The organism is Mycobacterium sp. NGS11, assembly GCF_059813315.1.
Genome location: NZ_JCALEJ010000013.1, coordinates 57,672 through 115,342, shown reverse-complemented (window position 1 = coordinate 115,342; position 57,671 = coordinate 57,672). Strand labels below are relative to the sequence as shown.

Annotated in this window: 50 protein-coding genes (2 of these 50 cut by a window edge); 26 read left to right on the top strand and 24 right to left on the bottom strand. The window is 67.5% G+C overall.

What is annotated here, in order from left to right; all coding sequences use genetic code 11:
* Positions 1 to 32, bottom strand: the beginning of a protein-coding gene (locus AC5Y4T_RS16505; protein ID WP_499921175.1) for a DUF3558 domain-containing protein. 529 nt of this gene lie to the left of the window's left edge; the window shows 32 of its 561 coding nt (coding positions 1-32); the start codon lies at positions 30 to 32; the stop codon falls past the left edge of the window.
* 8 nt (positions 33 to 40) lie between these two features.
* Positions 41 to 598, bottom strand: coding sequence for a DUF3558 domain-containing protein (locus tag AC5Y4T_RS16500; protein WP_499921173.1), 558 nt, complete (start codon positions 596 to 598; stop codon positions 41 to 43).
* Positions 599 to 780: 182 nt separating this feature from the next.
* Between AC5Y4T_RS16500 and AC5Y4T_RS16495 the strand changes: the two genes are divergently transcribed.
* From AC5Y4T_RS16495 to AC5Y4T_RS16475, 5 genes are all read left to right on the top strand, one after another.
* Positions 781 to 2,547 (top strand): ABC transporter ATP-binding protein, encoded by a 1,767-nt coding sequence (locus AC5Y4T_RS16495; RefSeq protein ID WP_499921171.1) that lies wholly within the window; start codon positions 781 to 783, stop codon positions 2,545 to 2,547.
* On the top strand, positions 2,544 to 4,439 hold the full coding sequence (locus tag AC5Y4T_RS16490; protein WP_499921169.1) for an ABC transporter ATP-binding protein: 1,896 nt from the start codon (positions 2,544 to 2,546) through the stop codon (positions 4,437 to 4,439). The genes AC5Y4T_RS16495 and AC5Y4T_RS16490 overlap by 4 nt, the downstream gene beginning before the upstream one ends.
* Before the next feature lie 143 nt (positions 4,440 to 4,582).
* Complete coding sequence (locus tag AC5Y4T_RS16485; RefSeq protein WP_499921167.1) at positions 4,583 to 4,927, top strand: DUF732 domain-containing protein; 345 nt, start codon at positions 4,583 to 4,585, stop codon at positions 4,925 to 4,927.
* Between the two features lie 124 nt (positions 4,928 to 5,051).
* A complete protein-coding gene (locus tag AC5Y4T_RS16480) occupies positions 5,052 to 6,233 on the top strand; it encodes a BTAD domain-containing putative transcriptional regulator (RefSeq protein WP_499921165.1) in 1,182 nt (393 codons plus the stop codon).
* A gap of 172 nt (positions 6,234 to 6,405) precedes the next feature.
* Positions 6,406 to 8,280, top strand: a complete 1,875-nt coding sequence (locus AC5Y4T_RS16475; RefSeq protein WP_499921163.1) for a serine/threonine-protein kinase PknH/PknJ — start codon at positions 6,406 to 6,408, stop codon at positions 8,278 to 8,280.
* A gap of 29 nt (positions 8,281 to 8,309) precedes the next feature.
* On the opposite strand, the gene abmR is transcribed toward AC5Y4T_RS16475, so the two are convergent.
* Positions 8,310 to 8,891 (bottom strand): ATP-binding transcription factor AbmR, encoded by a 582-nt coding sequence (gene abmR, locus AC5Y4T_RS16470; protein ID WP_499921161.1) that lies wholly within the window; start codon positions 8,889 to 8,891, stop codon positions 8,310 to 8,312.
* Positions 8,892 to 9,223: 332 nt separating this feature from the next.
* Complete coding sequence (locus AC5Y4T_RS16465) at positions 9,224 to 10,345, bottom strand: adenylate/guanylate cyclase domain-containing protein (RefSeq protein WP_499921159.1); 1,122 nt, start codon at positions 10,343 to 10,345, stop codon at positions 9,224 to 9,226.
* Between the two features lie 40 nt (positions 10,346 to 10,385).
* On the opposite strand from AC5Y4T_RS16465, the gene AC5Y4T_RS16460 reads away from it, so the two are divergent.
* Positions 10,386 to 10,910, top strand: a complete 525-nt coding sequence (locus tag AC5Y4T_RS16460; protein WP_499921157.1) for a DNA-deoxyinosine glycosylase — start codon at positions 10,386 to 10,388, stop codon at positions 10,908 to 10,910.
* 27 nt (positions 10,911 to 10,937) lie between these two features.
* Here the strand turns inward: AC5Y4T_RS16460 and AC5Y4T_RS16455 are convergent, their stop codons facing one another.
* Complete coding sequence (locus tag AC5Y4T_RS16455) at positions 10,938 to 12,323, bottom strand: amidase (protein WP_499921155.1); 1,386 nt, start codon at positions 12,321 to 12,323, stop codon at positions 10,938 to 10,940.
* An 83-nt stretch (positions 12,324 to 12,406) separates the two neighbouring features.
* Between AC5Y4T_RS16455 and AC5Y4T_RS16450 the strand changes: the two genes are divergently transcribed.
* Positions 12,407 to 12,841: an HIT family protein gene (locus tag AC5Y4T_RS16450; protein WP_499921386.1), complete on the top strand. Its 435-nt coding sequence runs from the start codon at positions 12,407 to 12,409 to the stop codon at positions 12,839 to 12,841.
* Positions 12,842 to 12,874: 33 nt separating this feature from the next.
* On the opposite strand, the gene AC5Y4T_RS16445 is transcribed toward AC5Y4T_RS16450, so the two are convergent.
* The 3 genes from AC5Y4T_RS16445 to AC5Y4T_RS16435 are packed head-to-tail and all read right to left on the bottom strand — an operon-like array spanning position 12,875 to position 15,904.
* On the bottom strand, positions 12,875 to 13,906 hold the full coding sequence (locus tag AC5Y4T_RS16445; RefSeq protein ID WP_499921154.1) for an LLM class flavin-dependent oxidoreductase: 1,032 nt from the start codon (positions 13,904 to 13,906) through the stop codon (positions 12,875 to 12,877).
* Between the two features lie 43 nt (positions 13,907 to 13,949).
* Positions 13,950 to 15,080, bottom strand: a complete 1,131-nt coding sequence (locus AC5Y4T_RS16440; protein ID WP_499921153.1) for an FAD-binding protein — start codon at positions 15,078 to 15,080, stop codon at positions 13,950 to 13,952.
* Positions 15,077 to 15,904, bottom strand: coding sequence for a uracil-DNA glycosylase (locus tag AC5Y4T_RS16435; protein ID WP_499921152.1), 828 nt, complete (start codon positions 15,902 to 15,904; stop codon positions 15,077 to 15,079). The genes AC5Y4T_RS16440 and AC5Y4T_RS16435 overlap by 4 nt, the downstream gene beginning before the upstream one ends.
* A 62-nt stretch (positions 15,905 to 15,966) precedes the next feature.
* Here AC5Y4T_RS16435 and tap point away from each other — a divergent pair, with 62 nt between their 5' ends.
* From tap to AC5Y4T_RS16415, 4 genes are all read left to right on the top strand, one after another.
* Entirely contained in the window at positions 15,967 to 17,232 is a 1,266-nt protein-coding gene (gene tap, locus AC5Y4T_RS16430; protein ID WP_499921150.1) for a multidrug efflux MFS transporter Tap, read from the top strand.
* Entirely contained in the window at positions 17,229 to 18,596 is a 1,368-nt protein-coding gene (locus AC5Y4T_RS16425; RefSeq protein ID WP_499921149.1) for an FAD-binding oxidoreductase, read from the top strand. Before tap ends, AC5Y4T_RS16425 begins: the two co-directional genes overlap by 4 nt.
* 112 nt (positions 18,597 to 18,708) lie before the next feature.
* On the top strand, positions 18,709 to 19,950 hold the full coding sequence (locus AC5Y4T_RS16420) for a cytochrome P450 (protein ID WP_499921473.1): 1,242 nt from the start codon (positions 18,709 to 18,711) through the stop codon (positions 19,948 to 19,950).
* Positions 19,950 to 20,531, top strand: a complete 582-nt coding sequence (locus tag AC5Y4T_RS16415; RefSeq protein WP_499950299.1) for a TetR/AcrR family transcriptional regulator — start codon at positions 19,950 to 19,952, stop codon at positions 20,529 to 20,531. The genes AC5Y4T_RS16420 and AC5Y4T_RS16415 overlap by 1 nt, the downstream gene beginning before the upstream one ends.
* Before the next feature lie 199 nt (positions 20,532 to 20,730).
* On the opposite strand, the gene AC5Y4T_RS16410 is transcribed toward AC5Y4T_RS16415, so the two are convergent.
* Both AC5Y4T_RS16410 and AC5Y4T_RS16405 read right to left on the bottom strand, forming a co-directional pair.
* Positions 20,731 to 21,882 (bottom strand): acyltransferase family protein, encoded by a 1,152-nt coding sequence (locus AC5Y4T_RS16410; protein WP_499921477.1) that lies wholly within the window; start codon positions 21,880 to 21,882, stop codon positions 20,731 to 20,733.
* Positions 21,879 to 23,582 carry a DEAD/DEAH box helicase gene (locus tag AC5Y4T_RS16405; protein ID WP_499921478.1) on the bottom strand — a complete coding sequence of 568 codons (1,704 nt, stop codon included), beginning with the start codon at positions 23,580 to 23,582 and terminating at the stop codon, positions 21,879 to 21,881. The genes AC5Y4T_RS16410 and AC5Y4T_RS16405 overlap by 4 nt, the downstream gene beginning before the upstream one ends.
* 315 nt (positions 23,583 to 23,897) lie before the next feature.
* Between AC5Y4T_RS16405 and AC5Y4T_RS16400 the strand changes: the two genes are divergently transcribed.
* Both AC5Y4T_RS16400 and AC5Y4T_RS16395 read left to right on the top strand, forming a co-directional pair.
* The gene (locus AC5Y4T_RS16400; protein WP_499954337.1) at positions 23,898 to 24,452 is read left to right on the top strand and encodes an LppP/LprE family lipoprotein; all 555 of its coding nucleotides are present in this window, start codon (positions 23,898 to 23,900) and stop codon (positions 24,450 to 24,452) included.
* A 51-nt stretch (positions 24,453 to 24,503) separates the two neighbouring features.
* A complete protein-coding gene (locus AC5Y4T_RS16395; protein WP_499921480.1) occupies positions 24,504 to 27,920 on the top strand; it encodes a TM0106 family RecB-like putative nuclease in 3,417 nt (1,138 codons plus the stop codon).
* 5 nt (positions 27,921 to 27,925) lie between these two features.
* Here the strand turns inward: AC5Y4T_RS16395 and AC5Y4T_RS16390 are convergent, their stop codons facing one another.
* Entirely contained in the window at positions 27,926 to 29,905 is a 1,980-nt protein-coding gene (locus AC5Y4T_RS16390) for an MFS transporter (RefSeq protein ID WP_499921482.1), read from the bottom strand.
* A gap of 271 nt (positions 29,906 to 30,176) precedes the next feature.
* Between AC5Y4T_RS16390 and AC5Y4T_RS16385 the strand changes: the two genes are divergently transcribed.
* From AC5Y4T_RS16385 to AC5Y4T_RS16375, 3 genes are all read left to right on the top strand, one after another.
* Entirely contained in the window at positions 30,177 to 30,956 is a 780-nt protein-coding gene (locus AC5Y4T_RS16385) for a hypothetical protein (protein ID WP_499921483.1), read from the top strand.
* A 182-nt stretch (positions 30,957 to 31,138) separates the two neighbouring features.
* Positions 31,139 to 34,849, top strand: a complete 3,711-nt coding sequence (locus AC5Y4T_RS16380; protein WP_499921485.1) for a multifunctional oxoglutarate decarboxylase/oxoglutarate dehydrogenase thiamine pyrophosphate-binding subunit/dihydrolipoyllysine-residue succinyltransferase subunit — start codon at positions 31,139 to 31,141, stop codon at positions 34,847 to 34,849.
* A gap of 93 nt (positions 34,850 to 34,942) precedes the next feature.
* Positions 34,943 to 35,770: an SDR family NAD(P)-dependent oxidoreductase gene (locus AC5Y4T_RS16375; RefSeq protein ID WP_499921487.1), complete on the top strand. Its 828-nt coding sequence runs from the start codon at positions 34,943 to 34,945 to the stop codon at positions 35,768 to 35,770.
* Between the two features lie 4 nt (positions 35,771 to 35,774).
* Here AC5Y4T_RS16375 and AC5Y4T_RS16370 read toward each other — a convergent pair whose 3' ends face one another.
* From AC5Y4T_RS16370 to AC5Y4T_RS16360, 3 genes are all read right to left on the bottom strand, one after another.
* Positions 35,775 to 36,644, bottom strand: a complete 870-nt coding sequence (locus AC5Y4T_RS16370; RefSeq protein ID WP_499921489.1) for a glycine betaine ABC transporter substrate-binding protein — start codon at positions 36,642 to 36,644, stop codon at positions 35,775 to 35,777.
* Complete coding sequence (locus AC5Y4T_RS16365; protein WP_499921491.1) at positions 36,641 to 37,849, bottom strand: NAD(P)-dependent malic enzyme; 1,209 nt, start codon at positions 37,847 to 37,849, stop codon at positions 36,641 to 36,643. Before AC5Y4T_RS16365 ends, AC5Y4T_RS16370 begins: the two co-directional genes overlap by 4 nt.
* A 72-nt stretch (positions 37,850 to 37,921) precedes the next feature.
* Positions 37,922 to 38,911 (bottom strand): malate dehydrogenase, encoded by a 990-nt coding sequence (locus tag AC5Y4T_RS16360; protein ID WP_499921493.1) that lies wholly within the window; start codon positions 38,909 to 38,911, stop codon positions 37,922 to 37,924.
* A gap of 190 nt (positions 38,912 to 39,101) precedes the next feature.
* Between AC5Y4T_RS16360 and corA the strand changes: the two genes are divergently transcribed.
* Positions 39,102 to 40,202, top strand: a complete 1,101-nt coding sequence (gene corA, locus AC5Y4T_RS16355; protein ID WP_499921495.1) for a magnesium/cobalt transporter CorA — start codon at positions 39,102 to 39,104, stop codon at positions 40,200 to 40,202.
* 76 nt (positions 40,203 to 40,278) lie between these two features.
* Here corA and AC5Y4T_RS16350 read toward each other — a convergent pair whose 3' ends face one another.
* Genes AC5Y4T_RS16350 through AC5Y4T_RS16325 form a run of 6 tightly spaced genes read right to left on the bottom strand, consistent with a single transcriptional unit; the run spans position 40,279 to position 45,768 of the window.
* Complete coding sequence (locus tag AC5Y4T_RS16350; RefSeq protein WP_499921496.1) at positions 40,279 to 40,866, bottom strand: suppressor of fused domain protein; 588 nt, start codon at positions 40,864 to 40,866, stop codon at positions 40,279 to 40,281.
* Positions 40,863 to 42,041, bottom strand: a complete 1,179-nt coding sequence (locus AC5Y4T_RS16345) for an ABC transporter ATP-binding protein (RefSeq protein ID WP_499921498.1) — start codon at positions 42,039 to 42,041, stop codon at positions 40,863 to 40,865. Before AC5Y4T_RS16345 ends, AC5Y4T_RS16350 begins: the two co-directional genes overlap by 4 nt.
* Before the next feature lie 4 nt (positions 42,042 to 42,045).
* The gene (locus AC5Y4T_RS16340) at positions 42,046 to 42,885 is read right to left on the bottom strand and encodes a carbohydrate ABC transporter permease (protein ID WP_499921500.1); all 840 of its coding nucleotides are present in this window, start codon (positions 42,883 to 42,885) and stop codon (positions 42,046 to 42,048) included.
* Complete coding sequence (locus tag AC5Y4T_RS16335) at positions 42,875 to 43,762, bottom strand: carbohydrate ABC transporter permease (RefSeq protein WP_499921594.1); 888 nt, start codon at positions 43,760 to 43,762, stop codon at positions 42,875 to 42,877. The genes AC5Y4T_RS16340 and AC5Y4T_RS16335 overlap by 11 nt, the downstream gene beginning before the upstream one ends.
* Before the next feature lie 44 nt (positions 43,763 to 43,806).
* Positions 43,807 to 45,219: an extracellular solute-binding protein gene (locus tag AC5Y4T_RS16330; protein WP_499921502.1), complete on the bottom strand. Its 1,413-nt coding sequence runs from the start codon at positions 45,217 to 45,219 to the stop codon at positions 43,807 to 43,809.
* Positions 45,220 to 45,243: 24 nt separating this feature from the next.
* Positions 45,244 to 45,768: a YflT domain-containing protein gene (locus tag AC5Y4T_RS16325; protein ID WP_499921504.1), complete on the bottom strand. Its 525-nt coding sequence runs from the start codon at positions 45,766 to 45,768 to the stop codon at positions 45,244 to 45,246.
* A gap of 224 nt (positions 45,769 to 45,992) precedes the next feature.
* Between AC5Y4T_RS16325 and AC5Y4T_RS16320 the strand changes: the two genes are divergently transcribed.
* From AC5Y4T_RS16320 to AC5Y4T_RS16300, 5 genes are all read left to right on the top strand, one after another.
* Positions 45,993 to 46,619 carry a DUF4190 domain-containing protein gene (locus AC5Y4T_RS16320; protein ID WP_499921505.1) on the top strand — a complete coding sequence of 209 codons (627 nt, stop codon included), beginning with the start codon at positions 45,993 to 45,995 and terminating at the stop codon, positions 46,617 to 46,619.
* Between the two features lie 71 nt (positions 46,620 to 46,690).
* On the top strand, positions 46,691 to 47,998 hold the full coding sequence (locus AC5Y4T_RS16315; RefSeq protein ID WP_499921507.1) for a magnesium transporter MgtE N-terminal domain-containing protein: 1,308 nt from the start codon (positions 46,691 to 46,693) through the stop codon (positions 47,996 to 47,998).
* Entirely contained in the window at positions 47,995 to 48,537 is a 543-nt protein-coding gene (locus AC5Y4T_RS16310) for a DUF1003 domain-containing protein (RefSeq protein ID WP_499921509.1), read from the top strand. The genes AC5Y4T_RS16315 and AC5Y4T_RS16310 overlap by 4 nt, the downstream gene beginning before the upstream one ends.
* Positions 48,538 to 48,644: 107 nt before the next feature.
* Positions 48,645 to 50,051, top strand: a complete 1,407-nt coding sequence (locus tag AC5Y4T_RS16305; protein WP_499921510.1) for a lytic transglycosylase domain-containing protein — start codon at positions 48,645 to 48,647, stop codon at positions 50,049 to 50,051.
* A 62-nt stretch (positions 50,052 to 50,113) separates the two neighbouring features.
* On the top strand, positions 50,114 to 51,271 hold the full coding sequence (locus tag AC5Y4T_RS16300; RefSeq protein ID WP_499921512.1) for an Mrp/NBP35 family ATP-binding protein: 1,158 nt from the start codon (positions 50,114 to 50,116) through the stop codon (positions 51,269 to 51,271).
* Positions 51,272 to 51,304: 33 nt separating this feature from the next.
* On the opposite strand, the gene tatB is transcribed toward AC5Y4T_RS16300, so the two are convergent.
* The 4 genes from tatB to sigE all read right to left on the bottom strand — a co-directional run bounded on the left by tatB (position 51,305) and on the right by sigE (position 54,659).
* Positions 51,305 to 51,721 (bottom strand): Sec-independent protein translocase protein TatB, encoded by a 417-nt coding sequence (gene tatB / locus AC5Y4T_RS16295; RefSeq protein ID WP_499921513.1) that lies wholly within the window; start codon positions 51,719 to 51,721, stop codon positions 51,305 to 51,307.
* Entirely contained in the window at positions 51,721 to 53,235 is a 1,515-nt protein-coding gene (htrA, locus tag AC5Y4T_RS16290; protein WP_499921515.1) for a serine protease HtrA, read from the bottom strand. The genes tatB and htrA overlap by 1 nt, the downstream gene beginning before the upstream one ends.
* Positions 53,236 to 53,378: 143 nt before the next feature.
* A complete protein-coding gene (gene rseA / locus AC5Y4T_RS16285; protein WP_499921517.1) occupies positions 53,379 to 53,774 on the bottom strand; it encodes an anti-sigma E factor RseA in 396 nt (131 codons plus the stop codon).
* A gap of 129 nt (positions 53,775 to 53,903) precedes the next feature.
* Entirely contained in the window at positions 53,904 to 54,659 is a 756-nt protein-coding gene (gene sigE / locus AC5Y4T_RS16280) for an RNA polymerase sigma factor SigE (RefSeq protein ID WP_499921519.1), read from the bottom strand.
* 201 nt (positions 54,660 to 54,860) lie between these two features.
* Here sigE and AC5Y4T_RS16275 point away from each other — a divergent pair, with 201 nt between their 5' ends.
* The 4 genes from AC5Y4T_RS16275 to AC5Y4T_RS16260 form a co-directional block, all read left to right on the top strand.
* Positions 54,861 to 55,529: an O-methyltransferase gene (locus AC5Y4T_RS16275; RefSeq protein WP_499921521.1), complete on the top strand. Its 669-nt coding sequence runs from the start codon at positions 54,861 to 54,863 to the stop codon at positions 55,527 to 55,529.
* 126 nt (positions 55,530 to 55,655) lie between these two features.
* Positions 55,656 to 56,294, top strand: coding sequence for a TetR/AcrR family transcriptional regulator (locus AC5Y4T_RS16270; protein ID WP_499921522.1), 639 nt, complete (start codon positions 55,656 to 55,658; stop codon positions 56,292 to 56,294).
* Positions 56,284 to 57,237 carry an ABC transporter ATP-binding protein gene (locus AC5Y4T_RS16265; protein WP_499921523.1) on the top strand — a complete coding sequence of 318 codons (954 nt, stop codon included), beginning with the start codon at positions 56,284 to 56,286 and terminating at the stop codon, positions 57,235 to 57,237. Before AC5Y4T_RS16270 ends, AC5Y4T_RS16265 begins: the two co-directional genes overlap by 11 nt.
* Positions 57,234 to 57,671: the 5' end (the start) of an ABC transporter permease gene (locus AC5Y4T_RS16260; RefSeq protein WP_499921525.1), read on the top strand. The gene runs 1,206 nt beyond the window's last position; 438 of the gene's 1,644 nt are visible here — the first part of the coding sequence; its start codon is at positions 57,234 to 57,236; its stop codon lies off the right edge, out of view. The genes AC5Y4T_RS16265 and AC5Y4T_RS16260 overlap by 4 nt, the downstream gene beginning before the upstream one ends.

Sequence of the window (57,671 nt, the reverse complement as noted above, 5' to 3'; positions counted from 1 at the left end):
GCGGTCCTTCCGCTGCGCGATTCGGCGCGCATCGCGCCCATCATTTCGAGTTCGCAATCGATTGACGGGCCAATTCTTTCGCGATGTCGCACGGCGGCGGGAACGGCTTCTGGCTGAAACTGATTGACCATTCAATAAAGTCGTCTTGGAACTGAATGCCGACCTCGCACAGCGAGTCGCCCAGGTTGGGCTCGTTGCCGACAGCGATGAAACCGCCGTGGCCGTTGATGTTGATGTCATCGACGCTGGCACGCGAGAGTTCCTCGGTCTTGCGTTCGCGTCCGATGGGGCTACCGCGATACCAGGAGAAGGAGAAGTGCGGCCCGAGGATGCCGCCGCCCGCGAGCCACTGGCACCCGACGGAGTTGCGGGCGGTGTTGATCAGTCCGCTGACCTTGGTGAGCTCCGCTACGGTCTGGTCGCTGATGCCGCCGCATTGCGGGAACATCGCACCATGGCTGCCCTGGCCGTTCTGCGGCGTCGACGACGCCGTCGCCCCCGGTTTGTTGCCGCCAGAATCCGAGCAGCCGGCGAGCGCGGAGATCAGGATCGTCAATGCTGACGCCACAAGAGCCAGCGCCCTCGTGTCACGCCGCACCGCTACCCTGCTTCCGTTCCACCCGCTGCTGGTCCACACGATGCACTGTAGCGGCAGCCCAGCGGGTCAACCACCGACGCGCCTGAGCAGGTAATTCGAAGCCGCCAACAAGTGTGGCGCGGACTTCGACGGTCCGGCGGTTGGCCGGGACGCCCGGGCGGACGGTATGCGACAGTTACCCAATGCTCCTGGCACTGCTGCGCCAGTACATCCAGCCGTATCGCCGGCTGGTAGCGGTGCTGATGGCGCTGCAGCTGATCAGCAACCTCGCGTCGCTGTATCTGCCGACGGTCAACGCCGCCATCATCGACCAGGGCGTTGCGAAGGGCGACACCGCCACGATCGTCCGGCTCGGCATGGTGATGCTCGGGGTCACCGCGTTGCAGGTGTTGTGCTCGGTCGGAGCGGTCTATTTCGGCTCGCGCACCGGGATGGGCTTCGGACGCGACCTGCGGGCCGCGGTGTTCGAACACGTCACCACCTTTTCCGAGCCCGAGACCGCCCGATTCGGAGCTCCGACGCTGCTGACGCGCAGCACCAACGACGTGCGGCAGATCCAATACCTGGTCCAGATCACCGGCACGGTGCTGGTGACGGCTCCGATCATGTGCCTCGGCGGGATCTTCATGGCCGTCCGCCAGGAGGCGGCGCTGACGTGGCTGCTGTTGGTCAGCGTGCCGATCATGGCGGTCGCCAACTACCTGGTGATGTCGCGCATGCTGCCCCTGTTGCGCCGCATGCAGGGCCTGATCGACGGCATCAACCGGGTGATGCGCGACCAGCTGGCCGGCGTCCGGGTGGTCCGGGCGTTCGCCCGCGAAGATTTCGAGCGTGACCGCTTCGCTCGCGCCAACACCGCGTTGTCGACGACCGCCCTGACGGCGGGCAACTTGCAGGCGTTGATGCTGCCCGTCACGACACTGACGATCAACGTGTCCAGCGTCGCGCTGATCTGGTTCGGCGGGTTGCGAATCGACCGCGGCCAGATGCAGGTCGGCTCATTGACCGCCTTCCTGGCCTACTTCACCCAGATCCTGATGGCGGTGTTGATGGCGACGATGACGCTGGTGGTGTTGCCGCGGGCCGCCGTCTGCGCCGAGCGGATCACCGAGGTACTTGCCACATCCCCCGCCGTCACCGATCCCCCGAATCCGCGATCCCCGCGCGGCGCGATCACCGGAACGGTGCGTTTGGCCGGCGCGACGTTCACCTATCCTGGCGCCGATCGGCCAGTGCTGCAGGGCATTTCCCTGACCGCGCTGCCCGGCACCACCACCGCCATCGTCGGCAGCACCGGCTCGGGCAAGTCGACGCTGGTCTCGCTGATCTGCCGGCTCTACGACGTCACCGGCGGAGCCGTCACGGTCGACGGCATCGACGTCCGCGATTACCGGACCGAGCGGTTGTGGTCGGCGATCGGGCTGGTGCCCCAGCGCGGCTACCTGTTTGCCGGCACGGTTGCCGACAACCTGCGCTACGGCGCCGTACCGCACCAGCAAGTCACCGACGAACAGATGTGGGAAGCGTTGCGGGTAGCCGCCGCAGACGATTTCGTGCGAGCCCACGATGACGGGCTACACATGCGCGTGGCGCAAGGCGGCATCAACTTCTCTGGCGGGCAGCGGCAACGGCTCGCGATCGCCCGGGCGGTGATCCGCCGCCCGGCGATCTACTTATTCGACGACTCGTTCGCCGCGCTCGACGCGCGTACCGACGCCCGTGTCCGCGCCTCGCTGCAGGAGGCTGCCGGCAATGCCACCATCATCGTTGTCACCCAACGTATCTCCATCGCGGCGAAAGTCGACCAGGTGATCGTGATCGACAAAGGGAACCTGGTGGGCGCGGGCACGCACGAATCACTGCTGACCGACTGCACTACTTACGCCGAATTCGCCGACTCGCAGTCGGTCGGTGCCGTGCGCTCGGGCCAAGCCGGGGGCACGCCGTGACCCGCGCGGCAGCCAGTCGGGCCGCACCCGCCACCCGTTCGCGTGACTTCTGGGGCTCGTCCGCGCGCCTGGTGAAACAACTTGCGCCGCAACGGCGGCTGTGCGTCGCGGTGATCACGTTGGGAATCACCGGCACGGCGATCGGGGTGGTCGTCCCGCGAATCCTGGGGCATGCCACCGATTTGCTGTTCAACGGCGTCATCGGGCGTCAGCTCCCGGCCGGAATCACCAAGGCGCAGGCCGTCGCCGCCGCACGCAGCCGAGGCGCCAACACTTTCGCCGACTTGTTGTCGGGAATGAACGTGGTGCCCGGCCACGGCGTGGACTTCGGTGCTGTCGCCCGGACCCTGGCGCTGGCTCTGGGCCTTTATCTTGTTTCCGCGGTGCTGATTTGGGCGCAGGCCCGGCTGCTCAACGTCACCGTGCAGCGCACCATGGTGGCGCTGCGTGCCGATGTCGAGGACAAGATTCACCGGTTGCCGCTGTCCTATTTCGACGGACGTCAGCGTGGTGAAGTGCTGAGCCGCGTCACCAACGACATCGACAACATCCAATCGTCGTTGTCGATGACGATCAGCCAGCTGCTGACAGCGGTGCTGACCGTGGTGGCGGTGCTGGCGATGATGCTCTCCATCTCGCCGCTGCTGGTGGTGATCACGGTGTTGACGGTGCCGTTGTCATTGTTGGCGACGCGGGCGATCGCGCGACGTTCCCAACGGCTGTTCGTCGCACAGTGGACCAGCATCGGCCGCCTCAACGCCCACATCGAGGAGACCTACAGCGGTTTCACCGTGGTCACCACGTTCGGCCACCAGGCCGCGGCGCGCGAGCAATTCCGCGCCCTCAACGAAGACGTCTACGACGCGAGCTTCGGCGCTCAATTCTTCTCCGGGCTGGTGGGGCCGGCGACGACATTCATCGGCAACCTCGGCTACGTCGCCGTCGCCGTGGTGGGCGGTCTGCAGGTCGCCACGGGCCAGATCACCCTGGGCAACATCCAGGCGTTCATTCAGTATGTGCGGCAATTCAATTCACCCCTGAACCAGTTGGCCGGGATGTACAACACCCTGCAATCCGGGGCCGCCAGCGCCGAACGCGTCTTCACGCTGCTCGACGAACCCGAGGAATCCCCGGCGCCCCTCGCCCAACCGGGCCCGGCGAGCACCCCGCAGCCGGGTGGCCGCGTGGAATTCGTCCACGTGAGCTTCGCCTACCGCCCGGGCACCCCGGTGATCGAGGACCTGTCCTTGGTCGCCGAACCTGGCAGCACGGTGGCGATCGTCGGTCCGACTGGGGCGGGCAAGACCACGCTGGTGAACCTGCTGATGCGGTTCTACGACGTCGACGCGGGCCAGATCCTGCTCGACGGTGTCGACATCACCACGATGGACCGCCAGTCGTTGCGGTCGCGAATCGGCATGGTGCTCCAAGACACCTGGCTTTTCGAAGGGACGATCGCGGAGAACATCGCCTACGGTCGCCCCGACGCCGGCGAGGACGAGGTTCTCGACGCCGCCAAGGCCGCCTACGTCGACCGTTTTGTGCGAACGTTACCGGCCGGCTATGAGACCCGAATCAGCGGCGACGGCGGCAACATCAGCGCCGGGGAAAAGCAACTGATCACCATCGCGCGGGCATTTCTCGCGCGGCCGCAATTGTTGATCCTCGACGAGGCAACCAGTTCGGTCGATACCCGCACCGAGGCGCTTATCCAGCACGCGATGTGTGAGCTGCGTCGTGATCGCACGAGTTTCCTCATCGCGCACCGGCTTTCGACGATCCGCGATGCCGACCGGATCTTGGTGGTCGAGGCCGGCCGGATTGTCGAACAGGGCAATCACGCCGAGCTGCTGGCGCGCCACGGCGCGTACTACGCGATGACTCAGGCGTAACGCCGCGCGTCGGCGGGCGCCCGGAGAAAAGCAAATGATAAGCGGTCGCGATCGCTACCGAGAAGTTATTGAGAAGACACCACGGAACAAACGAAACCCTGGGATCGTCCTACTCGGTAACGCACTTGAAAGGGGTGGCAGCAATGTTCTCCCGCCGCATCATCACAATGGCCAGCACCGCCATCGGCACCGCCGCCATCGGGCTTGGGGCCGTCGGCATGGCCGGCACCGCAGCAGCGATGTCAGTTCAGACCGCCGATCAGGCGTTCCTGGGCCAGATGCAAAGCCTCGGCGTCACTTTCCCGTCGACGCAAGCCGCCGTGCGAGCGGGCCACCAGGTGTGCACCGAACTGGCCGCCGGACAGACCCCGACCGCCGTCACCGTCCAGATCTTCCGCCACACCAACCTGACTCCCCCGCAGGCGGCCGGCCTGGTGGCCGCGGCGACCAACGCCTACTGCCCGCAATTCTCCGGCCAGCCCGCCTAGGCGATCAACAGGCACTGGAGCAAACTCGCGCTTCACGCTGCGTCAGAACACATTTCAGCACGGTGGTTTGCCGGGATCGTCAACGAATCCGCGCACTTGGCGTCACAATCACACAAGTGACCTCATGGCATCCGACGCCGCGTACTGGGAAAGGCTGGTAAGCGCGATGGCGGACGAACGTCTCGACTTCGGCCTGCTCGGACCGTTACAGATGAGCGTTGACGGTGCTGTGGTGCCGTTGGGCACGCCCAAACAGCGGGCGGTGCTGGCCATGCTGCTGATCAACCGCAACAGCCCGGTCGGCGTCGACCGGCTCATCACCGCGCTCTGGGACGAGTCGCCGCCGTCGGGCGCGCGAGCCAGCATTCACTCGTACGTGTCCAACCTGCGCAAGCTGCTGACCGGCGCCGGCGTCGACTCGCGCACGGTGTTGTTCGCGGCGCCGCCGGGTTATCGGCTCAATATCCCCAATGACGCCTGCGATCTCGACCGCTTCACCGCCGAAAAGACCGCCGGCGTGCACGCGATAGCCGCGGGCCGCTTCGAGCAGGCCAGCCGGCACCTGTCGGCCGCCCTGGCCGAATGGCGCGGCCCGGTGCTCGCCGACCTGGAAGACTTCCGTTTCGTCAACGCCTTCACCACTTCCCTCATCGAGGAGAAGGTGCTGGCCCACACGGCGCAAGCCGAGGCCGAAATCGCCTGCGGACGCGCCGCTACCGTGATCGCCGAATTGGAAGCCCTGACGGCAGAACATCCTTACCGCGAGCAGCTGTGGGCTCAGTTGATGACCGCCTACTACCTCACCGATCGCCAATCCGATGCGCTGGCGGCCTACCGCCGCGTGCAGAAGTCGCTTGCCGATGACCTCGGAATCGACCCGGGCCAGAATTTGCGGACCCTCAATGACCGGATCCTGCGCCAAGAACCGCTGGACGCCAAGAAGAACGCCATGACGACCGCGGCCGTCGAGATCACCGTGCTCGAGCAATACACGTCAGACAACAAAGCCGTCGCTTATCTGCACGAGCCGTCCGGCCGCCGGTATCCGCTGCACGGGTCGACAACGATTGGGCGGCTTGGCGACAACGACATCGTCCTGGACTCCCCCAAGGTGAGTCGCCACCACGCCGTCATCGTCGATACCGGAACCGGTTACATCATCGACGACCTGCGGTCCTCCAACGGCGTGCACGTGCAGGACCAACGAATCCGCTCGGCCGCGACCTTGCAAGACGGCGACCGCGTCCGCATCTGCGACCGCGTGTTCACCTTCCAGATCGCCGCTGACAACGGCGACGAGGGATAGCCCCCGGCAAGCCGACCCGCGCTGACACGAGCGGCAATTGTTCCCGTTATCGTGCGGTGGGACGCCTGCGCGCTTACCGTCATGATTGCTCAGTCACGGTTGCGATCATGTGTCGGTCCGCAAAGTCTCGGATGAGACCGGCGGGCCAGGGGTTGGGTTGGAAGGATGAGGAATGAGTGACGAGCAGTCCTCACGGGCGGGGTCGATGTTCGGCCCTTACCACCTAAAGCGGCTGCTGGGCCGCGGTGGCATGGGTGAGGTCTACGAGGCCGAACACACCGTCAAGGAGTGGACGGTTGCGGTCAAACTTCTCTCCGAAAGCTTCAGCAGAGACCCGGTGTTTCGCGAGCGGTTGAAGCGCGAAGCCCGCACCGCCGGTCGTTTGCAGGAACCGCACGTGGTGCCGGTGCACGACTACGGCGAGATCGACGGCCAGATGTTTCTGGAGATGCGCTTGGTCGAGGGCACCGACCTGGACAGCGTGCTCAAACGCTTCGGCCCGCTGACCCCACCCCGCGCGGTCGCCATCATCACCCAGATCGCCTCCGCGCTCGACGCCGCCCACGCCGCCGGGGTGATGCACCGCGACATCAAACCGCAGAACATTCTGGTCACCCGCGACGACTTCGCCTACCTGGTCGACTTCGGCATCGCCAGCGCCACCACCGACGAGAAGCTCACGCAGCTCGGCACCGCGGTCGGCACCTGGAAATACATGGCGCCAGAACGGTTTTCCGACGCAGAAGTCACCTACCGTGCCGACATCTACGCACTGGCCTGCGTGCTGTTCGAGTGCTTGACCGGATCCCCGCCCTATCGGGCCGACAGCGCGGGCGTCCTGGTCTCCGCCCACATGATGGACCCCATCCCCGCGCCCAGCGAGCAGCGCCCGGGCGTCCCCAAGGCCTTCGACGCGGTGATCGCCCGCGGCATGGCCAAAAAGCCTGAGGACCGCTACGCCAGCGCGGGCGACTTGGCCCTGGCCGCCAAGGAAGCGCTCAGCAACCCCGATCAAGACCGCGCCGCCACCATCTTGCGCCGCAGCCAGGAAGCCGCACTGCCCACCGCGGAATTCCCCGGCGCGCAGGCCCACGCCGCCGCGGCGCCTCCGCCGGCGTACCAGCCCACGTTCAACACACCGCCGCCATCGCCATTCGATCCGCCGTCGGCGGCCACTTCCGGTCCGATACCGTCGCAGAGCGCTCAATCGTGGACCCCCACCAGCGGCCCGATCCCGTCGGCCGGACAGCCCGCGCCGCCCTACTACCAAGGCGGCAATGCCAATTGGGGCGGCCCGCCACAGTTCACCAGCTCGACGCCCTGGGGTCAGCCCGCGCCCAAGCCGCACCGCAATGTCTGGCCCATCGTTGCGGCCGTCGCCGTGGTGCTCGTGGTCATCGCGAGTGGGGTGGGTATCTGGCTGGTGGTTCGGCCCAAACCGGAACCACCCCAGGCCGCGCCGCTGGGTCCCGAACGCCTCAGCGGACTGCTGCTCAGCCCCGCCGATGTCAACACCGTGATGGGCTCGTCATCGATGCAGCCGGGCAAACCGATCACGTCGACGGATACCTCCTCGGTGACGGTGTCCGTGCCCGACTGCCAGGGCGCGCTCTACACCACCCAGGATCCGGTCTATGCGGGCACCGGTTACTCGGCGGTGAGCGGACTGGTGTCTTCGGAGGCGGGCGATAACTACGATCACTGGGTCAACCAGGCCGTCGTGTTGTTCCCGTCCGCCGATAAGGCCAAAAGCTTCGTCGAGAACTCCGCGGAGAAATGGAAGGGCTGCGCCGGAAAAACGGTGACCGTCACCAACAAGAACAAGACCTATCGGTGGACGTTCGCCCAGGTTCAGGGCGCCCCACCGAAAATAACCCTGATGGACACCCAGGAGGCCGCGGACGGCTGGGAGTGCCAGCGCGCGCTCAGCGTGGCCAACAACGTGGTCGTCGACATCAACGCGTGCGGGTACCACATCAGCGACCAGGGCGGCCAGATCGCCGACAAGATCGTCACCAAGATCGACGCCGAGAAGCCGGAAGGCTGACCGGCCGCGCCGCTACGGCGGCGGCTCGGTCACGACTGAAGGTCAGGCCCCTGCGCGCGGAGGTCGTCGACCGCCGACATCGCGTCGCGCAATTTGGCCAGCCACTCGTCGGCGTGTTCACCGACCAGTTTCACCGACCACGCGAGGGCGTCGGCGCGGGAGCGGGCCACACCGGCATCGACCAACGTGTCCAGCACCTGGCGTTCGGGCTGCTTCAGCCGCGTCATGACCGGAACGGCGATGTGGGTGAACAGAATTCGCTCGGTGCCCGTCTTGGAGCCGACCTCCACACCCCAGGAAACCTTGCGACCGTATCGATCTTGCGCTTCGTCGGCGATGTGCATTCGCTCGGACCGGGTGTCCTCGCGGAACCGTGAAGCTCGCCCGGCCGCACGGGCCTCGCTCGCTTCGCTTTCGGTGCTCGCCGGATCCGGGAGCTTCCCGATGACGGTGATTTCTTCGCGGTCCACGACCACCGTGGGGTCGCCGTCGAACCAACCATCCGGAAGACGTCCGGCGAACCATTCCGCGGCGTCGCTGGCGTCGGGCTGCTGGGCTTGCTGCCAGCCCCCGGGCCGGCCGTAGCGCCTATGTGCGTGATGAGCTTTCATGATTACATGATTACACCGTTACAACGTTAGGGAAACAGCGTTTCACCGGCGGCGAACAACGGACCAGAGAAGCAGCCGCCTCGGGCGGTTCGCTTCCCGGTCAAGGGGCGTCCCGAGGACAGAAGCCGACCGGGGAAACCCGTTGATCTGGGCTGTTCGACGGCGTAAATTTGGGTGGCGAAGCAGGCCCGGAAGCGACCAATTCGAAGTGCCGGAACACGGGGTAGGAATCCGGCCGCGTAGGACACGCGTAAGACGGAGTCAGACGCCCCCTAGAGTCGCGCCGGGCCTGCCCATGTGTGGACGCCGTTGGCCGGCTGGACAGCGTCTCGTCAGTCGCCGTTGCCCCGCCGGACGCGAAAGAGTTTCACCTCGTTCTTGATGCCCTTGAGGTGACGGGCGCCGGCGAACGACGCGGAGAACTGACCGTTGTCGCCGATGTCGTCCCAGACCGAATCCGCGACCAGGACGGTGCCTGGGCGCGCCACATTGGTGACGCGGCTTGCCACGTTGACCGGACTGCCGAACCAGTCTCCGGCCCGGCTCACCGCCATGCCGGAGGCCAACCCCGCTCGCAATCGGGGAAAGTCGTTGTCGGTGTCGACGGCTTCGACGAGTTTGAGGATGACGTCGAGCAACGGCAGCGGATCGGGGCAGACGAACATCACCGCATCACCGATGGTCTTGATGAAGCGCACGGGAGGCACGGTCATGTCCCGCGCGAGGATCGCCAGCCGATTGGCCAGGTGCCCAAGCTCCTCGGGCGACACCGCCTCGCCGATCTTCGTGAAGCCGACCAGGTCCGCGAACGCGACGGTGATCTGGCGGGCTCCGGGAAGTGGCTTACCGGCCGCGCGCTCGGCGGCATTGACCGCCTCGGTCTCCATCATGTGCCGCAACTGCATGAACAACATGTGCTCGATCATCGGGCCCAGCAGGGGCGCGATCTCGGTCACCAAAGCCTTTGAACCCTTGGCGATTTCGAGCTCGCTGGCACCAGGCCGCATGATCGCCGAAAGCGCCGTGTACCGCATGACCTCAGCCGCCCGCGACAGGCCCTCGGCCAGCACCCGGACTACCAGAACCAGCTGTTCGGGATCCAGTCCCAGCTCCACGAACCGTTGGGTGAAGGCGGCGGCTTGACCGTCGGCGCGCATGTGGACCGCGGCGTCGGGGTCGTCCACGCGGACCAGGCCGATTGCGCGTTGCACGCGTTGCAAGAGCCCAAGGTCGATGCCGTGGGACTCGCTGATCTCGCGGGTGGACACGTAGGTGCCGTCGTCGCCGATGAGGTGGCGCGTGGCCAGCAGCAGGGGCGGATTCGTCGCGCGGATCTCGTCGGCGGTCACGCCCTGCTCTAACAGCCATTTCACAAGCTCGGCCCGTTCGGTGCGTGCGCTCCCCTCGAGTCCCTCCAGCAGTTCGTCGATATTGTCGTCGGCCCCGTCCTGCACTTCGCAAACGTACAACGCGGGCAAGCGATGATGTGAGGTGATGAGCACACCGCTGCTGCGGGGGTTCCCGCCGGTCGTCGATGAGCGCGCCAGGACGCTGATCCTGGGTTCGTTTCCCAGCGCGCAATCACTGGCGGCGGGCCAGTACTACGCCAATCCCCGCAATGCGTTCTGGGCGATCACCGGTGAACTGTTCGGCTTCGACGCGACCGCACCCTACGACAGACGGGTGGCGGCCCTGCAGTCCCATGGTGTCGCGCTTTGGGATGTGCTTCACGCGTGCCGGCGGGTCGGCAGCGCGGACTCGGCGATCGAGCCAAAGAGTTTGACCATCAACGATTTTGATGAGTTGTTCGCGCAGCATCCGACCATTACGACGGTGTACTTCAACGGAGCCAAGGCCGCCGGCCTATTCGCTCGGCTGGCGGAGGCGCCCGATCGGATCCGGTATGAGCGCCTGCCGTCGACCAGCCCGGCCAACGCGATGCGGTCGGGTGCCAAGCTGGCGGCCTGGCGCGTGATCGCGAGCGCGGCGCAGCCGGGCGAAGCGGGTCACCGCCCATAGACCCAGCGCGTGATCGCGAGCGCGAGACTATGACACCGGCGGCCGGTGAACGGCCCACGGGCGAGCCGCTTCGATCTGCGCCGACAGCGACAACAGGGTCGCTTCGTCGGATGGCCTGCCGACGAGTTGGACCGACATCGGCAGGCCGTCCCCGTCGAAGTCCCACGGCACCACTGCCGCGGGCTGTCCGGTCAGGTTCCAAACCTGTTGGTAGGGAACGTACTGTCCCACCCTGAGCAGCGTCGACACGGCGCCGCGGCGTTGATACGCACCGATCCGGGACGGGCCTGTCGCGGTCCCGGGGGTGACGACGACGTCGACATCGTCGAAGATCGCCTGAATCCGCGAGACGACGGCGCCCTCGTTCGCCCGGATGGCCTCCATTCGCCTGTCCGAGAAGAAAGACCCCAAGCGGGCCATGGTGCGGGTGCGCGGTTCCAACCACTCCGGGTGGGCGAGGGCGTCCGCGTCGTCGCAGATACCGCGCAAATAGCGGGGCAGATAGTTGGTGACCATCGTCGAAATCGGATATTCGGGGTCGGCGGTGATGACGTCATGGCCGAGGTCGCGAAGCAAGGCGCCGGCCTGGTCGACCGCCGTCAACTCCGCCTTGCCGACCCTGACCGGCAGCGGGGTTGGAACCTTGGTGCTCAACGCAATTCGCAACCGGCCGGGACTGCGCCCCGCCGCACTCACGAACTCGCCTTCGGGACCGGGCAGCGTCGACGTCGCATCCAGGAAGACGGCGGCGTCCATCACCGTTCGCGCGATCGGGCCGTTGACGCTCAGCCCGTACCAGGCGTCGTCGTGCGGCTCCAGCGACACGCGGTCGCGTTGTGGCTTCAGGCCGAACAGACCGCACCAGGTCGCCGGGATGCGAATCGACCCGCCCCCATCGGATCCCAATGCCAGGGAAGCCAATCCGGCAGCGACCGCGGCGGCACTGCCGCCGCTACTGCCGCCCGGAGTGCGGGTGAGATTCCACGGATTACGGGTGGCTCCGAAGGATGTCGACTCCGTGTAGGGCAGCATCATGAGCTCGGGCACATTGGTCTTGCCGATGATCACCGCGCCAGCGGTACGCAACCGGCGGACCACCTCCGCGTCGGAGGTGACGGCGGGCCGGTGACCGCCGCTGCCGAACGTCGTCACCTGGCCGGCGACGTCGACATCGTCTTTGATCGCGATGGGCACCCCGAGCAGCGGCAGCCGCTCGCCCGCATTAAGGCGCTCCTGCGCCGCCGCGGCCTCATACCGAGCCTGGTCGGCGAGCACCACTCGGTAGCAGCGCAGCTGGGCGTCCAGCCTCGCGATCCGCTCCAGGTAGACCTCGAGCAACTCCGGCGCGGTCAGTTCACCGTCGGCGAGCATGCGCGCGTGTGCAGCCGCGCCTGCGAAGGCGAGATCGTCCATCGCGGCAGCGTATCCCGCCAATCGTGGCAGACCCCGACTGGTCTCGGCGCCGCCATGACGCGGCAACCAGTACCGTGGGCGACATGTCCTGCGTGTTCTGTGCGATCGTCGCCGGCGAGGCCCCGGCCATCCGGATCTTCGAAGACGACGACTACCTGGCCATCCTCGACGTTCGCCCATTCACCCGGGGCCACACGTTGGTCGTGCCCAAACGGCACAGCGTCGATCTCACCGACACCGCGCCGGAAACGCTGGCCGGGATGGTCACCTTGGGCCAACGCATCGCCCGAGCCGCGCGCACCACCGAATTGGCCGACGCTACCAATATCGCCGTCAACGACGGCAGCGCCGCTTTCCAGTCCGTCTTCCATATTCACTTGCACGTTTTGCCCCGCCGCAACGGCGACAAGCTGTCGGTGGCCAAGGGATTGGTGCTGCGCCGCGACCCCGACCGGGAGGCCACCGGCCAGATTCTTCGCACCGCACTGGCCCGTATCGATGCGAGTCGGTCGGATTGAGCCCGGCGTTGTGGCGGCGCGATCGGACGAGGGCTAGAACAGCTCTTTGGCCAGCAGCTCGAGCGTCGCGACCCGCCCCGGCGCGGTGTCGGGTTCGGTTCCGCGGCGGGCCGAGGCCACCGGGTTCACCATGACTTCGTCGACGCCGAACCGGTCGGCCAGCGCTCGGATCTGATCGGCGGCCTCGGCCGGCGCCCCCAAAACGGCACGCTGGAAGCCGCTTTCGACGATCCGCTGTTGTTGTCCGGTCAATTCGGCAACCGCAGCCTCCTCGACCAGCGGCACCGGCCCGAGCGGTTGCCCGGTCCGAATCCGGGCCATCATCTGCAGGTTGGGCAACATCAATGCCGTTGCCTCCTCCCGGGTTTCGGCCACCGCGGCGTTCACCGTCAAAAAGGTCAGGGGCTGATCCGTCAGCGCACTCGGCTTGAATCGCGAACGGTAGACCTCGAGCGCCTCCTCGGTTCCGTTGCCGGAGAAGTGATGTGCGAACACATACGGCAACCCCTTGGCGGCGGCCAGATGCGCCGAGTACATCGACGACCCCAGCAGCCACAGGCGCGGTTCGCCGGCCGCGGCCGGGGTGGCCTTGAGCGTGTAATCACCCGAGCGCAACGGAACCCGCACGCCGCGTGCGCCCATCAGCGCGGCCACGTCGTCGAGATACTCCGGGAAGTTTTCGATGTCGCGGTCGTCCCGGCCGCCGCGCAACGCATACGAGGTCACGGGATCCGAGCCGGGCGCCCGGCCGATGCCGAGGTCGATCCGGCCCGGGGCGGCGGCCTCCAAGAGCGCGAACTGCTCGGCCACCGCCAGCGGCGCGTGGTTGGGCAGCATCACACCACCCGAGCCCAGCCGCAGCTGCGAGGTCTGCGCGGCCAGGTAGGCGAGCACCACCGGCGGGCTGGTGGCACCCACCGACGGCATGTTGTGGTGCTCGGCCACCCAGTAACGGGTGAAACCCAGCCGATCCGCGGCCTGCGCGAGCTGCACGGTGGCCGCCAGCGCGGCAGCGGTCGTCTGGTCGGTGCGCACCGGAATGAGATCGAGGACGGAAAGACGCACGATCGCGTCAACGCGCGCGGGCCCGCAAACGTTCCCGCCCGGCTCAGTACTCCTTGAGCGTGATCGAGGCGACGATCCGGTCGAATACCTCTTGCGGTATCGGCGCACCGCCCGGAATGTTGTCCACGACCAGCCACTGATTGCGCTTGACGTAGTCGTTGAACTCGCGGTGATAGTTGGCAAAGCCGGCTTCGTGGTCGACGGTCCCGTCTTGGGAGGCCGCCTTGAGCTCACCGGCCAGGATGTAGGCGCCCAACAGCGCGACGCTGGTCCCCTGACCCGACAGCGGCGAACAGCAGTATCCGGCGTCGCCTACCAGCGCCACCCTCCCCCGCGACCAGCGATCCATCTTGATCTGCGCCATCTCGTCGAAATAGAAATCGGGCGCGCCGCGCATGTACTCCAGCAGTTGCGGGCGAACCCAGCCGTCGCCGGCCATCCGCCGCTCCAGCTCGGCGAATTGGGTCTCGGTGTCGCGGTAGTCGATCCGCAGGTCGGTGTCCATGAAGCCGACCATGGCCCGCGCCTCGGCGTTGTTGCGGGCGCTGTAGATGCCGGCCATGGTGGAGTCCCCGTAGTGCCACATCTGCCAGTAGTCCAGGTCCAAGAAGTTGGGCACGGTGAAGATCGCCGCGTGCGTGCCCAGCCTCTCGATGAAATTCTCTTCGGGGCCGAACACCAGACGCCGCACATTGGAGTGCAATCCGTCGGCGCCGATGACCAGGTCGAAACTGCGCGGCGCGGCGCGCTCGAAGGTGACGCGGACCGCCTCGCCGTCGTCATCGAGGGCTGTGATGGTGTCATCGAAAACATATTCGGCCGTCCATTGGCTTGCGCCGTAAAGCAATTCGACTAGATCGTCGCGCAGCAGCTCGATGTCGGGGCTATCGATAAGCCCACCGGTCGGTGTCGATTCGGTGTCCCGGGACAGCTCGTTGCCGTCGCGGTCCACGACGGACGAGCCCCGGATTTGCGTCCTGCGCTTCTGGGCCGCGCCCAACAGCCCCATGCGCTCGAGCACCGTCAGCGCCGGCCCCCGCACGTCGATCGCCTGACCGCCCGGCCTCGGCCCCCGATGCCGCTCGACCACGGTCACCGAAAACCCATGCCGCCCAAGCCAAAAAGCCGCCGCCGTACCCGCCACGCTGGCGCCGGATACCAGAACCTCGGTCACGTGATCCCTGCCAGTTCCTTTGCGTCGCGGAAGACGTCGTCGAGCATTGCTGGTGTCAACCTACCGGTGAACATGTTTTGCTGGCTCGGGTGGTAGCAGCCGAGCAACCGCACACCGGGCGCCAGGTCGGCAACGACGCCGTGGCCGAACCGGGGCTTGCGCCCGGTCGAGGTGCCCGGCAGCCGCAGCGCGATCTGCCAGCCGAATCCGCCCAGGGCCACGACCACGCGAACATCCTCGGACACCAACCGCCATTCGGCCTGCAGCCACGGCCAGCAGGTGTCCCGCTCCTCCGGCGTCGGGGCGTTGGCGGGGGGCGCGCACCGCACCGGGGCGACGATGCGAATCTTCTTGGTCTGCAACCCATCCGCGGCGTCGACACTCGTCGGTTGGTTCACAAGTCCGGCCCGGTACAGCGCCGCGTACAACTGGTCCCCCGAGCGGTCGCCGGTGAACATCCGTCCGGTGCGGTTCGCACCGTGCGCGGCGGGCGCCAATCCGACGATCAGCAGCCGCGGCCGCGCCGACCCCCAGCTCGGTACCGGCCGCCCCCAATACGGTTGATCGGCAAACGCTCGGCGCTTGACGACCGCGACATCCTCGCGCCAGCCGACCAGGCGCGGGCAGGCCCGGCAGACGCTGACCAGCGCATCGATTTCGGGAATCGAGCCGGCGCGCTCGGCGAGGTCGACAACCGCGGCGGCGTCGGCCGCCACGGGCGTCTGCGGTGTTGCCGGATCGCTGGGCCATCCGGTGCCGGCGCCGACCGGAGAGCTGAACGCCTGGCCGGTACGTGGGTGGGCGAGCACACGAACATCCTGCACGAGTCGAAAAAATTCGGTCGCCGCAAATACCGCTTTGGCATACATTCAGCGGCGATCTTCCAATGAAAAGCGGCGGCCCAGCATTCCTGATCCTGTTCGCCACGTTGATGGCGACGGCGGGCAGCGGCATCTCGATAGTCGCGTTTCCGTGGCTGGCGTTGCAGCACCACAACAGCGCGCGCGACGCCTCGGCCGTGGCCCTGGCCATGACGCTGCCGCTGGTGCTGTCCACCCTCGTCGCCGGCGCCGCGGTCGACTTCTTCGGCCGCCGCCGGGTGTCGCTGGTCTCCGATGCGCTGTCCGGGACGGCGGTGACCGCGGTGCCGCTGATCGCGTGGGGACTCGGCGCGGACGCGCTGAACCTGGCGGTCCTGGCCGTCCTCGCCTTCTTCGCGGCCGCGTTCGACCCGGCCGGGACGACGGCGCGCGAGTCGATGCTGCCCGAGGCCGCCGCCCGCGCGGGCTGGTCGCTGGCCCGAACCAACAGCATGTACGAGGCGATTCTCAACCTGGGGTTCATCGTGGGCCCGGGCATCGGCGGCCTGATGATCGCCACCGTCGGCGGCATCACCACGATGTGGATGACGGCCGGGCTGTTCGGGTTGTCCATCCTGACGATCGGGTCGCTGCGGCTCGAGGGCAGCGGAAAGCCCGAGCGTGCGACCCGGCCCGGCGGGTGGATGTCCGGCATCGCCGAAGGATTGCGCTTCGTCTGGAACCTGCGGGTGCTCCGGACGCTCGGCCTGATCGACCTGGCCGTCACCGCGCTCTACCTGCCGATGGAAAGCGTGCTGTTTCCGAAGTACTTCTCCGACCACCACCAACCGGCGCAACTGGGATGGGCGCTGATGGCGATCGGGTTCGGCGGCGTGGCGGGGGCTCTCGGATATGCGGCGCTGTCGAAACACCTGCGACGGCGCACGGCCGTGCTGACGGCGACCCTCACCTTCGGGGCGGCGACCGTCGGAATCGCGTTCCTGCCGCCGTTGCCGGTGATCCTGGTGCTGTGCGCGGTCACCGGCGTGGTCTACGGGCCGATCCAGCCGATCTACAACTACATGATGCAGACGCGGGCCCCGCATCGGCTGCGCGGCCGGGTGGTCGGGGTGATGACCGGGCTGACCTACGCGGCGGGCCCGTTGGGCCTGGTGGTCGCCGGTCCGCTGACCGACGCGGCGGGGCTCAAGGTCACGTTCCTGGTGCTGGCGGTACCGATCCTGCTGATCGGCCTCGTCGCCTGCCGCCTGCCGTCGCTGCACGAACTGGACCGCGCGCCGGAGCTCGCGCAAGACCCCGGCCCGTCAGGCGGGCTTAGTATCGGGCCGTGAGCTCTGACGCCCTGGCCAGCCTGATCGCCGACCTGCCCGACGGGATGGTGGTCACCGACCCGACCGTGACCGAGGGCTACCGGCAGGACCGCGCCTTCGACCCGGCGGCCGGCAAGCCGCTGGCCGTGGTGCGGCCGCGGCACACCGAAGAGGTGCAGAAGGTGCTGCGCTGGGCCGCCGCGCACCGGGTGCCCGTGGTGACGCGCGGCGCCGGCAGCGGCCTGTCGGGCGGGGCGACCGCACTGGACGACGGGATCGTGCTGTCCACCGAGAAGATGCGCGACATCGCCGTCGACCCGGTCACGCGGACCGCGGTATGCCAGCCCGGGCTGTTCAACGCTGAGGTGAAGAAGGCCGCGGCCGAGCACGGCCTGTGGTATCCGCCGGACCCGTCGTCGTTCGAAATCTGCAGCATCGGCGGCAACATCGCCACCAACGCCGGCGGGCTGTGCTGCGTGAAGTACGGCGTCACCACCGATTACGTGCTGGGCATGCAGGTGGTGCTGGCCGACGGCACCGCGGTGCGGCTGGGCGGCCCGCGTCTGAAGGATGTCGCGGGGTTGTCGTTGACCAAACTGTTCGTCGGCAGCGAGGGCACGCTGGGCGTCGTCACGGAGGTGACGCTGCGGCTGGTGCCCAAGCAGAACGCGTCCAGCATTGTGGTGGCCAGCTTCGCGACCGTCGAGGACGCGGTCGAGGCGGTGCTCGGCGTCACCGCGCGGCTTCGTCCGTCGATGCTGGAGTTCATGGACTCGGTGGCGATCAACGCCGTCGAGGACACCCTGCGCATGGATCTGGACCGCGGGGCGGCCGCCATGCTGGTGGCCGGATCGGACGAGCGCGGCCGCGCCGGCAGCGAGGACGCCGAAATCATGGCCGAGGTTTTCGCGGAACACGCTGCGACGGAGGTGTTTTCAACCGACGATCCCGACGAGGGCGAGGCGTTCGTCGTCGCACGGCGGTTTTGCATCCCGGCCGTCGAGGCCAAGGGGTCGTTGCTGCTCGAGGATGTCGGGGTGCCGCTTCCGGCGCTGGGCAAGCTGGTGACCGGGATCGCGCACATCGCCGCGGAGCGTGACCTGATGATCTCGGTGATCGCGCACGCCGGCGACGGCAACACCCACCCGCTGATCGTCTACGACCCCGCCGATGCCGACATGACCGAGCGCGCCCACCTGGCGTTCGGCGAGATCATGGATCTCGCCGTCGGACTGGGCGGCACGATCACCGGGGAACACGGCGTCGGCCGGCTGAAGCGGCCGTGGCTGGCCGGCTATCTGGGACCCGACGTGATGGACCTCAACCGGCGGATCAAAGAGGCGCTGGATCCGCAGGGCATCCTCAATCCCGGCGCGGGTATCTAATTCGTTCACCGAGCGTCACGCCAGCGTGGCGTCCGCCGCCGAGCGTCACGCCAGCGTGGCATGCAAGAGAAGCCTGGTTGACATCTTGGGCCCATTGTCGTACGAATGAGACATGGCTGCTGTTATGTCTCACGAAGCGCCGGTCAAGTTTCAGCTGGCCACCGCCGACACGTGGCCCAATCCGTGGCCGATGTACCGCGCTCTGCGAGATCACGATCCGGTGCACCACGTCGTTCCGGCGAACCATCCCGGCGATGACTACTACGTGCTGTCCCGGCACGCCGACGTGTGGGCCGCGGCCCGGGACCACGAAACCTATTCGTCGGCACAGGGATTGACCGTCAACTACGGCGACCTGGAAATGATTGGGCTGCAGGATAATCCGCCGTTCGTGATGCAGGATCCTCCGGTGCACACCCAATTCCGCAAGCTGGTCTCGCGCGGCTTCACGCCACGGCAGGTCGAGGCGGTGGAGCCCAAAGTGCGGGAGTTCGTCGTCGAGCGCATAGAGGGGTTGCGCTCGGCCGGTGGCGGCGACATCGTCGCGGAGCTGTTCAAGCCGCTGCCGTCGATGGTGGTGGCGCACTATCTCGGTGTGCCGGAGGAAGATTGGGCCCAATTCGACGGTTGGACCCAGGCGATCGTCGCGGCCAACACCGCCGATGGCGGCGTCGCCGGTGCGCTCGAGACGGTCGGCGACGCGGTCGGGTCGATGATGGCCTACTTCGCCGGGCTGATCGAACGGCGCCGGAGCGATCCCGAGGACGACACGATCTCGCACCTGGTGGCCGCCGGCGTCGGGGCAGACGGTGACATCGCCGGCACCCTGTCGATCCTGGCGTTCACGTTCACCATGGTCACCGGCGGCAACGACACCGTCACCGGCATGCTCGGCGGTTCGATGCCGCTGCTGCACGAACGACCCGACCAACGTCAGCTGCTGGTGGACGACCTCGACCGCATCCCGGACGCGGTCGAGGAGTTGCTGCGGATGACCTCACCCGTGCAGGGGCTGGCCCGCACCGTCACCCGTGACGTGACCGTCGGTGCGACGACCATCCCGGCCGGCCGCCGGGTGTTGCTGCTGTACGGTTCGGCCAACCGTGACGAACGCCAATACGGTTCGGACGCAGGCGAACTCGATGTGACCCGCTGTCCACGCAACATCATGACGTTCAGCCACGGCGCCCACCACTGCCTGGGCGCCGCCGCCGCTCGGATGCAGTCCCGCGTGGCGCTGACCGAACTCCTGACCCGCTGCCCGAGCTTCGAGGTGGACGAATCCGGCATCATCTGGGCGGGCGGCAGCTACGTCCGGCGCCCGCTGTCGGTGCCGATTCGGATGAAGTCCTGATGCCTGGGAGCGACTGGCTTTCCCCGCACCGCAACGAAGCCGCCGTCGACCGGATACTCGACGCGGCCGAGCGGCTGTACACCCAGCGCGACTCGGATTCGGTCGGCATGAATGAAATCGCCAGGGCCGCTGGGTGTTCCCGTGCGACGCTGTATCGGTATTTCGACAACCGCGAGGCGCTGCGCACTGCCTATGTGCACCGGGAAACCCACCGGCTGGGTCGCGAAATCATCGCGCGCACCGGCGACATCGGGGATCCGCGCGAACGGTTGGTCGCGAGCATCCTCGTCACACTGAGGATGGTTCGCGAAAGCCCGGCGCTGGCTTCCTGGTTCGCCACCACCCGTCCGCCGGTGGGTGGCGAACTGGCCGGACAGTCCGAAGTCATCGCGGCATTGGCGGTGGCGTTCCTGCATTCGCTGGGACCCGACGATCCCGCGGTCATCGAACGTCGCGGTCGCTGGATGGTGCGAGTGATCGTCTCGCTGCTGACCCACCCCGGCCACGACGAAGCCGACGAGCGAGCGATGATCGAAGAGTTCGTCGTCCCGATCGTCACGCCGGTCGCCGCGCGCGATTAAGCCCGCTCCGGGCGCCCGACACCACTATTGGAATTGCCCGCCTCCTAGCGACAACCCGTTTCCGCTGGTCACACCGGCTAACGAGGTTGTCGCTGTGAGGCGGGCAATCGCCTGTCCACCCCGCGGCGAGACGCCCGGGGCCGCTGTTACGAACGGTGCGCGGCGGCGCCCGGCGCCGCCTCCGACCGACGGCGCCGCCTCAGTCACGGACGCGGGTGAACCGGTGCAACAGCCACGCCAGCGGGATCGTCACGACCAGCGTCGCGACGTACAGGTACAGCATCGATCCGGTGTAAACACGGGCGCCCACGATGTAGTCCATCGCGAATTCCATGGTGATCAGGTGGATCAGGAAAATCTCGTAGGAGATCTCGCCCAGCCACACCATCGGGCGGCTGGCCAGTATTCGCGAATACCAGCCTTGAGCACTGGCAGGGCCACCAAGGGCCAGTGGTGCCACCGCGAGTGCGGCGATGACGGCATAGAAACACGTCTTGAACAACGCTTCGCTCAGCGTCGCCGGGGAGGTCGTGGGCGCGCCGGCAATGGGCGTTGACACGATGAAATAGCAGACGACCGCCAGCGGTATGGCCACGACGCCGTAGGCGCGCACTCCCATCTCCTGCAGCACGGTCAGCATCATGCCGGCGAGGAACCACGCCAGGTAGGTGGGCAGCCACAGCCGTGCGCCGTCGGGAAACCAGTGATCGGTGTGCACCAGGACCAGCCAGGCGGGGCTGACCAACGCCATTCCCGCCAGGGCGCCCAGGACGAGTTTCGGCTGCCATTGTCGCCGGCAGATCACCACCAGTAACAGGTACGCCAGCAGCGGCAGCACCACGTAGTACGAGCCCTCTACCGCAAGGCTCCACATCTGGGTCAGGCCCTGGTGCAGATACTTGCCCAGGTAGCCGTTGCAGTAGATCTGCGTCAGCGTCAGGTTGCGCGCCAGCCCCAGCCAGCTGTGTCCCGGGTTCGGCCCGGCATCCCGGTAGTGGTAGAGCACATAGGCGAACAAGACGGTGATCACGTAGGCGGGCATGATTCGGCGAACCCGGTGCCACGCATAGCGACTCAGCGACGGCGGCGCTCCGCCTCGCGCCGCCGACTTCACCCACGGGCGGAACAACAGGTAGCCGGAGAGCACGAAGAAGATCGGCACCCCGATCTCCATTCGGGAACCGACCAGGCCCCAATATCCGTGCGTGTATTTGCCGGTGGTATATGCAGCGTGGGTGCCGACGACGAGGAGCGCCGCGACCGCGCGGATGCCCGTCAGGGACGCGATCCGGTCTACGCGAGAGGTCTGCTCGAGCCCGCCCTGGGCGTCTTGCTCTTCCGACAGCGTCATCCGCCGTGTTTCCTGCGCGGCTTCCCACCATCTCGGCCGTGGGGCTTGTTGGTGGACGAGCGCTCCGGCTGAAGGTTGATCAACACCCCCGAAATCCGGGTGTGCTCAAGCCTTTTCAACGTCGACTTGCCCAACTTGGCCGGCAGCTCCACCAGTGAGAAATCCGGTCCGATCGCGATGTGGCCGAAATCGCTGCGATGTAACCCGCCCTCGTTGGCGATGGCCCCGACGATCGCGCCAGGGCCGATCTTGTGCCGCTTGCCCACCGCGATGCGATAGGTGGCGAAAGGCTTGGCATTTCTTGGTCTTTCGGGACGCTCACGCCGTTCTGCGCGCCGCTCGCGCCGTTCCGGTGGCGGTTCGGGCGACATCAGGAATTCCTCGCCGTCGCGCGACTGCACCGCCAGCGCGGCGGCGATGTCGGCCATCGGCGTGTCGTGCTCGCGTTCGTAGTCCTGCACCAACTTGCGGAACAGGTCGATTCCGGGCGAACCGAGCGCGGTCGTGATGGAATCGGCGAATTTGGCCACCCGCTGGGCGTTGACGTCCTCGACGGTGGGCAATGCGGTCTCGGTGAGCGCTTGACGCGTGGCCTTTTCGATCGCTTTCAGCAGGTGGCGCTCGCGCGGGGAAACGAACAGCAGCGCCGTTCCCGAACGACCGGCCCGACCGGTGCGCCCGATCCGGTGCACGTATGACTCGGTGTCGTGCGGGATGTCGTAGTTGAGCACGTGCGATATCCGCTCCACATCGAGCCCGCGCGCGGCCACGTCGGTGGCGACCAGGATGTCGATGCTGCCGTCCTTCAATGCGGCGACGGTGCGCTCGCGCTGACCTTGCGGGATGTCTCCGTTGATGGCGGCCGCGGAAAATCCCCTGGCCCTTAGCCTTTCGGCGACTTCCTCGGTGGCCTGTTTGGTCCTGACGAAGATGATCATCGCCTCGAACGGCTCGACTTCCAGCACCCGGGTCAGCGCGTCCATCTTGCGTGGGCCGGCGACCTGGATGTAGCGCTGCGAAATGTTCTCGGCCGTAGCGGTTTTCGCTTTGGTGCTGACCTCGAGCGGATCATGCAGGTACTTGGTGGTGATCTTGCGGATCGCGGGCGGCATGGTCGCCGAGAACAACGCAACCTGTTTGTATTCCGGGGTTTCGGACAGTATGCGATCGACTTCTTCGGCGAATCCCATGGTGAGCATCTCGTCGGCCTCGTCGAGCACCAGGTAGTCGACGTGGGACAGGTCCAGCGTCCCGCGCTCGAGGTGGTCGATGACCCGGCCCGGGGTGCCGACGACCACATGGGCGCCGCGGCGCAGCCCGGCCAGCTGCACAGTGTAGGAGGATCCGCCGTAAATGGGCAGCACGTTGATCTTGGGCAGGTGGGCCCCGTACCGGCTGAACGCCTCGGCCACCTGCAGGGCCAGTTCCCGGGTGGGGGCGAGCACCAGCGCCTGGGTGGCGGTGCTGGTGACGTCGATCTTGGACAGGATCGGGATCGCGAACGCCGCGGTCTTGCCGGTTCCGGTCTGGGCCAGCCCGACGACGTCGGAGCCCGCCATCAGCGCCGGGATGGTCGCCGCCTGAATGCCGGTGGGCGACTCGTAGCCCACGTCAGCGATCGCCCGCAGGACCGAGGGATCGATCTGCAGGTCGGCAAACGTGGTTGAGGCAGCTTCAGTCGAGCTGTCCGAGAGGGTCATCGTCCAAGGAGTCTAGTGGTGATCGCGAGCTCAACGGAGTTGAGCGCTGCGGGTCACCACCAGAAAGCCTAGTGGTGATCGCGAGCTCAACGGAGTTGAGCGCTGCGGGTCACCACCAGAAAGCCCAGTGGTGATCGCGAGCTCAACGGAGTTGAGCGCTGCGGGTCACCACCAGAAAGCCCAGTGTGATCGCGAGCTCAACGGAGTTGAGCGCTGCGGGTGATCGTCGGCACACCCGGCCTGCCTGCCACAGTCGCGGGCCCATTGACGGTACGGTGCGTCGATGTGTGGTCGCTACCGTGTCGTGCCGAGCCACTGACCGGCTCGGCCGCTGTCGCTCTCATCGCCCTCACCATGACCGGCTGCGGTTCGGGGGACTCCACCGCTGCCAAGACGCCCCAGGCCAGGACCCCGTCGGAGGTCGCGTCGATCACGGCTCCGGCCACTCTCCCCGCGGCCGCGCCACCAGGCAACGCGCCGCCGGCCGATCCCTGCGCGGTCAACCTCGCCTCGCCCACCATCGCCAAGGTGGTTTCCGAGCTGCCTCGCGACCCGCGCAGCCAGCAGCCCTGGAACCCTGAACCGCTCGCCGGCAATTACAACCAATGCGCGCAGCTGTCGGCGATCATCATCAAGGCCAACACCAACGCGGTGAGTCCGACCACCCGGGCGGTGCTGTTCCATCTTGGCCAATTCATCCCACAGGGCGTGCCCGACACCTACGGATTCAACGGCGTTGACGCGGCGCAGACAACGGGCGACACGGTGGCGCTGACCTATCCCAGCGGGATCAACGGCTTGAACACCGACGTGAAATTCCACTGGAACGGCAACGCGGTCGACCTCATCGGCAACACGCCCGCGCGCTGATCCGGGGCACGCGCCACCCTCCTGTCGGGGCGCTGGCCTACTGTGGCTCGCGTGTTGGTCTCCGGCGACAGCATCATCTACAGCGCATCGGATCTGGCCGCCGCAGCCCGCTGCGAATTCGCGCTGCTGCGGGATTTCGACGCGAAGCTAGGCCGCGGGGCCGCTCCCGTCACCGCCGAGGACGAGCTGCTCACGCGGACGGCCGACCTCGGCAGCGAGCACGAGCGACGGGAACTGGCCTCGCTGCGCGACCGCTTCGGACAGGCCGTCGCGATCATCGGCCGCCCCGCGTACACCCCCGCCGGCCTGGCGGCGGCCGCCGACGCTACCCGGCGCGCCGTCGCCGACCGGGCGCCGGTGGTGTATCAAGCCGCCATGTTCGACGGCCGCTTCGTCGGCTTCGCCGACTTCCTGGTGCGTGACGGCGAGTGGTACCGGGTCGTGGACACCAAGCTGGCCCGCTCGGCCAAGGTGACCGCGCTGTTACAGCTTGCCGCCTATGCCGACGCGTTGGCCGCCTCCGGCGTCCCCGTTGCGCCCGAGGCCGAGCTGCGGCTGGGCGATGGAACCACTGTGCGGCACCGGGTTCACGACCTGATCCCCGTCTACCGCTTGCAGCGGGCCCGCCTGCAGCGCCTCCTCGATGAGCACTACGCGGGCGACGCCACGGTCCGCTGGGACGACGAGGGTGTTGCCGCCTGCTTTCGGTGCCCACTGTGCCTCGAGCAGTTACGGGCGTCCGACGACGTGCTGCTGGTGGCCGGCATGCGAGTGAGCCAGCGCGACAAGCTCTTTGATGCCGGGATCAGCACCGTCGCCGACTTGGCCGATCTTCGCGGACCCGTTCCCGGCCTGGCGGCCGGCGCGCTGAGCAAGCTCGCCGTCCAGGCCAAACTGCAAGTCCGCCAACGTGAAACCGGCGTTCCGCAGGTCGAGGTCATCGACCCGCAGCCGCTGACCCTGCTGCCCGAGCCCGACCCCGGGGACCTGTTCTTCGACTTCGAAGGCGACCCGCTGTGGACCGCCGATGGCCGCGAGTGGGGCCTGGAATATCTGTTCGGTGTGCTCGAAGCCGGGCCGGCGGGGAAGTTTCGCCCGTTGTGGGCGCATAACCGGGCCGACGAACGCAAGGCGCTGATCGACTTCCTGGCGCTGGTGGCCAAACGCCGCAAGCGCCGCCCCAACATGCACATCTATCACTACGCGCCCTACGAGAAGACCGCGTTGTTGCGACTCGCCGGACGCTATGGGATTGGCGAGGACGAAGTCGACGAACTGCTGCGCAGCGGTACGCTGGTCGACCTTTACCCCTTGGTGCGCAGGAGCATTCGCACCGGTGCGGAGTCCTTCAGCCTCAAGGCGCTGGAGCCGCTCTACATGGGGGCTCAGCTGCGCGTGGGTGACGTGACCACGGCCACCGGGTCGATCACCTCCTACGCACGCTACTGCGAACTCCAGGCGGACGGCCGCAGCGACGAGGCCGCATCGGTGCTCAAAGAGATCGAGGACTACAACCACTACGACTGCTCCTCGACACAAAAACTGCGGAATTGGTTGATGTTGCGCGCGTACGAATCCGGCGTCCTGCCGATCGGCGCCCAGGCCGTGACGGACGGCAACACCGTCGATGACCGCGACCAACTGGCGATGACGTTGTCGGCGTTCGCCGGTGCCGCCGGCGTCGACGACCGCACGCCCGAGCAGACGGCGGTGGCCCTGCTGGCCGCGGCGCGCGGCTACCACCGGCGCGAGGACAAACCCTTCTGGTGGGCGCACTTCGACCGGCTGAACTTCCCGATCGACGAGTGGGCGGATAACACCGATGTTTTCGTCGCCGAGCACGTGTCGGTCAGCGTCGACTGGCACACGCCGCCACGCGCGCGCAAACCGCAGCGGCGGCTGCGGCTGCGCGGTGAGCTGGCGCGCGGCGACTTGAAGAGCGAGGTCTTTGCGCTCTACCACCCGCCTGCTCCGCCCGGCATGACCGACAGCCCGGACCGGCGGGCGGCCGGGCGGGTCTCGGTGGTCGAGGCCGACGATCCGGCGGTCCCAGCCGAAGTGGTGGTACTCGAACGAGTTGGCAGCGACGGCAACACTTTTCACCAGCTGCCGTTCGCACTGACCCCAGGCCCGCCCATCCCGACGACGGCCCTGCGGGATTCGATCGAGGCGACCGCGACCCGCGTGGCCGCCGGATTGCCGCAACTGCCCCGCAGCGCCGTCGTCGACGTGCTCCTGCGTGCCGCGCCCCGTCTGCGCGGCGGCACCGCCCTCCCCCGTAGCGACGACACCGTCGCCGACATCACCGCCGCGCTACTGGATCTCGATTCGTCATACCTTGCGGTGCACGGTCCGCCCGGCACCGGCAAGACGCACACCGCGGCGCGCGTGATCCAGGATCTGGTCACCGAACACGGCTGGCGGATCGGTGTGGTCGCACAGTCACACGCCACCGTAGAGAACGTGCTGGACTGTGTCATCGACGCCGGTCTGGATCCGCAACGGATCGCCAAGAAGCGCAACGACCACCGGGCACCGCGCTGGCGGGAGATCGACGGCGGCGCCTACGCCGCGTTCCTCGCTGACACACCCGGTTGTGTGATCGGCGGAACGGCATGGGATTTCGCCAACGCCAATCGGATACCGCCGGGGAGCCTGGATCTGCTGGTGATCGACGAAGCGGGCCAATTCTGTTTGGCCAACACCATCGCCGTGGCCCCGGCCGCCGCAAACCTGCTGCTGCTCGGGGATCCGCAGCAGTTGCCGCAAGTCAGCCAGGGCACTCATCCCGAGCCGGTGGACGCCTCCGCGCTGGAGTGGCTGGTCGACGGTCAGCGCACGCTGCCCGACGAACGCGGCTACTTTCTGGACCTCTCCTACCGCATGCATCCGGCGGTCTGCGCCGCGGTTTCGGCGCTCTCCTACGAGAACAGGCTGCATTCCCACGACTGCACCGCCGCCCGCCGGCTCGACGGCTATCAGCCCGGTGTGCAGCTGCTTCCGGTTGAGCATCAAGGCAATTCGACCGAGAGCCCCGAGGAGGCCGACACGATCGTCGCCGAGATCGACCAGCTGCTCGGCGCGTCGTGGACCGATGAACACGGCATCCGGGCCTTGGCCGCCACCGATGTGCTGGTGCTGGCGCCCTACAACGCCCAGGTGGCGCTGTTACGTCACCGGTTGAGCGCCGCAGGTCTGGTTGGAGTGCGGGTCGGGACGGTCGACAAGTTCCAGGGCGCGCAGGCACCGGTGGTTTTCATCTCGATGACGGTGTCGTCAATGGACGTGGCGCCCCGCGGGGTCTCGTTCCTGCTCAACAGGAATCGGCTCAACGTCGCGGTAAGCCGGGCTCAGTACGCGGCCGTGATCGTGCGCTCCCCGTCGCTGACGGAATATCTGCCCGCCACCCCCGAGGGCCTGATCGACCTGGGCGCCTTTCTGGCTCTCACGCAGCCCGTTCTGCGGTGAACGGGCTAACCGGTCGACGAGTGCCGGCCCGGACCGGTGGGGTCATCGTCGGGATCGGGGCGGTGATGCTGGCCTCGCAACGATTCACCCTCGGAAAACTGCCGCCCCGCCGTGTGTTGGCGGCGCGGCGGCCGGGTGAGCCGATCGCCCGGCGGGAGGGAGTTGGGCGGGCGCCGCACGGCCACCTGTCGAAGGCGTTTACCGCTATCCACATGAGAACCGTTGTGGGCGTGGCCGATTGGTTGAGCCGGCGCGGCCGGGCCGCGTCGCGAGACCCCGGTGGTCGCCGGGCGCGGCCGTTCGACCGGTTGCCGGGGCGGCTCGGGATGACTCCTTTGCTCGACGTCGGATTCGCGCACCAGAAGGAATTCGACGTATTCGTCATCGTCGTAGTCGTCGTCGACGACGTCGTCGTCAGGGCCGGGCGGATCGTCGCCTCCCCTGCCGTCGCCCTTGCCGGGCCACGGCGCAAAGCCCACCACAAACAGTGCGGCGATGATCCCGAACAGCGCGATGAACGCCGGCAGCAGCACCGACTGCGACATCGCGGCGGCGAACGGGTCGCGCAGGAACCCGGGCAGCTGCAGGGTGAGCGCGTCCTCGCCCACCGCGTCGCCGGACGGCCGGCGCGGCATCTCATCGGTGATCCGCCACGTCATGAACGCGGCCATGCCCGCGCTGCCGAGCACCGCACCGAGCTGGCGCACGGAGTTGTACACCGCGGAGCCCGCGCCGGCCAGGTGTGGCGGCAGGTTACGCGTCGCGGTGGCCGTCAACGGTGACCACACGAAAGCCATCCCGACGCCCATCGCGAAGAACGGCAAAACCAGTCGCCAGATCGGCGTCGTCGGCGTCATCTCGAACGTGATCCAGGTCAGCGCGATGGCCAGCACCGAGAAACCGAAACCGAGCACGGGCTGCGGATGGTATTTATCGACGATCTTGCCGACGAGTGGCGCAAAGACGCCGTTCGCGATCGCCATCGGCGCGATCAACAAGGCCGAGCGCGTCGGCGAGAGCCCGCACACGGCCTGCGCGTAGAACGTCAGCGGCAGCATCATCGCCGTGGCGGTGAACGAGACGATGGCGACCCCGACGTTGCACAGGCTGAAATCGCGGTCGCTGAAGATGACCAGCGGAATCAGCGGCTCGTGGGCGTTGAGCGATTGCCAGAACGCGAAGGCCGTCATGAACCCGACGCCGGCCACGATCAACGCCCAGATCCAGGGTTGCCAGTGCGCTGCCTGACCCTGTTGCAGCCCGAACACGATCAGGAAGATGCCGATGCCGGACAGCGCAACCCCGATCAGGTCGAAGCGATGCGACTGGGTGGGCAGCACCGGAATCAGCCAATACGCCAGCCCCAGCCCGAGGACGCCGATGGGCACGTTGACGAAGAAGATCCACTGCCAACCCAGCCCGTCGACCAGGACACCGCCCGCCAGCGGGCCCACCAGGCTGGCGACACCGGCGGTGGCACCCCACAGGCTCACCGCGACGCCGCGACGCTCCGCCGGAAAGATCCGCGTGATGGTCGACAGGGTCTGCGGGGTCAGCAGCCCGGCGCCGACGCCCTGCACCACGCGCGCCGCGATCAGCATGGCGGCGCTGCCGGCCAGCCCACACCACACCGAGGAGGCGGTGAACACGACCAGACCGATCAGATAGAGGTTCTTGGGGCCGAACCGGTCACCGAGGCGCCCGGCCACCAGCAACACGACGGCATAGCCCAGCAGGTAGGCGCTGGTCACCCAGACCACGGTGTCGTAGCCGATGCGCAGGCTGCCCATGATGGTCGGGTTGGCGATCGCGACGATGGTCGAGTCGACCATGATCATGAAAAAGCCGATCATCATCGCCCATAGCGGGTTCCAGGGGTTCTGCGACTGCGGTGAACTCCGGGTAAGGAAGTCCCAGCGGTTGGCGACCCGGGCCGGTGACGGCCTCGCGCTTCCCCCGGGCGTGCGGGGCGTAGCCGTCGTCATCCACCCCACCTCGTTTCGCTTTCGCTCCCGGCGATGCCGCTCAGCCGAATCGACCCGGCTCATCGACCCGTCCCGCAGGTGATACACCGCGCCCGGCGCGGTAAACAGCATGAGGACCGGCGAACGGCACGGACCGTCGCAGACATCCAGCCCGCATTATTCCCGGTAAGGCAATAGGCCGGCAGCCAAGGACCCGGTCGGGGTGCATAACGAGTCAGGATTTGCCACGGGCGCGTTAGCCTGGGGGGACGCCATCTGCAGGAGAGAGAATATGCGGGGTCGACGGAAAAGGTCGCCGAACCGGTTCTTCACCATGTCCGACGCGGGACAGCAGCCGACCGCCAACGACGGTCGACCCAAGATGTCCGCGCGGGCATTGGCGCAGGTCATCGAGCGGAGCTCGTGGTTGCAGGGCCCGGCCGCCGAGGCCTATGTGACCCGGCTGCGCAACGCGAACCCGAATGCCGGCCCGGCGGAGATCCTGGCCAAGCTGCAGAAGCGATACCTGGCCATCGTGACGGCCGGCGGTGTTGCGGTGGGGGCCGCCGCGACCGTCCCCGGCATCGGCACGATCAGCGCCCTGTCGGCGGCGGCCGCCGAAACGGTGACGTTCCTGGAGGCCACCGCGTTCTTCGTGTTGGCGGTGGCGGTGGTTTACGACATCCCGGCCGATCATCGGGAACGCCGCCGTGCGCTGGTGCTGGCGATCCTCGCCGGCGACAACAGCGAGCACGCCGTCGCGCAGCTGATCGGTCCGCGCCGTACCAACGGCGGCTGGATCTCCGAGGGACTGGCCGCCCTGCCGCTGTCGTCGATGTCGAAGCTGAACTCACGACTGCTCAAGTCGTGGGTCCGCAAGTACACCGTGCGGCGCGGCGCGCTGTTGTTCGGCAAACTGCTGCCGGTGGGCATCGGGGTCGTGGTGGGCGCCATCGGCAACTACCTCGCCGGCAAGAAGATGATCCGCAACGCCAACCGGGCGTTCGGCGCCCCGCCCGCGCGGTGGCCCCGCGCGCTGCACCTGGTGCCCCCGGTCCACGAAGCCGGCTAGCGCCCGGCCGTCCTCCTGTTACCCGGTCGACCTGGCGGATCGGCGGCGAAAGGTTAGCCTTTATAGGGCGGAACAATGGGTATCGCCGTCGGTGTGAGGTGTTCGGTCGTCCGGGACCGACAAGGGTGCAGGCGCCGCGGGAATGCGCTTGCGGAACAGAAGGATTGAGGCGAACTGCGGTCGTGAGCAACATAAGTTCACCATTCGGGCAAAACGAATGGCTGGTCGAGGAGATGTACCGCAAGTTCCGCGACGACCCCTCGTCCGTCGATCCGAGCTGGCACGAATTCCTTGTCGACTACAACCCCGACCCCGCAGGCGAATCCGCGCCGGCCGCCCCGACCAGCGCCGATGGGCCGCCGGCCGCCGCCCCTGCCCCGGCGAAGCCGGCCCCGGCGGCCCCGCAGACCACCGAGCCCGCCAAGCCCGCGGCCCCCGCGGCCGGCAACGGGGTCGCGCCCCGACCGGCCAAAGCCCCGACTCCCCCGCCGGCCGAGGGCGACGAGCTGCAGACGCTGCGCGGTGCCGCGGCGGCCGTCGTCAAGAACATGTCGGCATCGCTGGACGTGCCGACGGCGACCAGTGTGCGCGCCGTTCCGGCCAAGCTGATGATCGACAACCGGATCGTCATCAACAACCAGCTCAAGCGCACCCGCGGCGGCAAGATCTCGTTCACCCACCTGCTCGGCTATGCGCTGGTGCAGGCGGTCAAGAAGTTCCCGAACATGAATCGGCACTACGCCGAGATCGACGGCAAGCCCACGGCGGTGACGCCGGCGCACACCAACCTCGGCCTGGCCATCGACCTGCAGGGCAAAGACGGCAAGCGTTCCCTGGTGGTCGCCGGGATCAAGGGCTGCGAAACCATGCGCTTCGCCCAGTTCGTGACCGCATACGAAGACATCGTGCGGCGAGCCCGCGACGGCAAGCTGACCGCCGAAGACTTTGCCGGCGTTACCATTTCGCTGACCAACCCGGGCACCATCGGCACCGTGCACTCGGTGCCGCGGCTGATGGCGGGCCAGGGCGCCATCATCGGCGTCGGCGCCATGGAGTACCCCGCAGAATTTCAGGGCGCCAGCGAGGAACGCATCGCCGAACTGGGCATCGGCAAGCTGATCACCCTGACGTCGACCTACGACCACCGCATCATCCAGGGCGCCGAATCCGGCGACTTCTTGCGCACCATCCACGAGATGCTGCTCTCGGACGCGTTCTGGGACGAGATCTTCCGCGAGTTGGGCAACCCGTACCTCCCGGTGCGCTGGAGCACCGACAACCCGGATTCGATCGTCGACAAGAACGCCCGGGTGATGGAGTTGATCGCGGCCTACCGCAACCGCGGTCACCTGATGGCCGACATCGACCCGCTGCGACTGGACGGCAGCCGGTTCCGCAGCCACCCCGATCTGGAGATCCTCAACCACGGCCTGACGCTGTGGGACCTCGACCGGGTGTTCAAAGTCAACGGCTTCGCGGGGTGCGAGTACAAGAAGCTGCGCGACGTGCTGGGCCTGCTGCGCGACGCCTACTGCCGCCACATCGGCGTGGAGTACACCCACATTCTCGAACCCTCACAACAGGAATGGCTGCAGCAGCGCGTCGAGACCAAGCACGTCAAACCGACGGTGGCCGAGCAGAAGTTCATCCTGAGCAAGCTGAACGCCGCCGAGGCCTTCGAAACCTTCCTGCAGACCAAATACGTTGGCCAGAAGCGGTTTTCGCTGGAAGGCGCGGAAAGCATCATTCCGATGATGGACGCGGCGATCGACCAGTGCGCCGAGCACGGACTCGACGAGGTGGTTATCGGGATGCCGCACCGTGGCCGGCTCAACGTGCTGGCCAACATCGTCGGCAAGCCGTACTCGCAGATCTTCTCCGAGTTCGAGGGCAACCTCAACCCGGCACAGGCGCACGGCTCCGGGGACGTCAAGTATCACCTGGGCGCCACCGGCGTGTACCTACAGATGTTCGGCGACAACGACATTCAGGTGTCGCTGACCGCCAACCCGTCACACTTGGAAGCCGTTGACCCGGTGCTGGAGGGTCTGGTGCGGGCCAAGCAAGACCTGCTGGACCACGGCGCCGAAGACCAGGGCGACGAAAAAGCGTTCTCGGTGGTGCCGATGATGCTGCACGGCGACGCCGCGTTCGCCGGTCAGGGCGTGGTCGCCGAAACCCTGAACCTGACCCACCTGCCCGGCTACCGCGTCGGCGGCACCATCCACATCATCGCCAACAACCAGATCGGCTTCACCACCGCGCCGGAGTACTCGCGGTCCAGCGAGTACTGCACCGACGTCGCGAAGATGATCGGGGCGCCGATCTTCCACGTCAACGGCGACGACCCGGAAGCGTGCGCGTGGGTGGCCAAGCTGGCCGTCGACTTCCGGCAGGAGTTCAAGAAGGACGTCGTCATCGACATGCTGTGCTACCGCAAACGCGGGCACAACGAGGGCGACGACCCGTCGATGACCAACCCCGCGATGTACGACGTCGTCGACACCAAGCGCGGGGTCCGCAAGAGCTACACCGAAGCCCTGATCGGCCGCGGTGACATCTCGATGAAAGAAGCCGAGGACGCGCTGCGCGACTACCAGGGCCAGCTCGAGCGGGTGTTCAACGAGGTCCGTGAGCTGGAGAAACACGGCGCGCTACCGAGCGAATCGGTCGAGGCCGACCAGATGCTGCCGGCGGGCCTGGCCACCGCGGTGGACAAGGCGCTGCTGGCCCGCATCGGTGACGCCTTCCTGGCCGCCCCGGACGGTTTCACCGCACACCCGCGGGTGCAGCCGGTGCTGGAGAAGCGGCGCGAGATGGCCTACGAAGGCAAGATCGACTGGGCCTTCGGCGAACTGCTGGCGCTGGGCTCGCTGGTTGCCGAAGGCAAGCTGGTGCGGCTGTCGGGTCAAGACACCAAGCGCGGCACCTTCTCCCAGCGGCACTCGGTGATCATCGACCGCAACACCGGCCAGGAGTTCACGCCGCTGCAACTGCTGACGACGAATGCCGACGGCACCCCGACCGGGGGCAAGTTCCTGGTCTACGACTCACCGCTGTCGGAGTACGCCGCCGTCGGCTTCGAGTACGGCTACACGGTGGGCAATCCGGACGCTCTGGTGTTGTGGGAGGCCCAGTTCGGTGACTTCGTCAACGGCGCGCAGTCGATCATCGACGAGTTCATCAGCTCCGGTGAGGCCAAGTGGGGCCAGCTGTCCAACGTCGTGCTGCTGCTGCCGCACGGTCACGAGGGTCAGGGGCCCGACCACACCTCGGGCCGCATCGAGCGCTTCCTGCAGCTGTGGGCGGAGGGTTCGATGACGATCGCGATGCCCTCGACGCCGTCCAACTACTTCCACCTGTTGCGGCGCCACGCCCTCGACGGCGTGCAGCGGCCGCTGATCGTGTTCACACCGAAGTCGATGCTGCGCAACAAGGCGGCGGTCAGCGACGTCCGGGACTTCACCGAGATCAAGTTCCGCTCGGTGCTCGAAGAGCCGACCTACGAGGACGGCATCGGTGATCGCAGCAAGGTCACCCGTGTCCTGCTGACCAGCGGCAAGCTGTACTACGAGTTGGTGGCCCGCAAGGCCAAGGACAACCGCGAAGACGTGGCGATCGTGCGGATCGAACAGCTCGCCCCGCTGCCCAAGCGGCGGCTGGGCGAGACGCTGGACCGCTACCCGAACGTCAACCAGTACTTCTGGGTGCAGGAGGAGCCGGCCAACCAGGGCGCGTGGCCCCGGTTCGGGCTGGAGCTGCCGGAGCTGTTGCCCGACAAGCTGACCGGGCTCAAGCGCATCTCGCGCCGGGCGATGTCGGCCCCGTCGTCGGGCTCGTCGAAGGTGCACGCGGTCGAGCAGCAGGAGATCATCGACACGGCCTTCGGCTGACCGGGGTGATCGCTGGATCTGCGACCCGCGGGAACCGGGGACCGCTGGTACCGGCTAGCCTCGACGCAAACGTGCCGAGAAGGAAGGGTGCTCATGCAAGGGTTCGCCGGCAAGGTCGCGGTGGTGACGGGCGCGGGTTCAGGTATCGGGCAGGCGCTGGCCGTGGAGCTGGCCCGCTCGGGCGCCAAAGTGGCGATCAGTGACGTCGACCTGGAGGGCCTGGGCCACACCGAGGAACAGCTCAAGGCGATCGGCGCGTCGTTCAAGTCCGATCGCCTCGACGTGACCGAGCGGGAGGCCTTCTTGGCCTACGCCGACGGCGTCAAGGAGCACTTCGGCAAGGTCAACCAGATCTACAACAACGCCGGCATCGCCTTCACCGGCGACGTCGAGGTCAGCCAGTTCAAAGACATCGAACGGGTGATGGACGTCGACTTCTGGGGCGTCGTCAACGGCACCAAGGCGTTCCTGCCGCACCTGATCGCGTCCGGCGACGGGCACGTCGTCAACGTGTCCAGCGTGTTCGGGCTCTTCTCGGTGCCCGGGCAGGCGGCCTACAACTCGGCCAAATTCGCCGTGCGTGGCTTCACCGAGGCGCTGCGACAGGAGATGGCCGCGGCCGGCCACCCGGTGGCGGTGACCACGGTGCACCCGGGTGGCATCAAGACCGCGATCGCGCGCAACGCGACGGCCGCCGAGGGGCTCGACCCCGAGCAGCTCGCGAAGCTGTTCGACAAGCGACTCGCCAGGACCAGCCCGCAACGCGCCGCCACGATCATCCTGGACGCGGTCCGCAAGAAGAAGGCGCGGGTTCTGGTTGGCACGGACGCCAAACTCCTGGACGTGATGGTGCGGGTCGCGGGCCCGTACTACCAGCAGCTCTTCGGCCCGGTCATGGGCCGGTTGATGCCGAAGGTCTAAAGCCTCAGCGGCCGAGCGGATGCTCGGCCAGCCAGCCGGCCGCCACCGCCTGCGGATCGGCACCGGTATGCACCTGCCGGCGCATCTCGACCAGCGCCGCGGTGTCCAGCACGCCGGCCACTTCGTTGATCGCCAGCAGCTGCCGATCGCTGAGCGCGTTGCGGCGATAAAGCGGCACCACATTCTCGGCACGGATCAGCGCGGGTTTGCCGTCGGCCAGCGCGACCAGGTCGCCGGGGATGCCGGGGTCGGCCGAGGTGGTCCACCCCGCCGTCAGCTGTCCGCTCCGAATTGCAGCGAACATCGTTGCGGCATCGGGAAATTCGCGCGGCTGAGCAAGCCGGCAGGAGCCGACCGTCGACGGTTCCTGATGTCCGGCGACCGTCCCGACAACGAGGCCATCGCAGTGGCGGGGCAGCGTGCTCAACTCCGCACTGACATCACTACCGCCCCACGCCTTGGCGGTGGGCCCACTGACCAGCAACACGGGCTTGTCTTCGGCGGCCGTCGTGTAGTCGCCCGCCACCACTCCTTCGGGCAGCGCAGCGATCATTGCGCGGTAGACGTCTTTGTCCGACATCGCCGTCGCGCCGGGCTGCAAAGCTTGCAACGTGCGGCCGGTGAGGGCGGGGACGACGGTGAATGCGCCGGAATCCAATTGGGGCTTCGGCTCGGCCGCCGCCGCGGCCCGCGCACCGAAACCGTATGACCGCAGGGCGGCGACGTAGACGCCGGCCAGCAGTGCCGAATCGGCGTCAGGCCGGGATCCGACCACGACTTCGGCGCTGGCACGACGGTCCGCGGTGCCGGGTGCGCAACCGGCCACAGCGAGTGCGGCGGCGAGCAGCGGCACCGCCAGCCTGCCGACCCTCACCCCCGGGCGACGGAAGTGTCTGGGGCATCCGTGGCCAGTGCCACCGCCCTGGCGACGGCTTCCCCGACCCGGGTGTCCAGCGGGCTCGGGACGATCCGGTCGAGCGCCAGATCGTCGCTGGCGACGGAGAAGATCGCCTCGGCCGCGGCGACCATCATCTTTTCGGTGATGCGGCGCGCGCCGGCTTCCAGCGCACCGCGGAACACCCCGGGGAAGGCAAGCACGTTGTTGATCTGATTCGGGAAATCGCTACGGCCGGTGGCCACCACCGCCGCGTATCTGGCCGCGATATGCGGGTGGATCTCCGGGTCCGGGTTGGACAGCGCGAACACGATCCCGCCGGGCGCCATGGTGGCGATCATCTCTTCGGGAACCACGCCCCCCGACAATCCCAGAAACACGTCGGCGCCCCGGATGGCTTCGGCGAGGCTGCCGGTCAGGCCGGCCGGGTTGGTGCGCCGCGCCAGAGCCACCTTGACGTCGTTCATGTCGTCGCGACCGGTGTGCAGAACCCCACGCGAGTCGAGCACGGTGATATCCGAAACACCCATCACCATAAGGAGATTGGTGCACGCGACGCCGGCCGCACCGGCTCCGGACACCACCACCTTCAGCGAGCCCATGTCGCGACCGAGCACCTTGCTGGCCCCCATGAGCGCGGACAGCACCACGATCGCCGTGCCGTGCTGGTCGTCGTGCATCACCGGGCAGTCCAGCGCCTCGATGAGACGACGCTCGATCTCGAAACAGCGCGGCGCCGAAATGTCCTCCAGGTTGACTGCGCCGAACGTCGGGCGCAGGCGCACCAGTGTTTCCACGATCGCGTCGGGATCCTTGGTGTCCAGCACGATGGGGATGGCGTTCAGCCCGCCGTACGCCTGAAACAGGGCGCACTTGCCCTCCATGACCGGCAGCGACGCCGACGGCCCGATGTCGCCCAGGCCCAGTACCGCGCTGCCGTCGCTGACCACGGCCACCAGCCGGTTCGCCCAGGTGTACCGGGCGGCCTGGGTCTGGTCGGCGGCGATCGCACGGCTGACCTGTGCCACGCCGGGGGTGTAAGCGATCGACAGAGCGCGCTGGGTGTCCAGCGGGGATGTCAGGCCTACGGAAAGCTTGCCGCCTACGTGTGCCTCGAAGATCTCCGCGTCGGTGATCACGCCGTTCCCGGCTTGCGTCTGTATCGATTCAAGCAACTCGGACACGCGCTTCAGCGTACTGACTACCCATTAGTAGCCCTAATTGGTGAGGTGGGTCATACCACCGCCCCGCCGTCGCTAGATCAGCTTCAGCTCGGTGACCGCGCTGCGCTCGTCGACCAGCTCGGCGGTGGTCTTGTCGATGCGGCCGCGGGAGAACTCGTCGATCTCCAGCCCCTGCACGATCGACCAGTCGCCGTCCTTGGTGGTCACCGGGAACGACGACACGATGCCCTCCGGCACGCCGTAGGAGCCGTCGCTGTAGACCGCCATCGAGACCCAGTCCCCCTCCGGGCTGCCCAGCAGCCAGGACCGGGCGGCGTCGACGGTGGCCGAGGCGGCCGACGCCGCCGAGGAGGCGCCGCGCGCGTCGATGATCGCCGCGCCGCGCTTGGCGACCGTCGGGATGAAGTCGTTCTCGATCCAGTTCTGGTCGTTGACCACCTCGGCGGCGTTCTTGCCGCCGACCTCGGCGTGGAAGATGTCGGGGTACTGGGTGGCCGAGTGGTTGCCCCAGATGGTCACCTTCTTGATGTCGGTGACCGCCGCGCCGGTCTTCTTGGCCAGCTGCGAGATCGCCCGGTTGTGGTCCAGGCGGGTCAGCGCGGAGAACCGCTCCTTCGGGATGTCCGGGGCGTTGCTCAGCGCGATCAGCGCGTTGGTGTTGGCCGGGTTGCCGGTCACGCCGATGCGGACGTCGTCGGCGGCGACCGAGTTCAGCGCCTTGCCCTGCGCGGTGAAGATGGCGCCGTTGGCCTCCAGCAGGTCGCTGCGCTCCATGCCCGGGCCGCGCGGCCGCGCCCCGACCAGCAGCGCGAGGTTCACACCGTCGAAGATCTTGTTCGCGTCCGCGCCGATCTGGACACCGGACAGCAACGGGAATGCGCAGTCGTCCAGCTCCATCACGACGCCCTCGAGCGCCTTGAGGGCGGGCTCGATCTCCAGGAGACGCAGCTCGATCGGGCGGTCGGGGCCCAGCAGCGAGCCACTCGCCAGGCGGAACAACAGGCTGTAGCCGATCTGGCCGGCGGCGCCGGTGACGGCGACCTTGAGAGGACTTGCGCTCACGTCGATGTACTCCTTGTGGAGATGTTCGTGCAGGTTCGGGTTTCGGCTCGAAACTAGCGCACTCTTGTCGGCCGCCGATGTCCGGTCCGCTACCAGGGCTTTCCCGATACCAGATCGTCGCGTTTCGATCAGCCGGAACGCGTACCATTGACCACCGCCCGGTGGGAGCTGCGCACGGTGGGAGGTGGATGTGTTCCAAGGATTTGACGCATTGCCCGAAGCGCTTCGGCCCCTTGCGCACGAACCGCACCCCAAGCCGGACCCGGCCCCCGAACCGCCCAAGGAGACGCTGGTTGACTGCGCCGTCTACGCCGACGGCGAGCGGTTGCCGGGCAAGCTCGGGTACGCGGCCGCCCTGGACAAGGTGCACGAGATCGAAACGTCGGGGCACGACGCCTTCGTGTGGGTCGGCTTGCGTGAACCCAATCAGTCCGAGATGCAGGAAGTGGCCGACGTGTTCGGGCTGCACCCGCTGGCCGTGGAAGACGCGGTGTGCGCGCATCAACGGCCCAAGGTGGAGCGCTACGACGACACTTTGTTTCTGGTGCTCAAGACCGTCAACTACGTGCCCCACGAATCGGTGGTGCTGGCCCGCGAGATCGTCGAGACCGGAGAGATCATGGTCTTCGTCGGCAGGGATTTCGTGGTCACGGTGCGGCACGGCGAACACGGCGGACTGTCGGACGTGCGCAAGCGGATGGACAGCGACCCGGAGCAGATGCGGCTGGGCCCCTACGCGGTGATGCACGCGGTCGCCGACCATGTGGTGGACCACTATCTCGAGGTGAGCAGCCTGATGCTGTCCGACATCGACGGCATCGAGGGGCTGGCGTTCGCGCCGGGCAGCAAGATCGACGTCGAACCGATCTATCTGCTCAAGCGCGAGGTGGTCGAACTGCGCCGGTGCGTCAATCCGCTGTCGACGGCGTTCCATCGCATCCAGATGGACAACAAGGACGTGATCTCCAAAGAGGTGCGGCGCTATCTGCGCGACGTCGCCGACCACCACTCCGAGGCCGCCGACCAGATCGCCAGCTACGACGACACGCTCAATTCGCTGATCCAGGCGGCACTCGCTCGGGTCGGCATGCAGCAGAACAACGACATGCGCAAGATGGCGGCCTGGGCCGGTATCTTGGCGGTTCCCACCATGGTCGCCGCCATCTACGGGATGAACTTCCACTTCATGCCCGAGCTGAATTGGACGTGGGGCTACCCGGCGATCATGGCCGTGATGGCCGTCGCCTGCGTCGGACTGTATTTCCAGTTCCGCCGCAACAACTGGCTGTAACGGTTTGTCGGCGAGCAGACACAAAAGCGCCCGAATCGTCGGCGTGTCGCGGACTTTTGCGTCTGCTGGTCCGTCATCAGCGGGGTTGTGCCGCTGGGCGTTTCGGATCCAGCACGTCGACGCCGTCGTTCTCCCACGCCTGGCGCATCGCCGCGGCGCCCTTGAGCCGCACCCACGCCGCTTCGGTCGCGGTGATGGGAGTCGCCGACAGGAACTGCACCGGGTCGCGGGGCGGGTCCAGCGGCAGATCGCCAATCCCGCTGCGGCCCAACAGGACAGCGGTGAACGGCACGCGCGAAGAAGGGGACGCCCAGATCGGCGAGCCGAGATCGATCAGCGCGTCGGCGCCCAGCACCACACCGTCGACGGCCGGCGTCGCCGCCAGGATCGCCATGCTGCGCGCAACGCCGGTCACCGGACCGGGATCGCGCAACTGCAGCACGATTTCGGCGCGCGGACCGCGCAAGGGATCGGCGATGTCGAGCGTCGGTTCGGTCATCGGGTGGCGCGAGCATCCGAGCGTGACGTAGTGCACCGTGTGGTCCGGCTCGCGGAAACGCAACACCTCGATGGTCTCGGTGCCCAGAAACGTCACGCTCGCCGCATCGGGCGCGACGTCGGTGAAGTAAGCCCGCAGGTGTGCGCGCACCTGATCCGACGTCACGGTGACTCCGACGGCGCGATCGTCAGGTTGACACCGGAATCCGCATCGAAGACCACCAGCTTGGCGGGGTCGAACGCCAGCTCGATCGGTTGTCCGATGGCCGCCTTCGATTCTGCGGGAACCCTTGCCACGAACTGGTTTTCATGGGCGTTCGACTCGGCGGCCAGGTCGTCCAACTGAGCCGAGTGCGCGGCCCACGCCGCGGTGGAGAAGTAGACGTACTTGTCAGCGCCCAGCGACTCGACCAAGTCGACCTTCACCTGGAAGGTCAGCGCCCTGATGCGCTGGTAGCCGTCGATCAGCGCGGCGTCGGACAGATGCTCGGGGCGCACGCCGACGATGACGTTCGCGGGTTCCGGATGCCGGCCGATCACCTCTTGGATTTCCGGGGCCAGCATCACCTCGCCAAACGGCAGCTTGAGTCCAACGGGCGTCAGCGTGGCGGGAAAGAAATTCATCGCCGGCGAGCCGATGAAGCCGGCGACGAACAGGTTGGCGGGCTGCTCGTACAGCTCGTCCGGTGTGCCGATCTGTTGCGCGACACCGGAATGCATCACCACCACGCGGTCGCCCAGCGTCATGGCCTCGGTCTGGTCGTGCGTGACGTAGACCGTCGTGGTGCCCAGCCGCTTCTGCAGCCTGGCGATCTCGCCACGCATCTGAACCCGCAGTTTCGCGTCCAGGTTGGACAGCGGCTCGTCCATCAGGAACGCCTTGGGATGGCGCACGATGGCGCGACCCATCGCCACCCGCTGTCGCTGACCGCCCGACAACTGCGAGGGCTTGCGGTCCAGAAGATCGGTCAGGTCAAGGGTTTTGGCGGTCTCTTCGACCTTCTGGGCGATCTCGGACTTCTTCATCTTGGCCAGCGTCAGGGGAAAGGCGATGTTCTGCCGCACCGTCATGTGCGGATACAGCGCATAGGACTGGAACACCATCGCGATGTCGCGGTCTTTGGGCGCCTTCTCGTTCACCCGTTCGCCGCCGATGCGCAGCTCGCCGGACGAGATGTCCTCCAGCCCCGCAATCATGTTCAGCGTCGTGGTCTTGCCGCAGCCGGAAGGGCCCACCAGGATCAGGAATTCGCCGTCGGCGATGGTGAGGTTCAGGTCATGCACCGCCGTGGCGCCGTCGGGGTAACTCTTGCTGACGTGATCCAGCGCAATCTCGGCCATCGAGTTATCCCTTCACCGCGCCGGAGGTCAACCCGGCGACGATTCGTCGTTGGAAGATTAGAACAAACACGATGATGGGAACCGTGATCACGACGGCACCCGCCGCGATCGAGCCGGTCGGCTCCTCGAACTGGGAACTGCCGCTGAAGTTCACGATCGCCACCGGTGCGGTGATGGCCGCTTTGGTGGCCGTCAGCGTCAACGCCAGCAGCAGATCGTTCCAGGCGAAGATGAATACCAGGATCGCCGCCGTCACCACGCCGGGCGCCGCCAGCGGCACGATCACCTTGCGGAACGCCTGAGCCGGCGTCGCGCCGTCCATTTTCGCCGCCTTCTCCAGATCCCAAGGGATCTCCCGGAAGAAGGCCGACAGCGTGTAGATCGCCAGCGGCAGCGCGAAGGTGATGTACGGCAGGATCAGGCCGGGCCAGGTATCGAACAAGCCGATGAATCGTTCGATGTTGAACAGCGGTGTCACCAGCGAGATCGCTGGGAACATGGTGATCAGCAGGGTGGTCCCCACCAGCAACCGTTTGCCCGGAAAGCGCAGCCGGGCAATGGCATACGCCGCCATCGCACCGAGCACCACCGCGATCACGGTGGTGATCAACCCGATTCCCACGGAGTTGATCAGCGCCGAGCTGAAGAAGTCGCCGCGAAAGATGCCGCGATAGTTGTCCAAGGATGCCGATGACGGAATCAGCTTGCCGTCCTTGACCGTTGAGCTCGGTTTCAACGACAGGCTGAAGATCCACAGCACCGGAACGAGCGCGTACACCGCCACCAGGGTGTCGATGACGGCCCAGATGGCGGTGCGCCGGGCACCCGCCCCGTTAGCTGCCATCGACGTCGCCCCCGGGCGCCGCCGCGCCGAACATCTTGATGTACACCCACGCGATCAGACCGGCACACAGGAAGATCAGCACGCTGATGGCAGAGCCGAGGCCGACATTGAAGCCCTTGAACAGGTTGTCGTAGCCGAGCATCGACACCGATCCGGTGTTGTTGGCGCCGTTGGTGATCACGTAGATGTTGTCGAAGATGCGAAACGCGTCCAGGGTCCGGAACAACAGGGCGACCACCACAGCCGGTTTGATGATGGGCAGCGTGACTCCGGTGAGCCGCCGCCACGCGCCGGCCCCGTCGACTTGGGCGGCTTTCAGTAGATCTTCTGGGACCAGTGCCAGGCCGGCCAGCAACAGCAGCGACATGAACGGCGTGGTTTTCCAGACCTCGGCGAGGACGACGATCGCCAGCGACGGGATCTGATCGGTCAGCGGCGCACTGCCCTGCGGCAACAGGTTCGCCAGATAACCGGTGCCCGGCGTCCACGCGTAATACCAGCTGTAGGACGCGACCACGGTGACGATGCCGTACGGGATCAGGACCGCGGTGCGCACCAGGCCTTTGCCGACCACGGAGCGGTGCATGACGAGCGCCAGCGCCAGGCCCAGGACGAACTCCAGGGACACCGAAACCACCGTGATGCCCAGGGTCACCGCCAGCGCGGTCCACCAGTACCGGTCGGTCAGGATCGTCACGTAGTTGTTCAGGCCGACGAACGCGGTGTCATTGGGGACGGCAAGGTTGTTGCGCTGCAGGCTCAACCACACGGCGTAGCCGATCGGATACGCCGTCACCACCAGCATCAGGATCGCCGCCGGTGCGACCAGAAGGAGTGCCAGCCGCTGTTCGGGCGGCCTGCCGCGCAGTCGTGGCATCGCGGAAGGCGTTCGCGCGGCGCCGGTTTCGGGGACAGCGCGCGTCACGGAAGCAATCCTTTTCCGTCGATCGCCTTCTGCACCTGGGTGCTGAGCTCGTCGGCGGTCCGCTCGGGGTCGATCTGGGCGATCGGGCTCAGCGTCGCGGCGAGCCGGATGGCCACACCCTGGTACACCGGCGTCGCCGGGCGCACCGCGGCATCGGTGAGCTGCCGGCGAATGATGGTGTACATCGGGTACTTGCTCTGGAATTGCGGATCGGAATACAGCGACGTGCGCACCGGCGGCAGGCCGCCTTCGATCGATACGTACTTCTGGTGCGCCAGATTACGCAGGCAGCGAATGGCTTCGAATGCTTCGGCACGGTGACGGGTGGTGCTCGCCACCGCCAAATTGGCCCCGCCGATGGTCACCTTGGCCGGACGGCCCGGCGCCACACCGGGATACGGCGCGAAGCCGAACACCTGCTGGCTGGCTTGATAGGCAATCCGGAACTGCTGGTCGTTGGGCACGAACGTGCCGGCGGCGTTGAGGCTGCCGGCCAGCTCCGGATTCCGGTTGAGCGGCAGGAAGGGCACCCCGCCCTTCACCGCGTTCTCCAGCATGGACGCCAGCGCGTATGGCCAGTTGACGGCGAGCGCGGCCCGACCTTGCTCGACCGCCAACCGCGCGGTGCTCTCGTCGGTCCGGCTGATCGACGGATCGGCGCCGGGCGCGACGGCCACCGACTTGAGGATGCGCAGCGCGTTGACGGTGGCGGCCCGGTGCACCGGCGTGTCGGTGAGCGTGACGCGGCGCCCGTCCTCGGAGAGCACCTGGCCGCCCCCGCTGACCAACAGCGAGTTGAACCAGACGACAAGACCTTCGCCCTCGTTGGCCTGCACGCCGATCCAGCTGGGCTGCCCCGCGTCGTGCAATCTGGTGGCCTCGGCCACCATGTCGTCCCAGGTTCGCGGCGGCTGAGACACCAAATCGGGCCGATACCAGAGCAATTCGGTGTTGGTGGTGACGGGGGCTCCGAACAGCTTGCCTTGCCAGCGCGCAGTCGACAAAGGCCCCGGCAACGTGTCCGCCGTCGCGTCGGCCTCGGCTCGCCCTGCTGGATCGTCGGACAACGGCACCGCCCAACCGGCCTCGGCGAACTCGGCCGTCCACACCACGTCCAGCGACATCACGTCGAGCGTGCGGTCGTGTCCGGTCAGCCGGCGGGCCAGCTGCAAACGCTGCTCGCCGGGGGCCCGGGGCAGGCTGATCTGCTGGATGGCGAAGCGGCCAGTGAATTGTTTCGTACAGTCCTGGGCCACCGCGGTGAACGTCGCACCGTCGGCGGCCGTCGTGTAGAAGCTGATGACCAGCCCGTGGCCCCCGGAACCGCACGCCGCCAGCCCCCCGGCGATGATCGCCGTCGCGAGCGCGATTGCGCCCGTCCGGCGCACGCGCCCGCGCCGACTCACCACTGCTTCACACCTCTCGCGCGCGCCTCAGATCGCCAAGCGCGCCAACAGGTCCCGCGCCTTCTCTGCGTTTTGCGGATCACAGAGCACGTCGTACCGCCCGGCTACCAACTGCATGGTCGAGCTGAAATCCCTTGTGCCGCGGGCCATCGAATAGGGAACAGCGGAAGTGATCAGCCCGAAGAAGACACCGGCGACCAGACCCGTGGCCAGCGCCCCCCACGGGTTCGGGCTGAAGAAGCCCAGCACGAGGCCGATGAACAACCCCAGCCACGCTCCGCTGAGCACGCCGCCGCCGAGCACCTTCGGCCACGTCAGCCTGCCGGTGACCCGCTCCACCTGCATCAGGTCGACGCCGACAATGGTCACCTGCTGCACCGGGAACTGCTGGTCCGACAGGTAGTCGACGGCGCGCTGCGCCTCGGCGTAGGTGGGATAGGACCCGACCGGCCAGCCCCGCGGCGGCGTCGGCAGTCCCGGCGTCCCACGGCGCCCCGCCGCGCCCGGAGGCGTAGCGCCGGGAACCTGCCCCGGCTGGAAAGGATTAGTCATCGCCGCTCATTGTCCTCCGCGTCGGCCGTGGTTTCATCTCAAGCCTGTCCACCCTATCCACCGACGTTTCGTCACCTGCGAAAACATGCTGCGTCCCGCGTTGCAAAGTCGGGCCCCGGCCGCGACGAGCCGGGATTTCGCTGCTGCCGGCCCCGAAATGTCGGTGTGCCCGTCGGCGATTCGCGGCGGCAACCGCCACCTGCGCATGGGCTAGGTTGAACACCATGACAGCACCCGGGCGCGGCTTCGGCGAGGGTGGCCACGACGACAAGGCCGACTCGCCCGCCGGCGGCGCGGCCGGCGAGCAGCCGGACGCGACCGCGCCCTGGCATCCGCCCGCCGCGCCGCCGCCCGAATCCGCGCCGCCGTACCCGCCGCCAAACCCCGAACACGTATCCGGCTATCCACCGCCGTACCCGCCGCCCGTTGCTCCGCCGCCCGGGTACGAGCAGCCGCCGGGCTATGGCGCACCGGCCTATCCGCCGCCGCCTCCGCCCTATGGCGGCCCGCCCACCTACGGGCCGCCCGCTTATTCGGGCGGCTTCTACCCGACGCCGGATTATCAGGGCGGCTACTACCCGACGCCCGATTATCACGGTGGCTATGGATCTGTCCCGCCCCAGAAGCCTGGGACGAACGCGCTGGCGATCGCCTCTCTCATCTCTTCGTTCACCGGCCTGTTGTGCTGCGTCGGGTCGATCGTGGCCATCGTGCTCGGTGCGATCGCCGTGAGACAGATCAAGCGAACCCGGCAGGACGGCTTCGGCCTGGCGGTTGCCGGCATCGTCATCGGAATCGCCACGCTGGGCGTGACTTTGGTGTTTTTGCTCTTCGCGATGCACACGCGTTAGCGCATCAGACCCAGCTCGGCCGCAGCGGGGTTGTCTGTCACCGGGCCGACGGCTGCCTAGGCTTTACTTCCATGGGATCGGTCAGCAGGGTGTACGTCGCGCGGCTGGCGCGGATGTTGGTGTTGGGTCCGCTCGGCGAATCCGTCGGCCGAGTGCGTGATGTCGTGATCAGCATCAGCATCGTTCGCCAGCAACCGCGGGTGCTCGGACTGGTCGTCGACCTCGCGACGCGGCGCAGCATCTTCATCCCGATTTTGCGCGTCGCCTCCATCGAGCCCAACGCCGTGACGCTGAGCACCGGCAATGTGTCGTTGCGTCATTTCGTTCAACGGCCCGGGGAGGTGCTCGCGATCGGCCAGGTGCTCGACACCGTCGTCAAGGTCAACGACCCCGAATTGCCCGAGTTGGCCGGCCTGGACGTGGTGGTCACCGACCTGGGCATCGAGCAGATCCGAACGCGCGACTGGATGGTGAGCCGGGTCGCCGTGCGCAGCCAGCGCCGGCTGGGACGGCGGGGCCCCGTCCACGTCGTCGACTGGCACAGCGTGCAGGGGTTGACGCCCTCGGCCCTGGCGCTGCCCGGCCAAGGCGTGGCGCAACTGCTGGACCAGTTCGAGGGCCGCAAACCGGTCGACGTGGCCGACGCCATCCGCGGGCTGCCGGCCAAGCGTCGCTACGAGGTGCTCAAGGCGCTCAACGACGACCGGCTGGCCGACATCCTGCAGGAACTGCCCGAGCTGGACCAGGCCGAGGTGCTCTCGCAGCTGGGCACCGAGCGATCCGCCGACGTGCTCGAGGAGATGGACCCCGACGACGCCGCCGACCTGCTCGGCGTGCTGAATCCGACCGATGCGGAAATGCTGCTGACCCGCATGGATCCCGGGGATTCGGCCTCGGTGCGCCGCCTGCTCACCCACTCGCCCGATACCGCGGGCGGATTGATGACCTCGGACCCGGTGGTGCTGACGGCGGACACGGCCGTCGCCGAGGCGCTGGCCCGCGTCCGCGATCCGGATCTCAGCATCGCGCTGTCGTCCATGGTGTTCGTGGTGCGGCCGCCCACGGCGACGCCCACCGGGCGCTACCTGGGTTGTGTGACGCTGCAGCGACTGCTGCGGGAGGCACCCGGCGAATTGGTCGGTGGGATCGTCGACAGCGACCTGCTCACCTTGACGCCGGAGACGCCGCTCGTCTCGGTGACCCGCTACCTCGCCGCGTACAACCTGGTGTGCGGACCCGTCGTCGACGACCAGAACCATCTGTTGGGAGCGGTCACCGTCGACGACCTGCTCGATCACCTGCTGCCGCACGATTGGCGGGTGGATATGCAGGAACTCGACACCGCCGGCCGGCTCGAAGGACTGGGAGGACCCGCGTGAGCAAGTCCACGACACCACGGGGGCTGTACACGCCCCGGACGTCGCGCAGGTACTCGCCGCGGCTGGATCCCGATACCGTCGGGCAGTTCACCGAGTCGATCGCACGCTTCTTCGGCACCGGCCGCTACCTACTGCTACAGACGGTCGTGGTCTTCGTGTGGATCGCGCTGAACCTGTTCGCCGTGGGACTGCGCTGGGACCCGTATCCGTTCATCTTGCTGAACCTGGCCTTCTCCACGCAGGCCGCCTACGCGGCGCCCCTGATCCTGCTGGCCCAGAACCGCCAGGAGAACAGGGACCGCGTCGCACTGGAAGACGATCGCCGCCGGGCCGCGCAAACCAAGGCCGACACCGAGTACTTGGCCCGCGAACTAGCCGCCGTGCGACTGGCAGTCGGCGAGGTGGTGACGCGTGAATACCTGCGCCACGAGCTCGAGGATTTGCGCGAGATGTTGGCTGGATTGCAGCCGGAAAGCGCAGCTGGCGACACGATTTCGGACGGCGACGCCCTCGAGCGAACGACTAAGAAATCCAGGTGAGAACCATTTCGACCATTGCGCCACTCGTGTCACAAGAGTTATGTATGGTGATCTGGTTCACCGAGCTAACAGAAAGTTGACCCAGCTCACACATCTAGGACGGTCGAGTGCGCATAGGGGGAAGCCGGGGTGAAAGCCCCGCCGCCGCGTCTCTGCGGCAGCGAGCACTTCGGAACACGCGCAAGCCGATTTTCGGCGTGGCAATGATTGCTCCATTGGTCTTCGCGGGGGCGGTCAGCGCAGCGGCTCCCTCCCTTCCGGTGCGAATGCCGCCGCGGCATGCCGCCGTCACCCCGGTGGCCGCGGTCTCCCCGACCTTCCCCGATCTCACCGGGCCCGCCGTCGTCGCGATGGACCGGGGCCCCACCGCCTTTCACGTCGCCGGGCCCGCGTTGTCCGCTCCGCCGCCGGCGATGATCGTGAATGCGCGTGGCGCACTGGGCATTCCGAGCATCGCGCTCGCCGCCTACCGCAATGCGGAACAGAAGATGGCCGTCGCCGCGCCGGGCTGCGGCGTCAGCTGGAACCTGTTGGCCGGAATCGGGCGCATCGAGTCGGGCCACGCGGGCGGCGGTGCGGTCGACTCACGCGGCACCGCGATCACCCCGATTTACGGTCCGTCCCTGGACGGTTCGCTGCCCGGCAACGAGACCATCATCCAGAGCAGCGCGGGCAACCGCGTCACCTACGCCCGCGCGATGGGGCCGATGCAGTTCCTGCCGGGGACGTGGGCGCGCTACGCCTCCGACGGCAAGGGCGACGGCGTGGCGGATCCACAGAACATCTTCGACTCCACCCTGGCGGCCGCCCGATACTTGTGCAGCGGCGGACTCAACCTGCGTGAGCAGTCGCAAGTGCTGACCGCGATCCTGCGCTACAACAACTCGATGCCCTACGCGCAGAACGTATTGGGCTGGGCGGCGGCCTACGCCACCGGCGTCGTGCCCGTCGACCTGCCGCCGATGACCGGGCCGCCGCCGCCGCTGGGCGACGCGCACCTCGAGCACGCCGAAGGGCTCGGCCCCAACCTGCCGATGAACATCAACGGCCTGCCGCTCGACGACCCGCTGGCCCGCATTCCGCTGATCGACTTGAGCAGCCCGGGGCTCCCCGGTTCCCAGCCGACGTTCCCGTGGATGACGCCCGCGCCTGCGCAGGCGCCCGCCCGGGTTCCCGGTTGCACGGTGATCTGCATCGGTTCGCAGGGCACGCCACCCACGGGTCCGGCGCAGCCGTTCGCACCTCCACAGCCATTCGGTGCCCCGCCACCAGCGGCGCCGGCGCCGTTCGGCGCCCCGCCCCCTGCGCCGCCGCCGATCGCGCCCCCGGCGCCGCCGCCGTTCGGCGCACCACCCCCGGATGCCGGCCCACCGCCGGCGCCCCCGGTCGCGGCGTCAACGCCCCCAGCCGCCGCGCCCTCCCAGGCGGCGCAGGCGCCCAAGTCCGCCGGCCCGTCGGGCGCGGCGCCCGGCGTCCTCAAGCCGAAGCACCCGGGACCGGTTTCGGCCAGCTAACCAGCCCGTGGCGAAGGGTCGCCGCGAAACCGGATCGTCGCGCACGCCTACACTCGGCGGTGATGTCCCGCCATGACTCTTCCGATTCAGCAGCCGACCTGAGCGCGGCGATCCGCACCGCCCTGGGCAAGGTGATCGACCCCGAACTGCGGCGTCCGATCACCGAACTCGGCATGGTCAAGAGCATCGACACCGAGCCAGACGGCGCGGTGCATGTCGCGATCTACCTGACCACCGCCAGCTGTCCGAAGAAGACCGAGATCAGCGACCGCGTCAGCCAGGCGGTCGCCGACGTCCCGGGCACCGGCGCGGTCAAAGTCACCCTGGACGTGATGAACGACGAGCAGCGCACCGAGTTGCGCAAGCAGTTGCGCGGCGATGCCCGCGAGCCGGTTATCCCGTTCGCCCAACCGAATTCGCTGACCCGGGTCTACGCCGTCGCGTCCGGGAAGGGCGGGGTCGGCAAGTCCACCGTCACGGTCAATCTGGCGGCGGCGATGGCGGCCCGCGGCCTGTCGGTCGGGGTGCTGGACGCCGATATCCACGGCCACTCCATCCCCCGGATGATGGGCACCACCGACCGGCCCACCCAGGTCGAGTCGATGATCCTGCCGCCCATCGCGCACGAGGTGCGGGTCATCTCCATCGCTCAGTTCACCGAGGGCAACACCCCGGTGGTGTGGCGCGGGCCGATGCTGCACCGCGCGCTGCAGCAGTTCCTGGCCGACGTCTACTGGGGCGATCTCGACGTGCTGCTGCTCGACCTGCCGCCGGGGACCGGGGACATCGCCATCTCGGTGGCGCAGCTGATCCCGAACGCCGAGATCCTGGTGGTGACGACGCCGCAGCTGGCCGCCGCCGAGGTGGCCGAGCGGGCCGGCAGCATCGCGCTGCAGACCCGGCAGCGCGTCGTCGGCGTCGTGGAGAACATGTCCGGGCTCACCCTGCCCGACGGCTCCACGCTGCAGGTGTTCGGTGAGGGCGGAGGCCGGCAGGTGGCCGAGCGGCTCTCCCGGGCGGTCGGCGCCGACGTGCCGCTGCTGGGGCAGATCCCGCTGGATCCCGAGCTGGTGGCCGCGGGCGATTCCGGCACGCCGCTGGTGCTCAGCGCACCCGATTCGCCGGTCGGCAAGGCGCTGCGCGGAGTGGCCGACAGCTTGTCGTCGCGCAAGCGCGGGCTCGCCGGCGTATCGCTGGGGCTCGACCCGACGCGGCGCTGAGGCTCTGACGACGCCCGCGGCGCGCGGTGGCGCTCAGGTCGCGTCGGCGTCGAATGGCGTGTGACCGCTGGGCCGCTGTTCGGCCGCCATCGCCTGGCCGTTCGCCGCGGCGGAGTCCGACGGCGCGATGTGCGGCGGCGCGCCGTTGACCGGTTTGTCGAAGCTGCCGGTCAGGAAGGAGTCGTCGCCGTCGAGCAGATGCTTGGTCAGCGCCGCACGCGGCGTCATGCCTCGTAGCTTCTGCAGTTCGCTGAGCGGAACGCGCAGCTCGTCGAACTCCGGGCCGAGGTCCTCGCGCAGCTGATTGGTCACGCCGCTGAGGTAGTCACGCGCCTGACGCAAGGCGTTCGACGTCCACCGGATGGCGCCCGGCAGCCGCTCCGGCCCAAGGACCACCAGCCCGACCACGACGAGGACGAGCATGTGCTCCCAGCTCAGGCTGCCGAACATCAGCTGCCGTCAGGGTCTGGTTTGACGGTCAGCGTGACGTGCCGGCCGTCGCGGACGACCTCGATCGGGGAATCCTGGCCGATGGTCAACTGCCGCACGGCGACGACGAACTCGTCGGCGTCGGCCACCTTGCGGTTACCGACCTTGACGACGACGTCGTTCTCCAGGATTCCGCCCTTTTGCGCGGGGCTGCCGGCCTTCACGTTCGCCACCTGGGCGCCGGAGGCGATCGCGTTGCTCACCGACCGGGTGCTGACCCCCAGCGTGGGGTGCACGATCTTGCCATCCTTGATCAGCGTCTCGGCGACCTGCTTGGCCTCGTTGATCGGGATCGCGAATCCCAGCCCACTTGCGCTGTCGGACAACGACTTACCCGCGGTATCGATGCCGATCACCTGCGAATCCATGTCGATCAACGGACCGCCGGAGTTGCCATGGTTGATCGACGCGTCGGTCTGCAGCGCGTCGATCACCGTGTCGGTGTCCGAGCCCTCCCCCGACAGCGGCACCGGTCGGTGCAGCGCGCTGATGATGCCGTGCGTCACGGTGCTGCGCAGGCCCAGCGGCGCACCCGCGGCCAGGACCTCGTCACCCACCCGCACCTTGTCGGAATCGCCGAGGCGCGCCACCGACAGATTGTCGACGTTGTCGACCTTGAGCACGGCCAGGTCGGTCTTGGGGTCGCGGCCGACCAGGTTCGCCGGCACCTCTTTGCCGTCGTTGAACACCACCGTCGTCTTGAACTGGCTCGGGTTGTTCGCCGCCTCGGAGATGACGTGGTTGTTGGTGACGATGTAGCCGCGGCCGTCGATGACCACGCCGGAGCCCTGCATGCCCTCCTGGTCGCTCTTGGATTCGATGGTCACCACGGAGCCCGCCGTCGCGGCGGCCACCTTGGCGAAGCGTCCGGCCGGGCCTTCTCCGTTGCCGTTCGTCGACAACGTCACCTTGGAGGTGGTGAACGCCTCGGCGACCTCGGCCGTCTTGCGACCGATCACGCCGCCGAGCATGCCGATGACCAACGCGATCAGCAGCAAGACCAACAGCGCGAGGTAGGACACCTTGCCGCCGAACAACACGTCGCGCACACCAAGTTTGCCGCCGTAGCCCAGCGCGGTCCCGGACCGCGAGGGCGCGACCGCCGGGGTGCCCAACGCCGCCGCGGCCCCCGGGTCTCGCCAGGGATCGTCGAGTTCTTCGGGCTCGGCACCGTCTTTCTCGGCGGCCAACGCGTTGGCGTCCACCGGATGGCGCTGCAGCGAGTCGGGGCTGCCGTCCGGACGGTGGAACGCCTCCTGCAGGACAGGGTCGGCCGGTCGGTCGCTCGGCCGGAATTCGGCCTGGTCACGGTACTTCTGCGGACGGACCCGTTCGGCCACGAACGACCCGCGTAGGCCGGCGGGACGACCGAACTCCCGGCTCGATGCGGGGTCGACCGGCGGACGCGAGATGGGGCGCGGCGCCAAGCGGCTACCGCTGTCTTTTGCTTGGTCGTAGCCTTGGTCGGAGGTCACGTTATCCCTTTGGATCCTCTACTTGAGCGCTCGAGACAGGCCTTTGCCAAGCGAAACCCGCGGCACCGGCGTTGTCCGTGTCCACCCTAGTATCCACGGCGCGCCGCCGGTCGGCATGAACCGCGTGTGGGGTGGGCTGGACGCTACCGGCGCTTGCGCCGCTCACGTCCGTCACGGTCGGCGAAGCGGTCGGTTGCCTGCGCGGAGGAGTCGTCGGGCGACTCATAGGGAATGTCGGCGAGCATGCCGAGCAGCGTGCTGGGGATGCGGATGGGGCACGAATCGCGCAGCGCAGCGCGCGCCCGGCTCTGGTCCTCGACCTCGCGCGCACACTGGGCGCACAACGACAGATGATGCGCGGCCCGCAGGTGCGCGTTCATCCGGAGCTCGCCGTCGACGAACGCCGCGATCGCTTCGACGGACAGGTGCTCGGTGGATCCGAACTGGCGCGGTGCCCCGATGGGCGCGTCGCTCTGGGAGGCGAACTGAGCGGGGAGCCAGGAAAACGCGCGACGGAACACATGTCCACGATCGGGCATCACCAACTCCTCGCCATTCATTTCTTAACGCCGCCTTATTCGAATGTAACGCGAGAGGGCGCGCGATGCCGAGGCCAAGACCGCAAAGCCGCTGAATAGCTGCCCGACCGTTAGGCGGGCGGTCGGCGATTACGCCGACTTGGCGCGCACGGCGTCGTGATCGGGATGCGCGGCCAGGTAGTCCCGCAGCGCCTGGCGGCCGCGGTGAATGCGGCTGCGGACCGTGCCCAGTTTGACGCCCAGCGTGGCACCGATCTCCTCGTAGGACAGACCCTCGATGTCACACAGCACGACGGCGGCACGAAATTCCGGCGGCAGCGAATCGAGCGCGGCCTGCAGGTCGGGGCCCAGCCGGGAATCGTGGTAGATCTGCTCGGGGTTCGGTTCGTCGGCGGGCACCCGCTCGTAATCCTCGGGCAGCGCCTCCATCCGGATGCGCGAGCGCCGGCGCACCATGTCGAGGAACAGGTTCGTGGTGATGCGGTGCAACCACCCTTCGAACGTTCCCGGCTGGTAGTTCTGCACCGACCGGAAGACCCGGATGAAGGTCTCCTGGGTGAGGTCCTCGGCGTCGTGCTGATTGCCGGAAAGCCGGTAGGCCAGCCGGTACACCCGGTCGGCGTGCTGGCGCACCAACTCGTCCCAGGACGGCATGGCCGCCTTGTCGCCAGTCGCGTCGAACACCGCAGTCCCTTGCAGCACGTCGGACGGCTCCACCCACTCGTCGGCGGGGAGCTCCTGCGCATGAGACATGCTGGACGGGCTGAGAAGCGTGGTGATGATCAAATCCTCCGAATCCGGCGTGCCGAACAATGGCACTTCGTCACTGGCGGCAACAGGTAGTTCCCATTCGGTATTCCCGGTCCAACGCCCTCCGCGATCCATAGGGCTACCGTCGCGTACCGGAGTATGTGCGGTATATGAACAATCTGAGCTGACCCTGAGAAACCGTATCGTTACCTGCGCTGTGCAGGAGATATCCATCGCGCAGTGACCTTAAACGCAGTTGGACAGTTGGGCGTGTCACCCCGATCTGATTCAGGCGCGCCTGTCGGACTGCGCGCCGAAGTGGAATACGCTGCCCGCATGGACGGCACCGACGCAGAAGCCCCCGGCCAGGCAGCGCCCAGCCGGGCCGAATCGCTCTTCGCGCACGCCGAAAGCTCGATATCGGAAGACGCGCTGTTGGCGGCCGCGCGGGAGCGGGCCGAGGACATCGGCGCCGGCGCGGTGACACCGGCGGTCGGCGCGCTGCTGAGCCTGCTCACCAAGCTGAGTGGCGGCAAGGCCGTCGCGGAGGTGGGCACCGGTGCCGGCGTCAGCGGGCTGTGGCTGTTGTCCGGCATGAGCGACGACGGCGTCTTGACGACGATCGACATCGAGCCCGAATACCTGCGGCTGGCCAAGCAGGCGTTCACCGAAGCCGGCGTCGGTCAATCGCGCACCCGGCTGATCGGTGGCCGCGCGCAGGAGGTGCTCACCCGGCTCGCCGACGAGTCCTACGACCTGGTGTTCATCGACGCCGACCCGATCGATCAGCCTGACTACGTCGTCGAGGGCGTGCGGCTGCTGCGCCCAGGCGGCGTGATCGTGGTGCACCGCGCCGCGCTGGGCGGCCGTGCGGGTGACCCGGCCGCCCGCGACGCCGAGGTGGTCGCGGTGCGGGAGGCGGCGCGGCTGATCGCCGAGGACGAGCGCCTCACCCCGGCGCTGGTGCCGCTCGGCGACGGCATCCTGGCCGCCGTCCGCGACTGATCCGGCCGACTCGGACCGCCCTATTTGCCGCTGACCACCCTTTTTGGGGTGCCCGCCACGCCTTTACGAAATCTTGACGCGTGTCTTCCTTGACCGACGACTGAACGTGCGTTTAATGTCCTGAACATGCGTTCAGCCGACTTGACGGCAGCCGCCCGGATCCGCGATGCGGCCATCGAGCAATTCGGCGAGCACGGGTTCGGCGTCGGGCTTCGCGCCATCGCCGAAGCTGCCGGCGTGAGTGCCGCGCTGGTGATCCACCACTTCGGCTCCAAGGACGGCCTGCGCAAGGCCTGCGAGGACTACATCGCCGAGACCATCCGCGGCACCAAGTCCGAGGCGCTGCAATCCAACGACCCGGCCACCTGGTTCGCCCAGATGGCCGAGATCGAGGAGTTCGCGCCACTGATGGCGTATCTGGTGCGCAGCATGCAGACCGGTGGAGAACTGGCGAACATGCTGTGGCGCAGGATGATCGACAACGCCGAGGAATACATGGAAGAGGGCGTGCGCGCCGGGACGATCAAGCCCAGCCGCGACCCGAAAGCGCGGGCCAGGTACCTGGCCATCACGGGCGGCGGCGGCTTTCTTCTCTACATCCAAATGCATGAAACGCCAACGGATCTGCGCGCAGTACTGCGCGATTACTCACGCGACATGATATTGCCCGCACTCGAGGTCTACACCGAGGGACTGCTGGCCGACCGGACCATGTACGACGCATTCCTGGCCGCTGAAGATCAAGGAGAATCCGATGCCAAGTGACACATCCATTCGTACTGCGCCCATCGAGATCCACGGTCTCACCAAGAGTTTCGGTGCGGTGCGGGCGCTGGACGGCCTGGACCTCACGGTGCAGGAAGGCGAAGTACACGGGTTCCTCGGCCCCAACGGCGCCGGGAAGTCGACGACCATTCGCATCCTGCTCGGCTTGGCGAAGGCCGACGGCGGCAGCGTGCGGCTGTTCGGCGGCGACCCATGGACCCAGGCCGTCGCCCTACACCGTCACATCGCCTACGTACCAGGCGATGTGACGCTATGGCCGTCGTTGACCGGCGGCGAAACCATCGACCTGCTGGCGCGCATGCGGGGCGGCATCGACAAGAAACGGCGCGCCGAGCTGATCGAACGCTTCGACCTGGACCCGCACAAGAAAGTCCGCACCTACTCCAAGGGCAACCGCCAGAAGGTCTCGCTGATCTCGGCGTTCTCGTCCCAGGCCAGGCTCCTGCTCCTGGATGAACCCAGCAGTGGGCTGGACCCCTTGATGGAGAACGTGTTTCAGCAGTGCGTGGCGCAGGCCCGCGACCGGGGTGCGACGGTGTTGTTGTCCAGCCACATCCTGGCCGAAACGGAAGCGTTGTGCGAACGGGTGACGATCATCCGCGCCGGCAAGACCATCGAAAGCGGTTCGCTGAGCTCCATGCGGCACCTGAGCCGCACCTCCATCAAGGCCGAAATGACCGGCGATCCAGGCGATCTCAGCCGGATCAAGGGTGTCGAGGACATCAGCGTCGAGGGCAACACGCTGCGCGCCCAGGTCGACAGCGAAAGCCTGGGCGAGCTTATCCGCGTGCTCGGCGATGCCGGGGTGCGCAGCCTGGTCAGCCAGCCGCCGACCCTCGAAGAGCTTTTCCTTCGCCACTACGACACATCGGACGGCGACGGTCGGCACGGCCGCGACGAGGCCAAGGTGTCGCTGTCATGAGCACCACTACGCTGGACCGGCCATTCGCGTCGGCATCGCCTGTGCCGCAGAAGAGTTCGAGTTTTTCCGGCACGCTCGCCATGTTGCGGCTCTATCTGCGGCGTGACCGGATCTCGATGCCGCTATGGGTGTTGCTGCTGTCGGTGCCGTTGGCGACGGTGTACGTCGGCAGCATCGCGAAAATCTACCCCACCACTTCCGCCCGCGCCGGGTTCCAGGCCTCCATCATGGCCAGCCCGGCCCAGCGCGCCCTCTACGGCCAGGTCTACAACGACAGCCTTGGCGCCGTGGGTATTTGGAAAGCCGGGATGTTTCACACGCTGATCGCGGTGGCCGTCATCCTGACAGTGATCCGGCACACCCGCGCCGACGAGGAGAACGGGCGGACGGAGCTGGTGGATTCGACCGCTATCGGCCGCTTCGCCGCCCTGAGC

What these genes read in the sequence shown, in the direction of transcription:
- AC5Y4T_RS16495 (WP_499921171.1), top strand. Translation starts at nt 781, where the DNA reads ATGCTCCTGGCACTGCTGCGCCAGTACATCCAGCCGTATCGCCGGCTG.
- AC5Y4T_RS16485 (WP_499921167.1), top strand. Translation starts at nt 4,583, where the DNA reads ATGTTCTCCCGCCGCATCATCACAATGGCCAGCACCGCCATCGGCACC.
- AC5Y4T_RS16480 (WP_499921165.1), top strand. Translation starts at nt 5,052, where the DNA reads ATGGCATCCGACGCCGCGTACTGGGAAAGGCTGGTAAGCGCGATGGCG.
- AC5Y4T_RS16475 (WP_499921163.1), top strand. Translation starts at nt 6,406, where the DNA reads ATGAGTGACGAGCAGTCCTCACGGGCGGGGTCGATGTTCGGCCCTTAC.
- abmR (WP_499921161.1), bottom strand. Translation starts at nt 8,891, where the DNA reads ATGAAAGCTCATCACGCACATAGGCGCTACGGCCGGCCCGGGGGCTGG.
- AC5Y4T_RS16460 (WP_499921157.1), top strand. Translation starts at nt 10,386, where the DNA reads ATGAGCACACCGCTGCTGCGGGGGTTCCCGCCGGTCGTCGATGAGCGC.
- AC5Y4T_RS16455 (WP_499921155.1), bottom strand. Translation starts at nt 12,323, where the DNA reads ATGGACGATCTCGCCTTCGCAGGCGCGGCTGCACACGCGCGCATGCTC.
- AC5Y4T_RS16450 (WP_499921386.1), top strand. Translation starts at nt 12,407, where the DNA reads ATGTCCTGCGTGTTCTGTGCGATCGTCGCCGGCGAGGCCCCGGCCATC.
- tap (WP_499921150.1), top strand. Translation starts at nt 15,967, where the DNA reads ATGAAAAGCGGCGGCCCAGCATTCCTGATCCTGTTCGCCACGTTGATG.
- AC5Y4T_RS16420 (WP_499921473.1), top strand. Translation starts at nt 18,709, where the DNA reads ATGGCTGCTGTTATGTCTCACGAAGCGCCGGTCAAGTTTCAGCTGGCC.
- AC5Y4T_RS16415 (WP_499950299.1), top strand. Translation starts at nt 19,950, where the DNA reads ATGCCTGGGAGCGACTGGCTTTCCCCGCACCGCAACGAAGCCGCCGTC.
- AC5Y4T_RS16410 (WP_499921477.1), bottom strand. Translation starts at nt 21,882, where the DNA reads ATGACGCTGTCGGAAGAGCAAGACGCCCAGGGCGGGCTCGAGCAGACC.
- AC5Y4T_RS16405 (WP_499921478.1), bottom strand. Translation starts at nt 23,582, where the DNA reads ATGACCCTCTCGGACAGCTCGACTGAAGCTGCCTCAACCACGTTTGCC.
- AC5Y4T_RS16390 (WP_499921482.1), bottom strand. Translation starts at nt 29,905, where the DNA reads ATGACGACGGCTACGCCCCGCACGCCCGGGGGAAGCGCGAGGCCGTCA.
- AC5Y4T_RS16385 (WP_499921483.1), top strand. Translation starts at nt 30,177, where the DNA reads ATGCGGGGTCGACGGAAAAGGTCGCCGAACCGGTTCTTCACCATGTCC.
- AC5Y4T_RS16375 (WP_499921487.1), top strand. Translation starts at nt 34,943, where the DNA reads ATGCAAGGGTTCGCCGGCAAGGTCGCGGTGGTGACGGGCGCGGGTTCA.
- AC5Y4T_RS16345 (WP_499921498.1), bottom strand. Translation starts at nt 42,041, where the DNA reads ATGGCCGAGATTGCGCTGGATCACGTCAGCAAGAGTTACCCCGACGGC.
- AC5Y4T_RS16340 (WP_499921500.1), bottom strand. Translation starts at nt 42,885, where the DNA reads ATGGCAGCTAACGGGGCGGGTGCCCGGCGCACCGCCATCTGGGCCGTC.
- AC5Y4T_RS16335 (WP_499921594.1), bottom strand. Translation starts at nt 43,762, where the DNA reads ATGCCACGACTGCGCGGCAGGCCGCCCGAACAGCGGCTGGCACTCCTT.
- AC5Y4T_RS16325 (WP_499921504.1), bottom strand. Translation starts at nt 45,768, where the DNA reads ATGACTAATCCTTTCCAGCCGGGGCAGGTTCCCGGCGCTACGCCTCCG.
- AC5Y4T_RS16320 (WP_499921505.1), top strand. Translation starts at nt 45,993, where the DNA reads ATGACAGCACCCGGGCGCGGCTTCGGCGAGGGTGGCCACGACGACAAG.
- AC5Y4T_RS16315 (WP_499921507.1), top strand. Translation starts at nt 46,691, where the DNA reads ATGGGATCGGTCAGCAGGGTGTACGTCGCGCGGCTGGCGCGGATGTTG.
- AC5Y4T_RS16300 (WP_499921512.1), top strand. Translation starts at nt 50,114, where the DNA reads ATGTCCCGCCATGACTCTTCCGATTCAGCAGCCGACCTGAGCGCGGCG.
- tatB (WP_499921513.1), bottom strand. Translation starts at nt 51,721, where the DNA reads ATGTTCGGCAGCCTGAGCTGGGAGCACATGCTCGTCCTCGTCGTGGTC.
- rseA (WP_499921517.1), bottom strand. Translation starts at nt 53,774, where the DNA reads ATGCCCGATCGTGGACATGTGTTCCGTCGCGCGTTTTCCTGGCTCCCC.
- sigE (WP_499921519.1), bottom strand. Translation starts at nt 54,659, where the DNA reads ATGGATCGCGGAGGGCGTTGGACCGGGAATACCGAATGGGAACTACCT.
- AC5Y4T_RS16275 (WP_499921521.1), top strand. Translation starts at nt 54,861, where the DNA reads ATGGACGGCACCGACGCAGAAGCCCCCGGCCAGGCAGCGCCCAGCCGG.
- AC5Y4T_RS16270 (WP_499921522.1), top strand. Translation starts at nt 55,656, where the DNA reads ATGCGTTCAGCCGACTTGACGGCAGCCGCCCGGATCCGCGATGCGGCC.
- AC5Y4T_RS16265 (WP_499921523.1), top strand. Translation starts at nt 56,284, where the DNA reads ATGCCAAGTGACACATCCATTCGTACTGCGCCCATCGAGATCCACGGT.